Raw genomic sequence first — 57,671 nt, 5'->3', positions numbered from 1 at the left:
TCGCTTTATCAGGAAGGTCTTGCCTATTGGGTATCTGCCGGACTGCCCGGAGTTGTAGCCTGCGTACAGCGATTCGGTATCGGAGACGGGTTCATCGGGGCCGGTCAGGATAATTATTGGCAAGCCGTTAAATGTGGTGGTAACGGTGATTACCATCTGATTACGCTGGCGCCGAACAGCGTTCAGGAATGTATGGATATGGCCTATGAGGCTTTTGATTTAGCGGAAAAATGGATGCATCCTGTATTGCTCCTTTCCGATGCGACGATTGGGCAGATGGTGGAGCCTTGCGAAGTGCGGCCCATGAAAGAATATGATATGAATCAACCTTGGGCCTGTCAAGGTGTCAAGCCGGGTGAAAACCATAAGGTAATTACGGACATCACATATTTCCAAGATTTAGATGAATGGAATGCCGGGTATATTAAAAAAATGCGGCACGTCATGGAGGAAGAACAACGTTGGGAAAGTATTGCGGTTACGGATGCAGACGCCGTTTTTGTCGCCTATGGAATTTCTTCTCGCGTAGCGGAAGGGGCTGTTCGGGAAGCGCGCAAGCATGGTGTGAAGCTGGGACTTATTCGTCCGAAAGTTTTATGGCCGTATCCGCGTAAAGCTTTTGCAGATGTTCCCGCTACTTGTAAAGGGCTCATTACAGTGGAAATGAACATGATGGGACAAATGCGGGAAGATGTCATTATTGCATGTAAAAATAAGTTCCCTACGTATGCCATGGCTTGTGCTCAAAATGTTCCGACAATAGATGAGGTAATCGCTTTTGCCACAGATGTTATTAACGGGAATAAGCGGGAAGAGGAGGTATTCTAATGGTTGCAAGAAAAGCCCCGGCGTTATTTTATGCAGAAAATCGATTTTGTGCAGGATGCGGTCATGGTATATTCGATCGTATTTTGGGAGAAGTATTAACGGAAATGGATATTATCAGTGATACGATTATGTGCTCCGATATCGGGTGTAATCATCAATTCCAATTTTGGATGAATGTTGATGCCATCGTACCGCCACACGGTAAAATGGGAGCGGCTCTTACGGCTCAAAAGAAAGTGCGTCCTGATAAATATGCCATTACGATTGCAGGCGATGGTGGCGCGTACGCTATTGGTTTGGGGGAAACCATGGCGGCTGCGACACGTAATGAAAATGTTACTTTTTTTGTTATGAATAATACCGTCTATGGCATGACGGGCGGACAATTGGCACCGACGACACAAATGGGGCAAGTAACCGTATCTACACCTGGCGGTCGCACCAAGGAACACGGCTTGGATTTTGATGTTTTCAATGTCATGCGGAATTTGGACATTGCGTATCTGGCCAGGAGCAGTGTATCCTCTCCTGCCAATGTCATGAAAACGAAGCGGTTTGTACGTAAAGCGATTGAAAAACAACGGGACAATAAAGGATTTTCGTTAGTAGAAGTACTGGTACCTTGTCCTACCAATTGGGGGATGACGCCGGTGCAGGCGATGAAGCATATTGATGAATGTTTGGCGAAGCGGTATGAGATGGGTGAAGTAATCGATAAATAAGGAGATGAAAGTATGATTCATAGAATGGTTTGTGCCGGTTTTGGCGGTCAAGGTGTTCTGACGGCAGGTAAAATTATTTTATATGCCGCATATAAGAAGGGGTTCTATGCAACGTGGTTTCCTTCTTACGGCAATGAAATGCGCGGCGGTGCAGCAAATTGTAATATTATTTTCAGTGATGAAAAAATAGCCAGTCCCTATGCGGATCATCCGGATATCCTTATCTGTCTGAATTCGCCGGCAGTCGATCGTTTTGAGCAAGCAATGGTTCCTGGTGGAACTTTACTGGTCAACAGCACGCTTATTGAAGAATCCCGGGTATACCGTAATGATATTTCTGTTGTTAAGGCCCCTGTTACAGAATTGGCACAAGCCTTGAACAGCGCACAAAACGCCAATATTTGCATGCTCGGTAAAATGATAAAAGAAACGAACATTTTTTCATTGGAAGAATTCACCAAATCCATGTGTGACTTCTTTGAAAACAAGGGGAAAGGTAAATTCAATCAGAAAAATGTGGAAGTATTTATGGCCGGATACAATGCATGATGTGATAACGTTGTCACTGGAAAATTATTTACATTGAAAAGGAGTGAATCGTATGCAATTTTCAAAACGAATGGATCGTATTAAACCGTCGGCAATAAGTATCGATTTATATGGGTATATTTGCTGGATCGTTTCATAAGGGGAGATGCATATGTCTAGCCAAAAAGTATCATTACGTTTGTCGCCGAAACAGTTGCTCACCATTTTCTTCTTAGGATTAGGATATACGGTCGTATATGCAACTCCTTTTATACAGTATGTTTTCTATGATTCTTTAGTATCTGCATTAGGATGTACACAGCAACAACTAGGATATTTAATTACTATTTTTGGCATTGGCAATATATTAGCAGCTTTTGGAGGCTTATTAAGCGATCGATTTAATACAAAAACAATTTATATGATTGGAATTGGAGCAATTTGCATATTAAACATTTTATTTGCTTTTAATATGAATTATACATTTGCTCTATTTACATGGGCCGGGTTTGCTTTTGCAGGATTGTTTTTATATTTTCCGGCACATATTAAGTTAAGTAGACTCGTTGGTAACGAAGAACAACAAGGAACTATCTTTGGATTCGTTGAGGCTTTTTGCGGTGTTGGTAACGTAATCGTCAACTTTATTGCTTTATATTTTTTTACTCAGTTTGCTACTGATGCGTATGGTATTAATGGGTTAAGAGCGGCAATTATTTGCTATGCTGTTATAGGGATTATTACGTTAATTTGTCTCTATTTTCTGATTCCTAAACCTGTTATTGAGAAAGAAGAAGTGAGTGATAGCGAAATTGTAGATGAAAAAATGGGGTTTTCTGGTTGGATAGACATTTTGAAAGATCCGCGTACGTGGATGTCTGGAATTGCAGTTTTTGCAACATATACAATGTATTGTACTTTATCATATTACACTCCGTATTTTAGTAAAGTACTTGGTGCGTCTGTAGTATTTACTGGGAGTGTCGCAATCATGCGAACTTATGGAACGAGATTTATTGGAGCTCCCTTAGGAGGATGGCTGGGAGATAAATTTCATTCACTCTCTTCTGTTATTGGACTTTCTTTAGGCGGGGCAATTCTGTGTGTATTAATATTTAAGTTTTTGCCGAAACATACAGACCCTACAATACTAATTGCATTGACAATTTTTTTAGGAATACTAACGTATATGGCACGTGGATCCATGTTTGCTGTTCCTAGTGAATTAAAAATTCCTCGTAAATATGCAGGATCAACGTCTGGAATTGTTTGTTGTCTAGGTTATTGTCCAGATTTATTCATTTTTGTTCTATATGGGTATTGGCTAGATACATATGGAAATCAAGGCTTTGATTATATTTTCTTATTTGCAGCAATTGTAATGGCAATTGGAGTTATTAATTCTATTGCTATTACATTGTATAAAAAACGTCATAGTCATATATAAAAACAGAAGGGAGCAATTTATATGAGACAGGAAATAATAGACAGATTAAATACCATATGTGGTAATAAAAATGTTTTTTATAAAAGTGAAGATGTAGAAAGATATTTATATGATGAAACTGAAGAACAAGTAAGACCAGAGGCTTGTGCGGATTGTGTAGTTGTTCGTCCAACCAGATATGAACATGTATCGGAAATTATGAAGATTGCCAATGAATTGAGATTTCCGGTAATTCCTCGAGGAGGAGGAACCGGTGCTTGTGGGGCTGTTATTCCAACTATGCCTAGTGTCATTGTATCTATGGAAAGTTTCAATAAAATTATAGAAGTTGATCGTACCGGAATGATGGTGACGGCACAAACTGGAGTTACGTTATATGACTTAAATGAATATTTGGATAAAAATGTACATGAACTATATTTTCCCTGTCATCCAGGTGATGAAGGGGCTCAACTCGGAGGGTTAGCTGTTGAAAATGCTGGAGGAGTTAGAGCGGTTAAACATGGGATCATGCGTAATTATGTAAAAGGATTAAAGGTATGTCTGCCATCAGGAAAAATTGTCCAACTTGGAGGAAAAATTATTAAAAATAATATGGGGTATGATTTAATGCATCTTTTAGTTGGTTCGGAAGGTACGTTATGTATTATATTGGAAGTTACATTTAAATTATATCCTCGTTTAGAAAATACAGGGGCAATGGTTGTTTCATTTCCAAGTGCAAGAGAGGCTGTTAACTGTGTTGCGGCGACACAGATATCTGGTATTATCCCATTAGCTGTCGAATATATGGATAGAGAAATTGCAGTTAAAACCGCTATATCCATCAATGGTATCTGGCCACTACATGACGAAGGCGTTGTTGATATTATTTACATGTTGGAAGCAAAGACTGAAGATGAGTTGTATGAAACTGCAGAACAAATTGATAATATTTCTTCAAAAAATGGAGCGTTACATTGTGTTATTGCTGAAAATAAGAAAGATCAAAAAAATATATTAGATGTACGTTCAGCAATGTATGAGATTTTTAAACCAGTTTTTGTTGATTCTCTAGATACGGCGGTTCCGGTTTGTCATGTTAATGATTTATTGGAAGATATAGATCGCATTGCTGCAAAATACGGAACAACATCACCTCGTGTAGGTCACGTTGCGGACGGTAATTTCCATAACTTCATTTTACGTGATAGTGAAGGAAATGTTCCTATTTGGGCAGATGATATGCGTCGTGAAATCTATGAAGCTGCATTGCGATATGGAGGAACCGTGACAGCAGAGCATGGAACTGGAAAAACGAGGAAAGCGTATATGAATTTACAATATTCGGAAGAAGTATTGGCTTTAATGAAGGGGATTAAAAAAGTTTTTGATCCTAATGGAATTCTAAATCCTGGAGTAATTTTGGATTAAGAAATAAGGCTTGTAATTGTCACATGATGAGTCGTAGCACTATGCCGTACAGCCTGGCTCAAGTCGGACCAGGCTGTACGGCATCTTTGGACAGAAAATATTCATAAAAAGGAGTTCGTATGGATAAAGTTGTTAATCTTGAGAAGGCCGTTTCTATTGTAAAAAACGGCTCAACGATTATGTTTGGCGGTTTCAGCCAGACCGGCTCGCCGCGGCATTTGATACGTGCCTTGGGCGAATCGGGAGTGGTTGGACTGCATACGATTTCTGATGATTTGGGCGTGACTAGACGCGGCTATGATGAAACGCTGAGTGTTTTAGTCAAGAACCGGCAAATCGCTTCGGCCGTTTGCAGTTTTATTGGCGAAAATCCGCAGGCCGGGAATTTATATATGGATGGTAAGTTGGATATTACTTTTTATCCTATGGGAACCTTTGTTGAAAAAATACGAGCCGGCGGTAGCGGTATCGGCGGTTTTTATACAAAAACCGGTGTCGGTACTGTCGTAGCGGAAGGAAAAGAAACGAAAGTAATTAATGGAGAAACGTATCTTCTGGAACTGCCGCTTCATGCCGATATTGCATTTGTGAAAGCGTACATGGCAGATTCTTTGGGAAATGCTGTCTTTAAATACACGGCGCAGAACTATAATTTCATTATGGCTATGGCGGCGGATATTGTCGTTTTGGAAGTTGAAAAAGTGGTTGCACCAGGCGTATTGGATCCTAATCATATACAGCTTCCGGGCGTTTTTGTGGATTACATCGTTGAAGCTGAGGAGGATATTTTGTAATGAGTAATCGAAAGGAAATTATTGCAAAAAATATAGCGGTCATGCTTCATGACGGTGATTTTGTCAACTTGGGCATCGGCATTCCCACGTTGGTGAGTAATTATTTGCCTGAAGGAATGCAGATTATTTTGCACGGGGAAAATGGGGCCGCCGGAATTTCCGGTAAGATACCGAGTGATGACATTTTTTCGACGCCGGAACGGTTTCTGTCTTGGGAAAAAGCGCATAAAGGGGACACGACGAACCATTTTGCAGGTCATAAGGATCTGGTGGATCCGGGCGGATTTCCCATTACCTTAATGCGCGGCGGCTGTGTGTTCGATGTGACGACCTCTTTTGCCATGTCACGCGGCGGCCATTTGGATCTGGCCGTTTTAGGCGCAATGCAGGTAGATCAGGAAGGGAATTTGGCGAATTGGATGGTGCCTGGCAAAATGGTTACCGGCATGGGCGGTGCGATGGATATCGTGACGGGGACCAAAAAAGTTATTGTGGCAACGACGATCTTGGCCAGCGATGGTGCGAAAAAATTGATGAAAAAGTGCAATTTGCCCTTAACGGCGTTGCATCGCATATCTACCGTCGTAACGGAAAAATGTATTGCCGAAATTGCAGATCATCATTTCATGATTACGCACGTATACCCCGGTGTGACGAAAGAGGAAATTCTTTCGTCCATTGACGGCGACGTCGTTTTTGCCGACAAGATCGGCGAGATGTTGATATAGCAGGTGCAATAGTGTTAAAGTGTCTCAACGCGCAGCGCTAAGGGGCCGTAATACAGCGAAACAAATACCTTCATTGGGGATTTAACGCAATATCCGCAATCAGAGGTGCTATTAATTAAAAAATAGATTCCGATAAACAGGCGCAGCCTCCGAAGATACTCGCGCCGGTAGATCATAATGAAAGTGAGGAGGTATGGGTATGCAGGGCTGTAAGGGATCGGCAATGTCGCCGGATGATTATAGATTAAAACGGAATTTGAAAAGTCGACATATCACGATGATTTCAATCGGCGGCGCTATTGGTACGGGGTTATTTTTGTTAAGTGGAGAAGCGGTCAGTCTCGGCGGTGCCGGCAGTGCCGTCTGTTCATATATTTTTATGGGAATCGTCGTTTATCTTCTTATGTCGTTTTTAGGAGAAATGGCAACGACGCTTCCGTTATCCGGATCATTTGAAACGTACGCGTCTGCATATGTAGATCCGGCTTTGGGATTTGCTTTAGGATGGAATTATTGGCTCATGAGCATTGCCACTGTTACGGCAGAGATTGTGGCCGGTTCAATTATTGTCAGCTTTTGGCTGCCTGACGCGAACGCTGTATGTTGGAGCCTTCTTTTTCTCAGTCTGATTTTTATTCTCAATGCATTTTCTGCCCGTGTATATGGTGAGTCAGAGTTTTGGTTTGCCGGAATTAAGGTTTTTACGATTATTATCTTTATCATTACCGGTGTATTGATGATTTTCGGCATTATAGGCGGCGAGGCGCCGGGGTTTTCCAATATTTGTATGATTGATAATGAAAGCGGTAAAGCCGGTCCGTTTATTGGGGGCATGTCTAGCTTTTTGACGGTTTTGTTTATTGCAGGCTGGTCTTTTGCCGGGACGGAATTGATCGGTATTACTGCCGGTGAATCGGAGAATCCGGCGGTGAATATACCGAAAGCGACGCGTGCCGTGTTCTGGCGTATTTTGGCGTTTTATGTCTGTACGATTATCGTTATCAGCTTTTTCATTCCCTTTAATGATCCGAATCTGTTGAAAACGAATACAACGGATATTGCGTATAGTCCTTTTACAATGATTTTTTATCGTGCCGGAATGGCGTTTGCCGCGAGCTTTATGAATGCCATTATTTTGACATCCGTCTTATCGGCCGGAAATTCGTTGATGTATGCGTCGACGCGAATGCTCTACGCCATGGCTTGTGAAGGTAAAGCGCCGAAAATACTTGCCGCGGTGAACCGGTTTTCCGTTCCTTTTTGGGCTTTGTTGTTTAATACGCTGGTTGCTTGTACGGCGTTCTTTTCCTCGACTATCGGATCAGGACATATTTATACGTTGCTGGTCAATATTTCAGGTGTGACTACGTTTATCGCCTGGTTTGGCATCGCTTTATGTCATTACCGTTTTCGTAAGGCTTATGTACTTCAGGGATATTCATTGGAGCGGCTTCCGTATCGATCACGGTTTTATCCGTATGGACAAATTGCGGCGATGGTCGTAACTGTGGGCTTAATTTTTTTTGCCAACATGTGGATTTTTGAAGAAGAAAATTTCACGTGGTTTACGTTTTTATCCAATTACGGGATCATTCCTTTGTTTATCGGTATGTATGCCTTATATAAAAAGAAGTATAAGACAAGATGGGTTGCGTATAAGGATATTGATTTCAGCCGAATACATATGAAAGGAAAACCACTATAATAGACAGGCGGAAATGGTTACGGAAACTCATTTTATGTGGTTCTTTTTACTTCGAATGACAAAACGCGGGTCCCCTTTATCAGGGGGGCCGCGTTTTTGTCAGTCTGCATGATGGTACAAATTGAGTTCTTTCGGTAAGAGCTTGTTTAGGATGATGGCGACAATAGCGGCGGTGGCGATGGTGGAACTCAGCAGGTAACGAACGAGCTGCGGCAAGGTAGCGACGTAATCTTGAGGCAGGAGATAGAGCGCCATTGTGGTAATGACCGGCAGGCCGATGACGAACATGTTCCGTTCGTTGAGTTCCAGTTGCCTGATGACGCGGAAGCCGCTGAGGGCGATGATGGATGAGACGATAACGAAGACGCCGCCGATAACCGGTGTCGGGATGGAGGCGATAAACGTCGCCAGCTTGTTGGAGAGTCCGAAGATAATCATCCAGAAGGCGCAGCCGTAAAATGCGTGGCGGCTGGCAACGCCGGTGATGGAAATCAGACCGGCATTGGTAGAGTAGCCTGTTGCCGGCGTGCCGCCGAAGAGTCCGCCGATAAAGCAGCTCAGCCCTTCGCCGAGTATGCCGCTGTCGAGCTGGCGGTTCGTCAGCGGTTCTTCAATGACGGAGCTGACGGCAAACCAAGTTCCCGTTGTTTCGGCCAGGAGCACGATGTAGATGAGGATCATCGTAATGATCGCCGGGAGATCAAAGGAAACGGGAACGTTGACAAAGGCGACGTGAGGGACGGAGAACCACGGCGCGGCAGCGACGGCATGCAGAGAAAACCGGCCCATGGAGGCGGCAACGATACAACCGGCGGCCAAAGCGATGATGACGGAGCCGATGCGGAGCCAATTGCCTTTTTTGCCGAAGTGGAGACCGAGCATGACGCAGAGCGTCAGCACACCGCCGGAGACGAGGGCGAGGAGGATATTTTCCGTAATCGTGCCGGCACCGTGGACGGTAAAGATGTTATCTTTAAGGCCGATGGGAATCAGTGACAGGCCGACGATGAAGATGATCGTACCGCCGACAAGGGGCGGCACGAAGTAGTTGATTCCCTTACGAACGACGCCGGTAAAGCCGAGAAGGCAAACGACGAGGCTGCCGACGAGGACGGCGCCGAAAACGGCGCTGAGGCCGTCCAATCCCGGCGCTGTAGCGGCGGCAATGCCGGCGATGGCGCCGATGGGGACATAGGAGGGGCCTTGAGCGACGGGTAACTTCATCAGGTAGCGCGATTGAATCAGCGTTCCCAAGCCGCTGGCGATGAAAGTGGCCTGGATCAGAAAGGCCGAATCCGCCAGGGGCAGGGACAACATACCGGCAATGATGAAGGGGACGACGTAAATATCCATAGCCAAGAGATGCTGCAATCCCAAAAGCAACGCTTGAAGCGGCGGCAGCGGTTCGTTGGGACGAACCAGTAGCGAGCCTTCATAATGTGGTGTTGTGGTTTCTTCTGTTGACATGTGTTCCTCCTAAATGAATGGAATAATTTGCCGACCTTGTACCCAGAGGGCGACGATATTCTGGCGGTTTCCTGTGAAGATGATCTTTTGCAGCATGGCCGTGAGACTGTCGTTTTCGTAATAGCGGCTGTTGCTCAGCGGCGCCTGGCAGTCAAAAATAAAGGCGTCGAAATGAAAGCCTTTTTTGAATTGCCCGCAGTTTATATGAAGCGTTTTCGCGCCGCCGGCGGTAGCCATGTAAAAGGCGTGACGAAAATCGATGGTGCTGTCGGCGACGCCTCTTTTTTCCGGCGCGAGACGGTAATCGATGCCGTATTGCAAGGTTCGCGAAGACAGGATTGCCTGACGCATGGCGTCGAACATGGACGGGGTATAGCCTGCCGATAAATCCGTCGCCAAAGAGACGGTCAGTCCCTGATCCAGCCGCTTTTTTACCGGGCAGACGGCGTTGGCGAAGAGGATATTGGACAGGGGACAGTGGGCGATGGCGGTTCCTTTTTCCCGATACAAGGCGGCGTCTTCGTCGCTTAAGTAGACCGAGTGAGCCAGCGTCGTTCTGTCGGTAAGCAGACCGAATTTTTCGTGGGCTCTTGTGTCACTCATGCCGACGCGTTCGCTGACGTGGCGTTGCTCCCAGTCTCCTTCGGAACAGTGTGACTGGATAGGTGCGTCGTATTCGGCTGCCAGCCGGCCGAGGCCGTAAAGAACGTCATCACTGCATGTCGGGATGAAACGGGGGGTGACGACGCCGACGATATCCTGCGGCGTACGGCGGTTTAGTCGTGCCGTGTAGGTAAGAAACGCTTCCGTTGCCGCCAGGGCGGTGTCGGCTGAACCGTCGCGGTAATAAACGGGACATTGCGTCGATAAATCCATGACGACCTTGCCGATGAAGGCCCGTTGTCCTTTAGCGGCGCAGAGATCGGCCAAGAGCTTATTCGGCTCGTTGTCGACGGAACCGAAGTACTGCGCTGTCGTCGTGCCGTTGGCAAGGAGTGTCGTTACCAGGTCGGCGTAAATTTTTGCCGCGAAATCCAGATCCGTATAGGCGGCCTCTAAAGGAAACGTATAGTCGTTGAGCCAGATCGGCAGATCGGCATCCAGCGCTTTGCCTACTTGCGCCCACTGCGGCGCGTGCAGATGGGTGTCGATAAAGCCGGGCAGCAAAAACTGGCCTTCTTTCAGGCAGCGCAGAATGCCGGCGGCCTTCGCTGCAGCCAATTCAACGGCATAAGATGAATCTGCGGGATGAAGAACTGCTGCCAAGGTGCCATTTCGATCGACGCAGAAGAGATGGTTTTCGAGGACTTCAAAGGTTTCCGGCGTCAGACTGTGAAAGGCGGTTCCTTTGATGACGAAGCGGTATGACATGATAGACTCCTTCTTCGGGTCAAACAAAATAATACACATAATATAGCACGTTTATCGCTTTCGGGGAAGACGGATGAGTCCGTTTGTTTCTCCCGATGCCTTTGTTGACCGGATGGCATGAAAGACGGTTTTATCGACCCATTGAACAGGAACTTCTCGTTAACGGCGACAAGGATAAAAAAGTCAACTGCCGGAAGGGCCTGATAAAAGCGGCGGGAAAAGGCGGCGATGGCAATACATTTACGCTAAAAGAAGCGATGGTTTCGACACCAATAGACTTTTGTGGAATTCAAGCTGTTTTTTTGGTACAAAATTGTCCAGTCTTCTTGTCTGGCATTCAAATGAGATTTCTATATAATGAATGCATACCATACATGCATTGCCATATCACAAACATTAGGAGATGGACGAGATGAAACAAGTGAAAATTATTACAGCTCAAGAAGCTGCCGCCTTGGTTAAAGACGGCGACGTTGTTACGAGTAACGGTTTTGTCGGTTCGGCGCAGCCTGAAGCGTTGACCAGCGCCTTGGAAGAACGCTTTTTGGAAACCGGTTCACCGCGGGACTTGACGTTGATTTATGCGGCGTCGCAGGGAAATACGGACGGCCGCGGCGGGGATCATTTTGCCCATGAAGGTATGCTCAAAAAAGCGATCCTCGGTCACTGGAATGCCGTTACGTCTTTACAGAAGTTGGTTAATGAAAACAAAATTCAGGCGTATAATCTGCCGCAAGGAACGTTATCGCAGTATTTCCGCGACGTTGCCGCGCATCGGCTTGGCACGATTACCAGTGTTGGCCTCGAAACATTTGCCGATCCCCGTGTAACCGGCGGTAAATTGAATGCCGTAACGAAGGATGATTTCGTCAAAGTTATCCAGATTGAAGGGCAAGATCAGCTCTTCTACCCCCGGATGGACATGAATGTCGGATTCATTCGCGGCACGTATGCCGATGAATGGGGGAATGTCGTGCTGTCCAAGGAAGTTTCCCCGCTTGATGCCACGCCGTTGGCACAGGCGGTCCATAACAGCGGCGGCACGGTTATCGTGCAGGTCGAAAAAGTTGTCAAAGGCGGCACGCTTGATCCGAAGCTTGTCAAAGTTCCCGGTATCTATGTCGATTATGTCGTTGTGACTGAAGATATGAGCAAACATCAGCAATCTTTCGATTGCGAATACGATCCTTCTTTAACGGGCGAAATCACCGTTCCCGTACAGGCTTTGGAACCGGCTCCGCTCAATGCGAAAAAGGTTATTGCCCGTCGCGCCGCCTTGTTGCTGCTGAACATGAGCAGTGAAGCTGTTATCAATCTCGGCATCGGGATTCCGGAACTCGTATCGGCTGTTGCCAATGAAGAAGGAATCGGCGATTCGCTGACGATGACTGTCGAAGCCGGCGCCATTGGCGGTGTGCCTCTGGGCGGCGTTCGCTTCGGTGCTTCCGTCAACGCAGAAGCTTATATGGATCAAGCCGTCCAATTCGACTTTTACGATGGCGGCGGCTTGGACCTTACTTGTCTCGGTTTGGCTGAATGTGATAAAGACGGTAATATCAACGTCAGCAAATTCGGTACGCGTATTGCCGGTTGCGGCGGGTTCGTCAATATTACGCAGAATACGCAGACCGTTGTCTTCTGCGGTACTTTTACGACGGGTAAGTTGAAAGAAGAAATCAAAGACGGCGAACTGCATATCGTACAGGAAGGTAAAGTACAGAAATTCGTACCGACTGTCGATCATATTACCTTCAGCGGCAGCTATGCCCGTAAGCATAAACAACACGTCCTCTATATTACGGAACGCGCTGTGTTTGAAATGAAAGAAGACGGCGTTCACTTGACGGAAATCGCTCCCGGCGTTGATTTGCAAAAAGATATCCTCGATCAGATGGGGTTCAAGCCGATTGTCGATGACGTTAAACTCATGCCTGCGTATATCTTTGATGATAAACTGATGGGGCTGAAAAAAATGAAAGAAGACCTGTCTAAATAACCGGTCAGAATAATAAAAAAAGGTCTCCGTAAAGGAGACCTTTTATTTATCCTTTTTTTAACAGCAGCGTTCGCTCAATGAGCGGTTTGTACAGTTCGTATTTCTCCGTAAGCTCGTCGGCCGAATATTGTTGATACTGGGGCAGCGCTTTTAAGCTCTGGAATGAGTTGAGCAGAATCGCGTGAAATCGTTCGTCGACGATCATATAAAACGCTTTCGCCTTATTGCGTATATACTGCCTGTTCTTTTTCAGGAAGCCTGTCGAATAGTTCGAGTAAAAAGAAAGATTGCCGCCGCAGTATGAGCTTGTTTCTGGCGATGACAGGAGCGTCCCCATCGTAATCGCGCTGTTCTTGTTCATCGTGTCCGTCACGGTTTTGAAATGTTGCTTCCGTTCGTCTACGGTCAGATTATATTCAATGTCGGTCAAGTAGATATACCCTGATTCCAGATAGCGGATCAGCGACGTCGCCGGCACGATGAAATCCATCTCCGACTTGCCCAGGATTTCTTCCCACATCACGCAAAGCCGCGTTACGGAGAATGCCTGTTCCGGCGGGACGCTCTGCATGATGTTTTCGAAAACCGCATGCGGCAAAAGAAAGTCGAATCCGTTTGTCAAAAACCAGAAGAAGCGATTCGTCGCATAGAAAGATGAGCGAAATCCCAGCTCGTCCATGCCCAGAGAGTTGACGGGGAAGAGGAGCCGCTTTTTTTCATTCGCATTGAAGCTGAATTTCTCATAAATATCCCGGACCATGGCTTCGTCGTAAATGTAGGTGCACATGTTGAAACGCGCCGGCGTCGTCATGGCGTATTGAATGACGAAGATATCTTTTAAAATGATGAGATTCGTGTTCTGAATATCCTTGGCATCATAAAAGGAAAAATCAATATCCAGGAAACGGTTTAAAATAGTGTAGATGTGCGTGATGTAAGCGGGATTTTTTTCCAGGCGTTCCAAGTCAAGGCCGACATGGACGGCTAGGTTCGACATGCCCAGATTGATGTTGTTGAAGTTTTTCCAAAAGCCGGCATCGAAGAGGTTGCAAAATTCGCCGAAGATTAAGAGTTCACCGTCGCCTTCCAGACTTTGGATGCCTTTTTGCAGGGCATCGGTAATAAATGTCGCCGTATCGTGGAAGCCTGTAATGACGCGGACGGCGGATTTCGTTTCCTTGTTTTTCGGCGTGCTTTTTTGTCGCACTGTCGCTCTGTAGGCGGCACAAAGATACTGCCCGATTTCAAAACCGAGATTTTCCGGATTCGGCGTGATCGGAAAAGATTTGTAGAACGCCTCCTCCTTTTTTTTGCTGATGATGATATCGGCGAAATAGTGCCCCATTTCTTCATTGATTCGTTCGACATATTTGGAAGAGGGAAGCTTGGTTCCGTTACTCCACTTGCTGACGTAAGAAATGTCATATCCGACGATGTCGGCAAGAGAAATGAATTTCGTCTGCGTGAATGTAATCAATCGCTTTAAAGTAGCAGCATAACTTTCCGAAATCATGAAGATCCCCTTTCATCTTTCGTATATATTAGTGCATAATTAGTCAAGTCATATATTCTATTCTATCACGTTATGCAAATATCTCAAGCAAAAGCGGTATTTTGAATCAAAACTATGCAAAAAAAGTCAAATCAGTCCTGTTTTGTTCCATATGGAACATGGTATACTATACGTAAACGGTTAAGGCATACTTCTTATATGTCTAACTTCTCGTTTCGCATTTATATTACTTTAGAGGAGGTCATGTGAAATGGCTTATGAAAACATCAAATTTGAAAAGCAAGGCTCTATCGGTATTCTGACGATTTCCCGTCCGAAGGCTCTCAACGCATTGAACACGGCAACAGTTATGGAACTGAATGATTGCGTTGGCAAGATCGAAGTCGATCCCGAAGTAAAAGTTGTTGTCGTTACAGGCGACGGCGCAAAATCCTTCGTAGCCGGTGCCGATATCGTGGAAATGTCCACCAAGACTCCTGTTGAAGGCCGTACTTTCGGCAAAATTGCACAAGATACCTTTACTCGCATCGAAAACCTGCCGCAGCCGGTTATTGCCGCTGTAAACGGTTTCGCTCTGGGCGGCGGTTGCGAACTCGCCTGCGCTTGCGATTTCCGTTATGCATCTGATAATGCCAAATTCGGTCAGCCTGAAGTCGGCCTCGGCATTACTCCTGGTTTCGGCGGCACACAGCGTCTGCCCCGTGTCGTTGGTCGCGGCTATGGTAAAGAATTGATTTTCCGCGCAAATATGATCAACGCTGAAGAAGCATATCGCATCGGTTTGGTTAACAAAGTTGTTCCGCAGGATCAATTGATGGCGGAAGTTCTTAAAGTTGCCAACCAGATCGCCGGCAATGCTAAGGTTGCTGTTCAGCTCTCCAAGGCTGCCATCAATCGCGGTATCAACTGCGACGTCGTTACTGGTATCGCTTATGAAGATGAAGTATTTGCTCTTTGCTTCTCTACAGATGATCAAAAAGAAGGCATGGCCGCATTCGTTGAAAAACGGGAAAAACATTTTACAGATAAATAAAATGTGTTTTTGAACGAAATAGATTCAGTCTGGTTACGGCTTAAGTCTTTGGCTTAAGCCGTAATAATTTATAAAACCTGTTCAACAGGAAAAAACTCACTCTATAGGAGGATAAGTTAACATGGATTTTAAGCTTAATGAAATGCAATTGGACATTGCCAACCTTGCGAAAGATTTTGCAGAAAAGAAATTGGCTCCGACCGTAAAAGACCGCGACGAAAATGAAGTTTTTGATCGGGCTATCGTTGATGAAATGGGTAAATTAGGGCTTCTCGGCATTCCTTACGAAGAAGAAAACGGCGGTGTCGGCGCCGACTTTCTCAGCTTGGCGGTTGCTTGCGAAGAAGTTGCCAAAATTGATCCTTCCATTGCATTGAGCTTCGAAGTTCACACGATGCTTTGCTCTTGGCCGATTTGGAAGTTCGGGACGCCGGAACAGAAAAAGAAATATCTCGTTCCGTTGGCGCAAGGTACCAGCCTCGGTGCCTTCGGCCTGACAGAACCGAATGCCGGTACAGATGCTTTGAACGGCTCCACGACGGCTGTTAAAGACGGCGATTATTACGTTTTGAACGGCGCCAAAGTCTTCAATACGAACGGCGGGGAAGCGGAAGTTACCGTCGTTTTCGCTGCGACAGATAAATCCAAAGGCGCTAAAGGCATGAGTGCTTTCATTGTTGAAAAAGGAACCCCGGGGTTCACGTACGGCAAAAAAGAAGTTAAGATGGGGATCCGTGCATCTGTGCAGCGCGAGTTGGTTTTCCAGGACGTTCGCGTTCCCGCTGCCAACATGCTCGGCAAAGAAGGGGAAGGCTTTAAAATCGCGATGATGACCTTGGATGGCGGTCGTGTCGGCGTTGGCGCACAGGCTCTCGGCATTGCCGAAGGCGCGTATAACGAAGCCGTAAAATACGCAAAAGAACGTGTACAGTTCGGCAAACCGATTGCTACCAAACAGGCGATTGCGTTCATGCTTGCCGATATGAAGCTGAAAATCGAAACGGCACGTTGGGCTGTATATCAGGCGGCATGGAAAATGTCGCAGCCTGATGTGAAGTCCTATTCGATGGATGCCGCTATTGCTAAAAAATATGCTTCCGATGTAGCCATGCAGGTAACGACAGATGCTGTTCAGGTATTCGGCGGTTATGGCTTTACGCGGGAATATCCTGTTGAACGCTATATGCGCGATGCGAAGATCACACAGATATATGAAGGTACGAATCAGGTACAGCAGATGATTATTTCCGGTGCTATTCTCCGGTAATCATGTGATTGACCGATATCGTTGATAAAAAGAGACGGACTCTTTGCCGAGCCCGTCTCTTTTTATTGTGTCAGCATACGCCAGAGGCCGACACCGATGAAGAAGAGGATCAGGAGAAAACTGACGACTCTTGTTTTCGTGAATATTTTGGGATTGTTTCGTATATTTTTCGGCGGCTGCGGCGGCGTGATCTGTTGGGTGCCGCAAATAGGACACATGCGTACGCCGTCCCGCAATTCGGTACCGCAGGTTTTGCAAATCATCGTATCACCTCCAATGCCGACGGGTCTCTTTCATGATACCATGATTTACGCGGGATGGAAAGCGCGGAACGGTTGCCGCTGCCGCCGGGACATGATATACTTGACGAAAGCGGTACGCCGAAAGCGGAGACTGACGGCAAACCGGATTTTTTGTTTATCGTACTGATCTACGGAGGCTCGTCCTCCGCGAGAAGGCGGGATTATATGCGCGCACTACCCCTATGCCTTCGCATAGGGGTTTTTCTGTGTGTTTTCTGTAAGCGACGAGGAGGATAAGATGGAAGAAACGCGTGTTGCCCTGATCGGTATCATCGTCAGCGATCCCGCTGCTGCGGAAGCGCTGAATGAGATTCTGCATACCTATAATTCGTATATTATCGGACGCATGGGGCTGCCATATCAGCAGCGGAACATTTCCGTCATCAGCATCGTTCTCGACGCGCCGCAGCCCGTCATCAGCGCCGTCGCCGGCAAGCTCGGCATGGTGCCGCACGTTACGGCGAAGACGATTTATGCCAATTTGCCTGATTAGGCACAAAGGAGTTTTCATGCTAAAAATTGCCATTTACGGTAAAGGCGGCATCGGCAAATCGACGATCACGAGCAATCTTGCCGCGGCATTTGCCGTTCTGGGGAAACGGGTTATTCAGATCGGTTGCGATCCCAAAGCCGATTCGACATTCAACCTTTTAGGCGGTCAGCCCGTACAGCCGATTATGAATTATATGCGCGATTTCGATATGGAACCGGAGTCTATCGAAGCGGTGTCGAAAATTGGCTTCGGCGGCGTTCTCTGCCTTGAAACGGGCGGACCGACGCCGGGCTTGGGATGTGCCGGCCGCGGTATTGTGGCGACGTTCAGTCTCCTGGAGGATCTGGGGCTTTTTGCGCAGTACGGGCCGGATGTCGTGTTGTACGACGTTCTCGGTGATGTCGTCTGCGGCGGCTTTGCCGCGCCAATCCGGGAAGGCTACGCTGAGATCGTCATTATTGTTACGTCCGGTGAAAAAATGTCGCTTTATGCGGCTAATAACATTTATACCGCTGTCTGCAATTTTGCCGACAGAAGCTACGCCAAAATGGGCGGCATCATTTTGAATCGCCGAAATATTCCCGACGAAGAACGAAAGGTACGGACTTTTGCCGCTGAACGAGGGCTGGAAATTATCGGCGATATTCCCCGCAGCGATGATATTATCCGCTTTGAAGAGAGCGGCAAGACGGTCATTGAAGGCGATCCGTCATTGCCGATCAGCCGAAATTTCCTAACCATTGCCAAGACGCTGTTGGCAGATAAGGGAGCCGATCATGACACCTAAAGCTTATGTTTGTACAGCGGCCGATCTTGCGGCTGCAGGCGTCGAACAAATTCCCGCCGCGTTTATTACGGCGGAACATCTGATTTATAATTCGCCGGCCGCATTGGCTTTTAATTCGCCCGGCGCCGAAGGGTTCGGCGTTAAACGGGCCGGACTTGCCATTCCCGGCTCGGTCATGCTCCTCGTCGGCCCCGGCTGCTGCGGCAGGAATACGACGATTCTCAGCGAAATGAGCGGTTACAGCGAGCGCTTTTTCTTTTATATTATGGATGAAACCGATATCGTTACCGGACGGCATTTGACAAAACTTCCGCAAGCCGTCGGCGAAATCTGCGCCAGTCTTGAAGCGCGCCCTTCCGTTGTCATGATCTGTCTGACCTGTGTCGATGCGCTGTTGGGAACCGATATGGAACGGGTTTGCCGTAAAGCAGCGGCGGCTGTGGGGCTGCCTGTCGTGCCGTGTTATATGTACGCCCTGACGCGGGAGGGGCGGAAGCCGCCGATGGTTGCCGTGCGCCAGGCCGTATACTCCCTGTTGGAGGAGCGGCCGAAAGAGGCGGATCATGTCAATATTCTCGGATACTTTTCTCCCCTCATCGATTCTTGTGAAATTTATCCCTTACTTCGCCGGGCAGGCGTAAAAAAAATTCAGGAAATCTCCCGTTGTAAGACATTTGAAGAATATCAGGAGATGGGAGCTGCCAACTTCAACCTCGTTTTGCACGAAGAGTCAAGATTGGCCGCCCGGGATTTGCAGGAGCGGCTTCATATGCCGGGCGTCGAATTGACGAGGCTGTACGACATCGAAAAGATCCGGCGTCAATATGCGATTTTTGCCAACGCCTTGGGGATGACTTTTGATGACGGGGCCTATTTTGAGGAAGCGAAGGAAGCTGTCGGTCTGTTTACGGCAATGCACGGCGATACCGTTTTCGCCGTCGGCGAAATGGCCAATGCCGACCCGTTCGAGCTCTCTGTCGCGCTCTGTCGTTACGGTTTGCGCGTGGCCGAGATTTACGGCACGGTGACGCCGGAACGGTTCGTTTATATCCGCCAACTGGCCCGGCTCAGTCCGGAGACGAAGATCATGTCCAATTTATCTCCGTCCATGCTGTACTATGAGCCTGACGCCGCCGTTACGGCGACGATCGGCAAGGACGCGGCGTATTATCATCCTGACGCCGCCCGGGTTCTGTGGACGGAAGAACGGCAGCCTTTCGGCTATGCCGGTGTGACGAAACTGTTTCGTTCACTGCAGAAGGTGATGGAGAAAGGAAAAGGAGAATAAATATGAAAGGATTGTGGAAATATATTTCTCCCTTTGCGCCCGACCAAGCGGGGGTTTCGTCTGTTCTCTACGAGTTGGGAGGGATCGTCGTCATCTGCGATGCCGGCGGTTGCGCCGGGAATATCTGCGGTTTTGACGAACCGCGCTGGTTCGGCAGGCGCAGCGCCGTTTTCAGTGCCGGCCTGCGAGATATGGACGCCGTCTTGGGACGTGACGACCGTCTTGTCGATAAACTTTGCGAAGCGGCGAAGACGATTGACGCCTCCTTTGCCGCGATTATCGGCACGCCCGTACCGGCTGTCATCGGTACCGATTACAGAGCGTTGAAACGGCTGGCGGAGAAACGGCTTCACCTGCCGGTTATGGCCATTGATTCTTCTGGCATGGATTTTTACGATACGGGCATAGAAAAGGCTTATGCAGAACTTTTTCGGACGTTTACGGTAACCGACAGGCCGCGCCGGCGTCGTACCGTCGGGGTCATCGGCGCTTCGCCGCTCGACCTGCTGCGGGCAGATGATGTGACGGCGATCACGGCGGCTCTTAAGAAGGCGGGCTGGCAAGATGTCCTCATCTACGGGCGCGGCAGCTTGGACGTGATCGAAGAGGCGGCGACGGCAGAGAAGAATATCGTTCTTTCGCCGGCCGGACTGAAGAGCGCCGCGTATCTGGAGCGGTACTGTAATACTCCTTATGAAGCGGCGTATCCCGTTTTGCCGCACCTTGATTGCGCCGTAAAGGGCAGGACGATTCTCGTCGTGCACCAGCAGGTGGCGGCCAACGCTTTGCGACAGCAGTTGTTGGACAGAGGAGCGGCTGCCGTCACGGTGGCGACATGGTTTACGTTGGCGCCGCAGTTGGCGGCTGCCGGTGATGTGGCCCTTCGCGAGGAAGACGAGTTCATTGCCCTGGCCGACTGCGATAGATTCGACGTGATCGTCGGCGACAGCTTCTTCAAACGAGGGCTCAAACATTTTCACGGAACCTTTGTCGACGTGCCGCACGTTGCCGTTTCGGGAAGGACGGCAACCGATGACTGATACAGTGCGTATCTGCGTGTTCGGTATCGTTCAGGGCGTCGGCTTCCGGCCTTTTGTCAGCCGCATTGCGATTGCAGCAGGGATTTGCGGTACTGTCTGCAATAAAGGATCGTATGTGGAAATTATCGCTCAAGGGGAAACGGCGGCGCTGGCTTCCTTTCAATCGGCCTTGGCGCAGCAGGCGCCGCCGCGGTCGGCGATTTTAAAGATCGATTGCGAAGAGGCGGCAAAAAGTCCGGCGTTTGCCGATTTTACCATCGTTGAGAGCACCCGGGAAGCCGGCGCCGTTTTTGTCTCTCCCGATATTGCCGTTTGTGAAACGTGCAAGAAGGAGCTTTTTGATCGACACGACCGCCGCTATCTTCATCCTTTTATCAACTGTACGGCTTGCGGGCCGCGGCTGACGATTCTCGATTCCATGCCCTACGACCGGGAACGGACGAGTATGGGCGATTTTCCCATGTGCCGCGCCTGCCGCGACGAATATTACGACAGCGCAAGCCGGCGTTACGATGCGCAGCCTGTGTGCTGTAACGAGTGCGGCCCCGTCGTTTACGTTTACGGCGGTACGGAGCAGGGCGCTGCGGCGATCACGGCGGCGCGCCGCAGCATTGCCGGCGGCGGTATTGTCGCCGTCAAGGGCATCGGCGGGTTTCACCTCTGCTGCGACGGTACGAACGAAGCTGCCGTCAAGCGCTTGCGCCGCTTGAAACGGCGGCCTGTCAAGCCCTTTGCTCTGATGCTCCGGGATTTGGCGGCAGTACGGCGCGAGTGCGTCCTGCCGGCGACGGCGGAACCGATCCTTGACGGTCACGCCAAACCGATCATCTTGTTGGCAAAGAAAGCCGGCGGGCTGGCGGCGCCGTCGGTGGCGCCGCATAATCCTGCCGTCGGCGTTATGCTGCCTTATGCGCCGTTACAGCTCCTTCTTTTTACGTATCCTGACGGCGTCGATATGCCCGATGTTCTGGTCATGACCAGCGCCAATGCGTCGGGAGCGCCGATTTGCCGTACTGACGAAGATGCGGCGAGGGAGCTGACCGGTCTATGTGATATGATCTTGTCTCACAATCGGACGATTCGCCTTCGCGCCGATGATTCGGTCATGCGTTTTTACCGCAACCGGCCGTATATGATTCGCCGCTCCCGCGGTTACGCACCCTTGCCGGTCATGGGGCCGGAATTCTTCAAAGGCGCAGTCCTGGCCATTGGCGGAGAATTGAAAAACACCTTCTGTCTTGCGAAGGATGCGCTTTTCTACCTTTCTCCCTATGTCGGCGATCTGGGTGACGTGCGGACCATGGCGGTTTTGCGCGAATCCGTCGCGCGCCTGGAAGAGCTTCTTGAAGTGCGGCCGACAGTCGTCGCTTGTGACCTGCACCCTTTGTACCATTCGGCGCAGATCGCGGCCGAGCAGGGCTTGCCGTTGATCAGGATACAGCACCACTATGCGCATATCCTTTCCTGTTTGGCCGAAAACGGCGTCGACCGTGAGGTCCTCGGCATTGCCTTTGACGGTACCGGGTACGGTACGGACGGCACAATCTGGGGAGGGGAGATTTTGCAGGTTTCGTACAGCGGCTTCCGCCGCGTCGCGTCGATCAGGCCCTTCCGACAACCCGGCGGGGACAGCGGCGCCAGGGAAGGCTGGCGCATTGCCGTTTCCCTGCTCTATGACGGTAACGGTGACAAGGCGGCGACGCAGGCGTTGGTAAAACGGCTGGCTCTGGCGACGGAAGCGGAGACGGCGGCGCAGTTCTTTTTGGCCGATGAAGGATTGAACAGCGTCGTTTCGACGAGCGCCGGCAGACTTTTTGATGCGGTCAGTGCCGTTTTGGGGTTGTGCCGCATTTCGACGTTTGAAGGTGAAGCGGCGATGGCGCTGCAGTTTGCCGCTGAGGAATGGGAAAAAAATCACGGTCCGGCGGCAGCGTATACCGATTTGGCGCCGGAAGCGGACGACGGCCGGCTGCTATTGCCGACGGACCGACTTTTTCAACGGCTGACAGCCGATTTTCTGGCCGGCGCCGCGGCAGGATTGCTGGCGTATCGCTTTCATGCATCGCTGGCGTTAATGACGACGGCTGTCTGCGTGCAGCTTCGCCGCACTGCCGGTCTCGGCGCCGTAGCGTTGAGCGGCGGCGTATTTCAAAACACCTTGCTTCTCCGGCTTTGTGAAGAGAACTTGGCGGCGGCGGGCTTTCACGTATATACGCACAGTCTCGTGCCTGCCAATGACGGCGGTATCGCCTTGGGACAGGCTGTGGCGGCGATGTATTCCATACAACAACGATAAAAGGAGACGATTTTCATGTGTGTAGGCTTGGCGGCACGTGTTGTGAAGGTAAATAAAGATATGGTATTGGTCGATGCGTCTGGGGCACGGCGTGAAGTGTCGGCCGAATTGCTTGACGAACTCGATCCCGGCGATTATGTCATGATTCATGCCGGGATGGCGATCGCCAAGATTACGGCAGATGATGAAGCTGAAACGACGGCTCTCTTGGAGGACTTATAATGGCCCGCCAGGCTTATGATATCGTGACCCGTTACGACGGCAAGCCGCTGCGGATCATGGAAGTGTGCGGCACGCATACGCATGAAATTTTCCGCCTCGGTATTCGGCAGCTCCTGCCGCCGGCGCTGGAATTGATTTCCGGTCCGGGCTGTCCGGTTTGCGTGACGCCGGTTTCCTTTATCGACGAAGCGATTTGGCTGGCGCTGGAACGGGGCGTTACGATTTGCACTTTCGGCGATTTAATCCGCGTACCGGGAACGCAGCTGAATCTGGCTGCTGCGCGCAGCTGCGGCGCTCGCATTGAACCCGTCTATGCGCCGCAAGATGCGGTGATGTATGCGGCGGCTCACGGCGAGGAAGAAGTCGTCTTTTTGGCCGTCGGTTTTGAGACGACGGCGCCGGCGGCCTGTCTTGCCGTGCAGCAGGCTGAAGCGGCGGGACTGACGAACTTTTCTCTGTTGACGGCGAATAAGACGATGCCCAACGCGTATCGCGCCATGGCCGGCAGCTGTGACGCCTTTATCTATCCCGGCCACGTTCATGCGGTCATCGGCACGGCGATTTGTGAGGAACTGGCGACACAGGGCATCTCCGGCGTAATCGCCGGTTTTACGGCGAAAGAACTGCTTACGGCGTTAGCGTATATCGTCGTCAAGAGCGGGGCCGGCGAGCCCTTCTTTCAAAACTGCTATCCCCGTGTCGTGCGACGTGAAGGCAGTCCGAAGGGACAGGCTATTATCGACGGCGTCATGGAACTGTGTGATACGGAATGGCGCGGTCTCGGCGTGATTCCGAGCTCGGGCCTGCAACTGCGCGCAGCTTACGCGGCGTACGACAGCCGCCTGAAGTTCGCTGTGCCAAAGCAGGCGGGCAAGGCGAATCCGGCCTGCCGCTGCGGCGACGTGCTGCAAGGTAAATGCAGGCCCGTCGATTGCCCCGTTTTCGGCAAGGCCTGCACGCCGGACCATGCCGTTGGCGCCTGCATGGTGTCGCACGAAGGGACGTGTGCGGCCTTTTATCAATACGGAGGAATTTAAATGGATACAGTAGTTACATTGGCTCACGGCGCCGGCGGCGCCAAGACGGCGGCGTTGATCGACAGTGTTTTTAAAGCTCATTTTTCGAATCCTGAATTTACCGGTGACGATGCGGCAATCCTGTCGATCGGACAGGAGAAGCTGGCGTTTACGACGGACGGCTTTATCGTTTCGCCGCCTGAATTCAAGGGCGGCAATATCGGCAAACTGAGTATCTGCGGCACCGTCAACGATCTCGCTTGCATGGGGGCTAAGCCCCTGTATCTTTCCTGTGCCTTCGTCATTGAAGAAGGATTTCCGCTGGCGAAGGTGGAAACGTACGCGGCGGCGATGGCGGAGACGGCTGCCGCGGCCGGCGTCCGCATCGTCGCCGGTGATACGAAGGTAGCCGGCAAAGGGCAGGTGGACAATCTCTTTATCACGACGACCGGCATCGGCGTCGTGCAGGACGGTATTCAAACGTCAGGATCGCTGGCTAAACCGGGTGATGCCGTTATTGTCAGCGGCGATGTCGGCCGCCATGGTTGTACGATTTTGTTGGCCCGCGATAAATACGGCATCAATGCCGAAGTCGACAGCGATTGTGCACCGTTGTGGCAGACCGTGGAGTCGCTCTTTGCCGTGACGAAAGACCTTCATGTTCTGCGCGATGCCACGCGCGGCGGCGTCGGTACGGTTCTTTACGAAATTGCCGGCCAGAGCCGCGTCGGTATCCGGCTCGACGGCTCTGCCGTTCCCGTGGCTCCGGCTGTCCGCGGCGTTTGCGGCATGCTCGGGTTGGAACCGCTTTATCTCGCCTGTGAAGGAAGATTGGTTATCATTGCACCGCAGGAACATGCCGCTGCGCTTGTCGATGTGCTGCGGCAGGGGCCGTATTCGCAGCACGCCGCCGTCATCGGCACGGTAACTGCCGAATTCGCCGGGCAGGTAACAGTGACGACGGAAATCGGTGCGCAGACGCTGCTGCCGCCTCCCGGCGGAGAGCTGCTGCCGCGGATTTGCTGAAACGGGAGAGAACGATGATTTATGAAAACGAAATACATCCCGACGTTATTTCGCCTGTAGTGACGCCTGACGGTGCCGAAATACGGATTGGCGACGCGGCTTATCCGCGCCCTTTTCGGATCGGGCTGCAATATGCGTCGCCGGCGCGCGGCCATTGGACGATTGCCCACTCGCCGTTGCTCATTCCCGAATGCCACGAGATTTACGTCTGCTGCGCCTGCTGCCTGCATGGCGTCGTCCTTTCGGCCGACGAGGTGCCGGGCGGCGCTGCACGGTTTTCCATGGTGACCTTGACCAATGAAAATATCATTAAAGGAAATCTGGAAGAAATGATGATCGACGGCATTGCGCATATCATTGAAAATCTGCCGCACCGGCCCAAATGTGTCGAAGGGTTTACGAGCTGCATGCAGCATTTTATGCACATCGACCTGCACGTCGTTTACGGGGCGTTGCGGCGCCGTTTTCCCGATATCGATTTTATTGACGGCTACATGATTCCGACACTGCAACGCCGTTTTACGCCAGATGTCCTGGGACGGCGGCAGCTGCTGCGGGCCGTGACGAAACTGCCGCGCCGCCGGGCCGTCAATGTTATCGTCAATTACTATCCTGTCGATGCCGAAAATGAATTGACGGTCATGTTGCGCGGCAGCAAGTGGGAAATCCAAGATTTTGCCGCCTGCAAAACGTATGAACAGTATAAAAATCTGGGAAGCGCCGCGGCCAATCTTTATTTTTTGCCTAATGCGGCGGCGGCGGCGAAAGATCTGGAGCGCCGTCTCGGCCAGGAAGCGATTTACGTGCCTTATACGTATTCTTACGAAGAACTGCGGGCCAATTTGCGCCGCGTCGCCGAGCGTTTCGCGCTGGAATTGCCGGATACGGACGGCTATGAGCGGGCCATCGAGACGAAGGCGAAGGCATTGCTGGCGCGCGTCGGCAAGACGCCCGTCGCCATTGACTATACGGCGACGCCCAGACCGTTGAGCCTGGCCCGTTTTCTGCTTGACCGCGGTTTTTCCGTCTATGCCGTTTATCTCGACAGTATCAGTTGTGACGAAGAGGCTGATTTCCGGTACCTGCAAAGCGCTTATCCGCACCTGTCGCTGCGGTCGACGTCGCACTACAAGCGGCGGTTGTTGAAACGGGATGATAATGAACGGTACGGGAAGGTGTTGGCAATCGGGCAGATGGCGGCATATTTTACGAATACGCCGCATTTCGTCAATCTTATCGAAAACAGCGGTTTATATGGTTACGTCGGCATCTTGAAGCTTCTCGACCTGATCGGCGACGCCGGCGAAGAAACAAAAGATGTACGGTCCATTATTCAAATTAAAGCTTGGGGGTGTCGCGGGTGAAACAGGCACAGCGCGTGCTTTCTACGTATGCCGTCGACCTTTTCGGCATGGCGTCGGCGCTTTTCGAGTTGGGCGGGCTGATCGTCATGCACGATGCGTCCGGGTGTAATTCGACATATAATACGCATGACGAGCCGCGATGGTACGATACGCCGAGCATGATCTATATTTCGGGTCTGCGTGAAATTGACGCGGTGCAAGGCGATGACAGCCGGCTCATCGACGATATTGCCGCTGCCGCGGCAGAGACGCGCCCGCAGTTCATCGCCATCGGCGGCAGTCCGATGCCCAACGCCATCGGTACGGATTTTCAAGGAATCGAAAAGGTGACGGAAAGGCGGACGGGGATTCCGACTTTCGGGTTCCGTACCGACGGTATTCACAGTTATCTGCCCGGCGCCGGCGAAGCGTATGTGGCCTATGCCAAACGGTTTCTCCGGGAGCCGACGAAGGCGCCGCAGCTGCCGGCGCGGCGCGTCAATCTCCTGGGGCTGACGCCTCTGGATTTTTCCGTTGTCGGCAATGCGACGACGTTGAAAAAACTGCTTGCTGATCGGGGGCTGATTCTGCAGTCGTCATGGTCTATGGGAGATGGTCCCGAGCGGTTGGCGCAGGCGGCTGATGCCGACGTCAATGCCGTCGTTTCAGCGACCGGTTTTTACTTGGCGCAATATATGCAAGAAGCATATGGCATCCCGTATGTCGTCGGCATTCCCGTCGGCGCTGCCGGTGAAGCGGCTTGGATTGCCGCACTGCAGCGCGGCGACATGGCGTATCTGACCGGACTCAGGGGAACGGAAAAGCGGCTGAAGGCGAAGCATGCCATGGCGGAGTTGAATGCCTGGAAGGCGGAGCAGGTGTATGACGACAGCCCTTGCGATCTGGTACTGATCGGCGAGCCCGTCTGGCTCCTGTCGCTGCGGCAGTTTCTGCGGCGGCGGCAGCCGTCGGCGTCGATCCGGCTCATTTGCCCTATGGCCGATGCGCCGTCGCTGCTCTTAACGGACATTGCCGCCGTTAGCGTCGAAGACGTACTGCGCAGCGAATGCCGCAAAGGACGGCGTGTTATTGCCGATCCCATTTACAGCCGGCTCTTGCCGGAAGAAGCGGGAAAGTTCATCTCCTTTCCCCATGAAGCGTATTCGGGACGGCATTACCGTCGGGATATTCCCCTTTTCATCGGCAGCGCCATGGAGGCGTGGGCTGATGAAAAGAACTTGTGAGGGAGGACTCTGCAATGAGGAAAGTTGCCATTTACGGTAAAGGCGGCATCGGCAAGTCGACGACGACTGCCAACGTGGCGGCGGCGCTGGCGCTTCTGCAGCGGCAAGTCATTCAGATCGGCTGTGATCCGAAGGCCGATTCGACGCTTAATCTGCTTCACGGGGAGCCCGTCATGCCGGTTATGGACTATTATCGGAAGTATACGGCGGCGCCTGATTTCGATCATTTGGGAAAATACGGTTACGGCAACGTTTTTTGTATCGAAACGGGCGGGCCGACGCCGGGCCTCGGCTGTGCCGGCCGCGGCATTATTGCCACCTTCGATTTGCTCGAAGAACTCGAGGTTTTTGAGCGGATCCGGCCTGACGTGGTTCTCTACGATGTGCTTGGCGACGTCGTTTGCGGCGGCTTCTCGTCGCCTATTCGCGACGGCTACGCCAAGGAAATATTTATCGTCACATCCGGGGAAAAGATGTCCCTTTATGCGGCTGCCAATATCTATCGGGCCGTGCGGAATTTTCGCGACCGCGGCTATGCGCAAGTCAAGGGAATTATCCTCAATCGGCGCGACGTCGATGCCGAGTACGAGCGCGTTCGCGTCTTTGCCGACGCGTGCGGCGTTCCCATCGTTGCCGATATTCCGCGGAGCAAAGAGATTCAGTATTACGAAGACCGCGGCATGACCGTCGTCGAAGGAGACCGCACGCTGCCGGTCAGTCGGACGTATATGGATTTTGCCGCAACGTTGGTCGCCGATGACTGAGACGGGAAGGAGCGAGTTTGTGGAGAAGGAACAGGATCAACTGCGCCGCATACGACGGCTTCCGCCGGCTGTACAGCTGGCTACGGCAGGGCTTGACGGCGCCGCCTGTCTGGCCTACGTGGCCCGTCATTGCGCGGCGGACTGTCCAACTGCGCCGGTGATGTCGCAATGTTGCTCGTGGCAGGCGGACTTTACAGCGGCGGCGCCGCCGAAAAAGATCAATTTACTTGGCGTTATTTCGCCGGAACAGAGGCGGGACGCCGTGCGTTTTTTGCAGCGTCAGGGGTTTATCGTACATGGCGTATGGGGCTGCGGCGGCGATTTTGACGACCTTGTTCGAGCCGGGGCAGCGGCCGCCAATCTCGTCGTCACGGCGGCAGGCCTGCCGGCGGCCGCCGTTTTGCAGGAACGGTTCGGACAGCCTTATGTCGCCGCCGCGGCTTTGAACGACGCGGTGACGGCGGCGTTGAAACTCGCCGCTGCCGACGGGCGGTCCCGCTATCTGCCGGAAGAGGGGGAGTACGGATGGGATTAAATGATACGCCGTCAGGAGAGCGGCTGCATATCGGGTTTTTCGGTTGCCGCAATGCCGGCAAATCGAGCGTTGTCAACGCCGTAACGGGGCAGAATCTGGCGATTGTTTCCGAGACGAAGGGGACGACGACGGATCCCGTTTACAAGGCCATGGAACTCTTGCCGCTCGGGCCGGTCATGATCATCGATACGCCCGGCTTTGACGATACGGGCAAGCTAGGTGAACTGCGCGTGAAAAAGACGCGGCACGTGTTGAACAAGACGGATATCGCCGTCGTCATCGTCGACAGTACCGTCGGGTTGCGTCCTGTCGATGAGGAGATCATCGCTCTGATCGAAGCGAAAAAAATCCCATATCTGCTCGTTTGGAACAAGACCGATCTGCAAGCGCCGCACCTCGGCGGCGAGCGGGAACTGGCCGTCAGCGCCGCTACGGGCGCCGGTATTTGGGAATTAAAAGAACGCCTTGGCGCCACCGTGCCAAACAGTGAACGTGTGCCTATTGTGGCCGATCTGGTTAAGCCGCACGATCTGGTGCTTCTCGTCGTACCCATCGATTCGGCGGCGCCGAAGGGCCGTCTGATCCTGCCGCAGCAGCAGACGATCCGCGAAGTCCTGGACAGTGACGCCGTCGTTGTCGTCGTCAAAGAAAACGAAGTCGCCGCGACGCTGACCCGTCTCGGCACGGCGCCGGCCTTAGTCATCACCGACAGTCAGGCCTTTCAAACGGTGGCGGCGCAGACGCCCGATTCGATCTTGCTGACGTCTTTTTCGATCCTTATGGCTCGGCATAAAGGACTGTTAGCCAGCGCCGTCCGCGGCGTGGCGGCCGTCGAGACGCTGCATAATCACAGCAAGGTGCTGATTGCCGAAGGCTGTACGCATCATCGCCAATGCGATGACATCGGCACGGTAAAGATTCCGCGCTGGCTGCAGCGGCATACCGGTGCGGCGATCACGTTCGAAACGGCGAGCGGTACGGAATTTCCCGACGATCTGTCCCCGTATGAGTTGATTATTCACTGCGGCAGTTGTATGCTTAATGAGCGGGAAGTGCAGTACCGCATGAAATGTGCGGCGGACCAAGGCGTAGCCATGACGAATTACGGGATTTTTATTGCCTACGTGACGGGGATCTTAAAGCGAAGCGTCCGTGTCTTTCCCGATGTATACAAGACGTTATGAGGTGATGCACGATGAATAAACTCGGATTGATCGGCGGCATCGGGCCGGAATCGACGGTGCTGTATTATAAAGAAATCGTTTCGGCTGTGCAACAGGCGGAGGGACGCCCTTTTTTTCCTAATTTGACGATCGAAAGTCTCAATGTTTTCAAGATTCTTTCGTATTGTTCGACGAAAGATTACTATGGCCTTATCGACTATGTCGGCAAAGGCATTGCCAATTTGGCCGGTGCCGGCGCCGATTTTGCCGCATTGACAGGCAATACGCCGCACCTCGTTTTCGACGAGCTGCAGCGCCGCTCGCCCATTCCCCTCGTCAGCAGCGTGGAAGTGACCTGTCAGGCTGCCGTGGCTGCCGGCATGAAGCAGGTCGCGCTCTTGGGGACGATTTTTACGATGGAAGAAGACTTCTTCAAAGCTCCCTTCCGTCGACACGGTATTCGTGTCGTCATTCCGACGGCAGAAGAACGGGGCTTTATGAAAGAAGCGATTGAAAAAGAACTGGAATTCGGCATCGTTCGTGAGGAAACGCAGGCAAAATTGGGCGACATTGCCCGGAGACTGGCGCGGCAAGAGGGAGCGGAAGCCGTCATCTTAGGCTGTACGGAGCTGCCACTGGCCTTTAAAGATGTCAGCAGCCCCGTACCGTATTTGGATACGATGCGGCTCCATATTGCCGAACTTGTTCGGCAGATATTAGCGGCGGAATCGTTAAAAAAGACAGTAGAGGAATAACCTCTACTGTCTTTTTCGGTCAGCCGCGATTTTGCAGCCGAGATAGAGTGCAACGGCGTCCTTGAACCGATGAGGGTCGTATCCGGTGGCATTTTTGATTTTTTGCAAATGATAGGTTAAGGTATTTTTATGAATAAAGAGCGAAGCGGCTGCTCCTTGCAGGGACAGATTATGTTCAAAATAGGCCATGAGATAACGCCGTTCTTTTTCACGGAGATTAGCGACGGTATTGGTCAGGTAACAGCGCCGCTGCGACTCGGAGAGGGAACCGATCAACAGCTCAAGCGTCAACGTTTCGTAGCGGCCGACAGCAAGCGCCGCCGGCAGAGACTGCAAGACGATCAGCGCTTCTTCGTAGGACTGCCTGACTTGTTCCAACTGGTGCGGCGTCCCGATCGCCAGCCGAATGATGCCTTTGTTTTCCTGCGCCAATTTTTTTAAGGCACGATGCCACGTTTGATAGCGAGACTCTTCGCTGAGCAAGATATAATGATTCGGATACTCCGCCAAGTAAAAGACCGTTCCCGTTTGCTTAAACGCCGCATATACCCGTTGTTCGATCATCGACAGATTGGCAGGATTGTAGTGATGATTCAATTCAATGAGAAGACAACGATACGGTTCTGTCAAGGACAGGCCGTTTTTTTGTATGTAAGCGACGAGGAATTCGTGCGCCGGCAGCGGGCCGTGCAGCAAACTTTGAGCAATATAGCGTGTGTGGGTTCGTTCGGTATGCGCCTTTGCTTCCAACTCCTGCTCCCGTAAGATGAGCGTCGTGATTCGCTGGGCCAAGTAGGCATACCGCCGCACCTTTTCCGGCGCACCGGTGATGCCGATGACGGCGATCAGCTTGCCGTGATAGGTGAAAGGAAGATTGACGCCGCAGTGAGTGCCGTAAAATACATTTTCCTCCGTAACTTCAATGGCCGTTCCTTCTTTGGCGACGGTGTGGCCGATTTCGTGGTACGTGCCGACGCGCTTCGCATCGGTACTGGCGTAAATTATTCCGTCAGGGCTGATATAGTTTGCATCGTAGGTGCAGGTGTCCTTGACGGTGTCGACGATCTGTTGAGCTAAGCGCCGGCTGATATGATTGGATAGCATTGCAGTTTCCTCTTGGTTTTTATCATTTTTATATTAGTCTATAGACTGATATATGTATTATATTACACCGTATAATTGGTCTTAACAACATGTACAAGAGGATAAGAAGAACAGTATGATAAAGAAAACAGGCCATACCATCAATAAGGAGGTTTGCCATGAAAACAGTAATAGCGATCGATTCATTAAAAGGGAGTCTGTCGTCAGTGGAAGCGGGCGATGCCATTCGAACGGCTATTTGCCGCGTGCAACAAAATGCCGATGTCGTGATCAGGCCCTTGGCTGACGGCGGTGAAGGTACAGTGGAGGCCTTAACGCACGGCATGGGCGGCGCGCTGCAGACCGTCTCCGTTACCGGTCCTTTAGGCGAACCGGTCCGGGCCGTGTACGGCATCGTTCGCGGCGATACGGCGGTGATCGAAATGTCGGCTGCCGCCGGTCTTACTTTGGTTGACGCCGCTAAGCGGAATCCGCTGTATACGACGACATATGGCGTCGGAGAATTAATTCGCCATGCCATTGGACAGGGCTGTCGCCGTTTTATCGTCGGCATCGGCGGCTCGGCGACGAATGACGGCGGCGTGGGCATGTTGCAGGCCTTGGGCTACGGCATGCTCGATCATGAGGGACGGCAGGTCCCCTTCGGCGCTATGGGCGTCAAAGAGCTGGCAACGATTACGCAGGATGAAGTACTGCCGGAACTGCGTGACTGCGCTTTCCGCATTGCCTGTGACGTGACCAATCCGCTGTGCGGCACAGCCGGCTGCAGCGCCGTCTTCGGACCGCAGAAGGGAGCGACGCCGGCGATGATCACGGCGATGGACGGCTGGCTGAAACAATACGCCGCGTTAGCCGGTCGGTCTTTTAGCCGGGCCGATCCGCAACGATCGGGAACGGGCGCTGCCGGCGGATTAGGTTTTGCTTTTCTGACCTTTACCAATGCCGTACTTGAATCGGGTATACAGATTGTTTTAGATGAAACGCGTCTGGAAGATTACGTGAAGACTGCCGATTTGGTCATTACTGGCGAAGGCCGCATTGACGGCCAGACCGTCATGGGCAAGGCTCCGATCGGCGTTGCTGCCATGGCGAAAAAATACGGTAAGCCTGTCGTCGCCTTTGCCGGCTGCGTTACGCCGGCTGCGAAGACCTGCAATGAGCACGGCATCGACGCCTATTTCCCGATCCTGCAGCGGACGGAATCGCTGGCGGAGTGCCTCAAGCCGGAAACGGCGCGGCAAAATATGATCGATACGGTGGAACAAGTCTTTCGCCTGTTGGCGACGGCCATACATACCATTTAAGCATTTCTCATGGCCTTGGAGGCGACGAAACAGGCCCGGTGCGAGATCGTGGATTATCTTGCGCCGGGCCGGCGGTCTTTTCGTATTTACAAATACGGCGGCAATCGGTATGATAGAAAGCATCAGTAGGAAAGGAGTGGTGATGATGGGACCGTTCATGGCCGGTATTTTTTGGTTGGTCAAACAACGGGAGATGATTCGGACGGGCGTACGGCTAATCGCCAAGTTCGCCTTTCTCCTATACCTGCTTTACGGAGCCGTCGCCTGGTTTTACGGCGGCATAGAACGGGAACGAAGGCGTCTTTCTTTAGTCCATACCTTGGTTGCCGTAGCGACTGCGTCGGGGTTTTCCTTCGGTATCGGCCGCTTTTGGCCGCGGCCGCGCCCTTTCGTGACGCGGCGAAAGAAAGCTTGGATAACGCATAAAGACAATCCGTCATTTCCCAGCAATCATACCATGAACGGCGCCGTCGTTACGGCTGCGGCCTTTCACTGCCACAGTCAGGCGGCGCCGTTTTTAGCGATCGTCACGCTGGTCATAGGACTGAGCCGCGTGGCCTGCCGTCTCCATTATGTGTCAGATTTGCTTGGCGGTATCGCTGTAGGGCTCTTCAGTTATGCCTTTACCGTATCTTTTGCGCCGTTTCAGCGGTTTTCCAAGTGTCTTCTGCACTTCTTGGCTTACGTTACGGACGATCTTGCGCCCGCTTTTCTGCAACGGCGCCGGTCCGATCGGTAACAGCGTTACGACTGCACCGTGACTTCAGGATTTTTTTCTCCGAACTTGGCTAACAATGCGGCGATGATCTCCGCGCGGTCGTCGCCCTTTTTTTCGCTGTTTTTAATCAGCTTGTAGGCTTGGAAGAGCGGGGACGGGCCGATTTCGGAGCTGAAAAAGCCGATGCCCTGATTCCAGGCGAGAAGCTCGAAAACATCGTCTAGCGCCGCCGAATCGAGGCCGTGAACATACGCTTTGACGAGCTCCCGCGTCGCTTGGCGGATGCGTCCGGCGCCGACGGCATTGGCCAGCGAAAGCAAAAGGCGCATTTCGTACGATAAGCTGCGTTTCGCGTCATTCCACGTGAGATCCCAGAAGTCAACGGCAATTTTGCCGAGGCCTTCGTCAATCAGGGGATAGTTCAGCAGGGCCAGAGGCCGGAACGGCGGCGCTGCCGACTCGCTTACCTTCGTGCGGCAGAAGTACGTGTGGAATTCGGTTTCACCTGTTTGTTCGGTGTGGTATTCAAACCCCATCGCTGCCAGGGATTCATAGAGAGGGCGAGGTTCAAAAGTCTGAATGATGGTCAGTCCTTCCCCTTCTTTTAAAGCCGCGGCCTGTTTTTGCAGGCCCGGAAAGAAGTTTCCTTGTACGTGGCGGACGTCGATCGTCTTGAATGTATTCATTTTATCTTGCCAGTTTTCAAATGCCATAAGAATCATCCTTTCGTTTTTTGGAAAGCAGATACATTTCCTTACGCGATTAGTATACGAAAGGGAAGCTGTTTTTTCTGTAACATAAGTTACAAAATAACAAAAGACTGCCGGAATTATATTCCGGCAGTCTTTTGTCAAATATACGCTGCCAATTTTTCCTGTTGTAAAACGGTGATGCTGTTTTTTTGGCAGGAGATAATCCCTTCTGCAGCCATCCGTCCCAATTCACGGGACAGTGACGGCCTGGCCACGTTCAGGTAGGCGGCCAGTTCTTCCCGCGTCAGCGAAAGCGGCAATGTAGAACCTGTCAATGGCTGGCTCAGGATGAAACGAGCCAGTTTTTCACGCAGCGTAGTGCTGCTGAGGATCATCAGCTTGCGGCTCATCATGTACGCTTTTTGCGCGAAAATTGTCAGCAAATTTTGTTGCAGTACGGCCGTAATGGCCTGAACAGACGGATCCGGATCGTGAAAGATCGCCTGATTGATGGCAAGGATCGCGGTGTTTTCGGCGGCGACGGCATTTTTGTCATACGTCGGCTGTCTCATGAATGCATAGATTTCGCCGATCAGATCGCCCGGCTCCGTAATGTGTGCAAAAACCATCTGTTTTCCTGACGGCGTATCTTTGGCGATCAAAACGGCGCCTTGCAGCAGCAGGAGCATGCTGTCCGGCACGTCTCCTTCCCAAAAAATGCGCTCACCGGCGGCATAGGTGCGGACACGGCTGTAGCGGCTGCAACGTAACGTTTCGCGCTGCGACGGCGATAAGGTGCGGCAGAGGGCGCAATGTTCGGGAATTTGCCCTGCCGGCGGCATCAGTGTTTCTGGAGAAAGGCGTCGAATCCGGCATAGACGGCGCTGTCCCCGAGTTCTTCTTCAATGCGCAAGAGTTGATTGTATTTGGCGACGCGTTCGCTTCGATTCGGCGCGCCGGTTTTGATCTGGTCGGCATTCAAGGCGACGGCGAGATCGGCAATCGTCGTATCTTCCGTTTCGCCGGAACGATGGGAAACGATGGCTGTGAAACCGGCGTGGTGAGCCATTTTGATGGCATCGAGCGTTTCGGTAACGGAACCGATCTGGTTTAATTTGACCAGGATCGAGTTGGCGCTGCCGTTGGCAATGCCCTTGCCGAGGCGTTCCGTGTTGGTGACGAAGAGATCGTCGCCGACGAGCTGTACTTTATCGCCTAAAGCGGCCGTCATTTCTTTCCAGCCGTCCCAGTCTTCTTCATCGAGACCATCTTCAATGGAGTAGATCGGGTATTTTTCAACGAGTGATTTCCAATGGGCAATCAATTCGCCGGACGTATATTTGGTGCCTGCCTTCGGCAGAATATATTCGCCGACGTTAGCGCTTTTCCATTCGCTGGATGCGGCATCGATGGCCAGGACGAAATCTTCGCCCGGCGTGTAGCCCGCTTTTTCGATGGCGTCGAGAATATAACGGATCGCTTCTTCATCGCTGCCGAGGTCGGGCGCAAAGCCGCCTTCGTCACCGACGGAAGTAGCCAAGCCGTTCGCTTTCAGCAGAGCGGCCAAGGCGTGGAAGACTTCGGTGCACCAACGGAGTCCTTCGCGGAAGGAAGGGGCGCCGACAGGCATGATCATAAATTCCTGCACGTCTACCGTGTTTGCGGCATGGGCGCCGCCGTTGAGAATATTCATCATCGGCACGGGCAGGCGATTGCCGGCGACTCCGCCGAGATAACGGTATAACGGAATGTTCAGCGCATTGGCGGCCGCTTTGGCGCAGGCGATGGAGACGGCGAGGATAGCGTTTGCGCCGAGCTTCGATTTATCCTTCGTATCGTCGGCTTCTCTCATGATGCGGTCAATGCCGTACATGTCAAACGGATCGGCGCCGAGAAGCGCGTCGTTGATAACGGTATTGATGTTTTCGACGGCAGTCAGCACTCCTTTGCCGCCGAAGCGGCTCTTGTCGCCGTCGCGCAGTTCTAACGCTTCAAACTGTCCCGTCGAAGCGCCGCTCGGCGCCGTGCCTCTGCCGACGGTGCCGTCGGTCAGGACGACTTCGGCTTCCACTGTCGGATTTCCGCGGGAATCGATAATTTCGCGGCCGTAAACAGCTTCAATTTTAATCATTTCCATTAGCATCTACTTCCTTTCGTTTTAACCCTTCGCTTATGCGGCGGCGCAATGTCGGAATCTGTGTCTTTTCCACCTGTTTGCCGGCGTACACGAAGGTCACGTTACCTGTTTTCAGGCAGGCGTGTACAGTGTTGATGAAATCAGGGAGATCTGGCTGTTCGTCCAATTCACGATTATAGGAGACAATGAATTCTTCGTAGCCTATTTCGCCGTTGTGATAAGCTTTGCGCAGCGTCGTTGACGGCGTGACGGCTTTCGCCCAAATGGCGATTGCCGCCCTTTCCTTCGATAAACCGCGCGGCCAGAGGCGATCGACGAGAATACGGCAGCCGTCTTCGGCTGTCGCTTCTTCGTAAACGCGCTTCCAATGAATTGTTCCCATCCGGCATACCTTCTTTCGTTTTTAAGTATATATGAAATCCGTCGATCTAGCTACCGGTCAAATGATAAATTATTGTATAAAATCATAAAAAAACAAGAAAAGACGAACTGATGAAAGTCAGTTCGTCTTTTCCGGCAAAGCATTATTTTTCTTCAGCCGTAAATTTTGTCGAGACGACGTGGTGAATGAAATATACGATGGAAAGGACAAAGGCGAGCAGACCGAGCATATCGGCTGTGCTGCTGAAGTCTTTGCCGACGAGGGCAAGGGGATCTTCGCTGCCGCCAGAGGTAATGGAGATGACGATGACGATGGCGATAATGACGCCGATCAAGCTTTCGCCGACGATCAGGCCGGAGGCGAAAAGGACACCGCGATGCGTGCAGGCATCAACATCTTCTTTTTCGTGACCAGGACTGCGTTGTGCCGCGCGGGTATGGAGATGCCGGTTCAGAAAATAACCGATGACGGAGCCGATGACCAGGGGAATTTCCAAGGTCGGCGGCAGGTAGATGCCCATGCCGACGGCAAGGGGCGGCAACGCGAGGGATTTGGTATTGCTCTTTAACAGCATATCAACAATGATGACGGCGATACCGACACCGATACCGAAGAGAATATATGTCCAGTCAAGACTGGAATCGAAGATGCCTTGTGCGATAGTGGTCATCAAGGTTGCCTGCGGTGCAGCCAGCGCTTGCGACGGATCCATGGTGGCGCGGGGCAGGGCGCCGGTGAAGCCGTAAGCCTGATAGAGCAGATTGAGAACAGGCGCGATGGCGAAAGCGCCGATGATGGAGCCGAGAATCAAGGCCACCTGCTGTTTCCACGGCGTTGCGCCGACGATATAGCCCGTCTTCAAATCTTGCAGGTTGTCGTTGGAAATAGCGGCGACGCTGACGATGACGCTGGTAATGAAAATGGCCAGTGCCGTTGCGAATTTCGTTCCTTCTGCCGTTTCAAAGACACCGAAGGATGAACCGATGCCCAAGACGACGAGGGACGAAACGATGATACCGAGGATACCGATGCCGGAGATCGGGCTGGCAGACGTACCTATCAAGCCGGCCATGTAGCCGCAGGCGGCGGCGACGAAGAAGCCCATGAGCATGGCGACGAGGATACCGACGACAATGTAGACGATCGTGACGGTAGTCGGCAGGCCGGCGGAGCCGACGAAGCTCCAGAAGGTGATCAAAAGACCGATGACGATGGCCAGGAAAACGAGACCGACAGATTTTGGCGTCATGTCGATATCGGTATGGTGAAGCAGCTGTTTTTCTTCCGTATCGTTGGAGCGGATCGCGTCAATCGACATCTTGATGCCGTCAATTACGGGTTTCAGAAGGCGAAGTAAGGTCCAAATAGCGGCGATACCGATGCAACCGGCGCCGATGAAGCGGACTTTTTGGGCCCAGACGGCTTTGGCGAAAGCGGCGGCGGCCTGACCGTCGGCCGGGGTGAGAACGCTCGTCAAATAAGGAACGAAGACGACCCAAGCCAGCAGTGTACCGACTAAGATGGCGATACCGCTGGCGATGCCGATCAGATAGCCGGCGCCGAGCAGAGCCATGGAGAAGCCGAGGGGAAGCTGTGTAGTCGCTTTACCGATTTGGATCCAATGGCTGAATTCGGATGAAAAAATGTGGAAGCCGTTGGCGCAGAGGCTGAAGAGACCGGCCAGTCCCGTACCTTTTAGAATATCTTTCATACCGGTTTCTTTTTTCTGAGCAGCGTCATCCTCTTTGCTTGCACGGGAATCACTGCCGACTTTCAGAATTTCCGCAGCGGCCAGGCCTTCCGGATAAGGCAGATCGCTGTTGACGACCATGGCGCGGCGCAAGGGAATGGTGAAGAGCACCCCTAAAGAGCCGCCGCAGGCGCAAAGCAAGAGGGTCTGCAAAAAGGGAAACCCTTGCCAGTAACCGAGCATTAAGAGACCTGGCAAAATAAAGATAATTGCCGATAGCGTGCCGGCAGCCGAAGCCTGTGTCTGTACCATGTTGTTTTCCAAAATATTGGAATCCTTGAACATGCGCAGGATGGCCATGGAGATGACGGCCGCCGGAATGGATGACGAGAAGGTCAGGCCGACTTTCAGGCCTAAGTACACATTAGAAGCCGTAAAGATGACGGTGATCAGCATGCCGAGAAACATGCCGCGGAACGTCAACTCCGGCAATGTGGGATAAGTCGTTCCCGTCACGTTGGGTTGAGAATTCATAACGTTTTCCTCCTTTTGAAAAGTATTGTAAAATGATAATAATATTGACAAACAATAATACCACACTATAGTATACACTGTCTTTGCAAATATGTCATTTTAAAATGGATAAATTGTAAATCATCTATTGGCCTTTTTAGGATAGATATCCGGCGTACGGGGATATTGTTATGCAGGAGATGAAGCAAACGTGGTATAATATAAAAAACGTGCATTCCGAAAAGGAGGGTATATTCAATGGAAGATAACGTGATTATGGAAGGAATCTTAAAGGAGTTTGAAGGCTTGGCAAAGCATCCTCGTCCGTCGCGCCATGAAGAAGAAGTCAGCAATTATATCATGGAACGTTTGGCCGAGCTCGGCATCCAAGGACGGCAGGACGAGGTATTCAATATCATCGCCGATGTGCCTGCGACGAAGGGAAAAGAAGCTGTGCCGCTGACCATTCTGCAAGGCCATATGGACATGGTCTGTGTCGCTAAACCGGGCGTTGCTTACGATCCGCTGAAAGATCCGATTCGGCTGAAGCTCGACGGTACCGTTCTTTCCGCCGACGGCACGAGTCTCGGGGCCGATGACGGCATGGCGATCGCTATCGCACTTTTTTTAATTCAACAAGATATTGAACACGGGCCGCTCCGCTTGATTTTTACTGTTGATGAAGAAACGGGTATGACGGGAGCCATTCATTTGGATCCTCGATACGTTGCCGATGCCACCTATGTTATTAATTGCGATTCCGAATCGCTTGACGTTATCGCCGTCGGTTCCGCCGGCAGCGTTCACACCCACTTCTGCCGCAGCCTTACGAGAGAGGCCGTTGCCAGCAATGCGGCGCTGACGGTCAAAGCGGCCGATTTTCTCGGCGGCCACTCAGGCGAAACGATCAACCGCGGCAAGAGTAATGCCGTTAAAGCTGTTGCCGCCGTATTGCAACGGTTGGCGGCGGCCGGTATTGATTACCGCCTGGCTGAGATCACCGGCGGCGTTGCCGCCAACGCAATTCCGGAAGAAGCGGCAGCCGTCATTGTTCTCGATCAAAGCGATGTAGCTGCCGCCATGCGGGCTGCTGTCGAAGAAGAGAAGGAAATCGCGACAGTCTACGGTGCCGTTGAAAAGAAGGCGACCGTTCATGCCGCACCTTGTGCGTTACCGGCAGATACCTTTTCGGCAGCCGACACAAAGGCTGTCGTCGATTTGATTACCTTATTGCATTGCGGCGTGTTTGCCATGAACCAGCAGTTGCCGACGTTGCCGGATTTGTCGGCAAGTCTCGGAACGATCAGGACGGAGAAAGACACGGTGAAGATCCAATATTTCCCCCGGTCCTCTGCCGATGCGCGTCTCCTTGAATTTGCCAGGACGCTGCCGGTTCTGGCCCGACTGACCGGTTTTTCCGTCGACATGGAACAGCCGGAACCGGCCTGGACGGCTAACCCGCAGAGTACGCTGACTCCGTTGATGGCAGCTTCCTTCCGCAGCGTTACCGGCAGGGAGGCGCGGATCGAAGCGATGCACGGCGGTTTAGAAACGGGGTATCTGTTCGCTATGAATCCGAAGCTTGACATCGTTTCCGTTGGGCCGACGACACATGCCATTCACAGCGCCGATGAATCGGTTGAACTGGATACGGCGGCGACACTCGTCCGTATTATTATCGATATACTCGGAAAGTTGAAATAAATTCTCGAATAAGTGGAGTCTAGAACGGTTTTGTAAAATTTTTGCAAGTGGTATTCATCTGGTATTAAATATAGTGCCAGATGAAAGAGGTGATACAAACGTGGTATTTATCACGTTTGTATCACCTCTTTGCTTGTTGGCCTCTTTTTTCCATTCTCAAAATGAGAGTGTATCTATTGCTTGCGAAATGGCTCTCATATACAATGGGCATATAAAGCAGAAAAATGTTAAAAGATGCACTAAAAAAGTATATTATTGATACTTTGTTTAATGCTCGGTACACATTTTTTATGTGATGTTCATATAACACATGAGAGGGTGAGTTTTTATGTCAAGCAAGAAAGTTTTTAAAACGATGGATGGGAATGAAGCGGCTGCCTATATTGCCTATGCATTTACGGAACTGGCTTCCATTTTCCCGATTACACCGTCGTCGCCGATGGCTGAACATGTCGATGAATGGGCAGCTCACGGCCGCAAGAATTTATTCGGAACAACTGTGCAGGTGCAGGAAATGCAGTCTGAAAAAGGTGCTGCCGGCGCTATGCACGGTGCGTTGAACACCGGCTCCCTGACGACGACCTTTACCTCCTCGCAGGGCATGATGATCATGCTTTCGAACATGTTCAAAGTTACCAGTGAACTTCTCCCCGGCGTTTTCCATGTTGCTTCCCGTACTGTTGCCACGAACGGGTATACCATTTTTGCCGGCCATGACGACGTTATGGCTATGCGCGGTACAGGCATCAGCATCATGGCTGAATCCAGCGTACAGGAAGTTATGGATCTGGCGGCAGTTGTTCATGCTACGGCTATTTCCTGCCGTGTGCCGATTTTGAACTTCTTCGATGGGTTCCGTACGTCCCATGAAGTGCAAAAGATCGAAGTTATTCCGTATGAAGAATTGGAACCGATGCTTGATAAAGAAGCTGTCCAGGCATTCCGTGACCGCGGCATGAATCCGGATAAACCGGAAGCCGTTTCGTTCTGTGAATCGGCGGAAGTGTATATGCAGCATCGTGAATCGCTGAACAAATTCTATGACCGTGTTCCCGACGTGGCCGAACACTACATGAAGATGATCGGCGACATTACCGGTCGCGAATATCATCTCTTCAATTATACAGGTGCTCCCGATGCGGAATATGTCATCGTTATCATGGCTTCCGGGGCGCAGACCGTCGAAGAAACGGTTCGTCATCTCGTAGCGCAAGGTGAAAAAGTAGGTTGCATCAACGTACACATGTTCCGCCCCTGGTCGGAAAAGCACTTCCTCGCCGCCATTCCGGATACGGTTAAGCGGATTGCCGTTCTGGATCGCACGAAAGAAACCGGCGCCAACGGTGAACCCTTGTACCAGAGTGTTGCCGCCTGCTTTGCCCGTATGGATAATGCGCCGCGCGTTTACGGCGGTCGTTACGGGATCGCTTCGAAGGAATTCCTGCCGGCTGATGTCGTAGCGGCTTTCGATAACCTGAAATCCTTTAACCCGAAACATGACTTTACGCTCAGCATTAACGACGACGTTACACATAAATCCCTGCCGCGCACGTGCAGTCTTGATCTTGGCGGTAAAGACGTCAAAGCTTGCAAATTCTGGGGCTTCGGTTCTGACGGTACAGTCGGCGCCAACAAGTCTGCTATCAAGATTATCGGCGATAACACGGACATGTATGCACAGGCATACTTTGCTTATGACTCGAAGAAGTCCGGCGGCGTAACCGTATCGCATCTCCGTTTCGGTAATGAACCGATCCTGATGCCGTATCTCATTAACAGTGCCGATTTTATTGCCTGCCACCGGCAGTCATACGTTCACTCCTTCGATCTTCTTCGCGGCGTGAAAAAAGGCGGCACCTTCCTTTTGAATACCGTCTGGAAACCGGAAGAATTGGATGAAAAATTACCGGCATCCCTGAAACGCGCCATTGCGAAGAATGAAGTCGAATTCTATATTATTGATGCTGTCGGCATTGCGCAGAAGATCGGGTTGGGCGGCCGTATCAACATGATCATGCAATCGGCGTTCTTCAAACTTTCCGAAGTCATTCCGCTGGATTTGGCGATCAGCAAATTGAAGGAATCCGTTGTTAAATCGTACGGCAAAAAAGGTCAGAAAGTTGTCGATATGAATAACGCAGCCATCGACGAAGGATTGACGAATATCGTCAAGATCAACGTTCCCGCTTCCTGGGCTGACGCTGTTGACGAACCTGCCGATCTGTCGAAGCATACGGAATTCTTTAAAGATTTCGCCATTCCCGTCAACCGTCTTGAAGGCGATGATCTTCCGGTCAGTGCGTATGCCGGCCGTGAAGACGGCAGATGGCCGACCGGCACATGCGCCGAAGAAAAACGCGGCGTTGCCATGTTCGTACCGAGCTGGGATGCCAATAAGTGTATCGGTTGTAATCAGTGTTCCTTTGTCTGCCCGCACGCCGCTATCCGTCCGTTCCTGCTGACGGAAGAAGAAGCCGCCAAGGCGCCTACCGGTTACCAGGATAAGGAAATTAAGGCTGCTCCCGGCTACAAATACAACATCGTCGTTTCCGTTATGGACTGCCTCGGCTGTTCCAGCTGTACACACGTCTGCCCGGCTAAGGCGTTGGAAATGAAGCCGTATGACGAAGAACAGTACAAAGCGGCTCTTTGGGATTATGTCATCGCTTTGCCGCAGAAACCGAATCCGAAGGACAAGATGACCGTTCTCGGCAGCCAGTTCGAACAACCGCTCCTCGAATTCACCGGGGCTTGTGCCGGTTGTGCGGAAACACCGTACTGCAAGGTTGTTACACAGCTCTACGGCGATCGCATGATGGTCGCAAACGCTCACGGCTGTTCCAGTGTTTGGGGTGGCAGCGCACCGACTTGCGGCTATACGAAAAATGAACAAGGTCATGGTCCCGCCTGGTCGACGTCGCTCTTTGAAGATAATGCCGAGTATGGCTTCGGCATGTTCTTGGCTGAAAAGACGGAACGCAAACTCCTGAAAGAATATATTGAAGCCGCGATGGATGTTGCCAGCCCGGAATTGCAGGCAGCTTTCAAAGAATGGCTTGATAAGATGATGGACAGCGAAGGTACTCGCGAACGGGCCGATAAAGTACAAGCCCTTCTGGAAGCGGAAAAAGACGGCAAAGAAGCCTTGGAAAAGGTTTACGGCTTGCGTCGGTTCCTCGTAAAACGCAGTCAGTGGATCTTCGGCGGCGACGGCTGGGCTTATGATATCGGATACGGCGGTTTGGATCATGTCCTGGCTATGAACGAAGATGTAAACGTCCTCGTATTCGATACGGAAGTATATTCCAACACTGGCGGTCAGTCTTCAAAAGCGACGCCGACGGCAGCTGTCGCGCAGTTTGCCGCAGCCGGTAAACGGACGAAGAAGAAGGACCTCGGCATGATGGAAGCTACGTACGGCTATGTTTATGTCGCACAGGTTGCTATGGGCGCCGATAAGAATCAATTCATGAAAGCCCTTAAAGAAGCGGAAGCATATCCGGGACCGTCTCTCATCATCGGTTACGCGCCTTGCATTAACCACGGTCTGAAGCTCGGTCAGGGCCAAAGCCAGCTCGAACAGAAACTGGCCGTTGAATCAGGGTACTGGCACCTTTGGAGATATAATCCGCTCCTCAAGAAGGAAGGCAAGAATCCGTTCATACTCGATTCTAAACCGCCAAAAGGTAATTTCCGCGAATTCCTCATGGGCGAAACACGCTTCTCGTCCTTACAGCGTACATTCCCTGAAATCGCCGAAGCTCTCTTCCAGAAGACGGAAGAAGATGCTAAAGAACGGTATGAAAGCTATGTACGGATGGAAAAATCCATGTCTTTAGATGTAAAAGAAGAATTGGAACTCACCAAATAATACATCCTTAAATGTGTCCAGTGAACACGAAACCCCTCGGGAATTTCCCGAGGGGTTTTCGTTATGGCCGCATATGTTCGCGACGTGCCGATCATGAATCGCGACTCCTGCTGAGCTGTCAAAACAAATATTTGGTAGCGTAACTGAGGTCCATGTACTGGGCGATGAGGTCATCATCAAAGCCGTATTCTTCATTGCGGTTCAGCCATTGCCCTACTTTCATCTTCATCTTCTTGCCGGCATTCAGCGGTTCCTCATACTCAATCCGCAACAGCCTGGCATCTTCCGATTTATTTTCAACGTGGATGAATAAGCCCTGTTCAAAGGTCAGCTCGAACACCTTACGGAAGGCGTGGGGGAGTTGGAATCCGAATGGCATGAAGTATTTTTGCACAAAGCCGTCGGCAATGAGGATCGAACCGGTATAATCCATTTCATGGGCCAAATCATACCGCAGATCGCCGGCAGGAGAATGGAAAGAAACCGGTGCGATACCGTCGATAACCGGCGCCGTACCGGATCCGGAATTGGTAAACAGCTTTAAAAGGCAAAGGTGCTTCGTATCGTTAATACCGAAAATACAGGAGTAACCGCGCAGGCAGGAATCGTCAAACATGAACGGGTGAATGCCGAAATCCTTAATATTGAAAAAAGAAGGAACCTTTTCAACAGCTACGATGCTGTATTTAAACGTATCGAAATTAAAGCCGTCAAAGAACTGAGCGCGCATAGTCGTACCTCCACCGGTGAAATAGTTTGCTTATACCCAGTGTACCATAATTCCGGCTAAAATGCCCGAAACGACGGAAACGGAAACAATGCCTGCGATGACGAGCTTCGGCATGATGTGATCAAGGACGGCTTTTTGTTCGGCTTCCGTGCTGCCGCAGGCGCGAGATACTTCAAGCGAAATAAGGTAGGTGCCGGGGAATCCGAAAAAGGCCGTGACTGCCATGGCAATGGACAATCTCCAGTCGAAATGCACGATTTTGCCGAAGATGACCGCTACGATGGCGCAGCTGACAGTACCTACGGCGAGGACGATGAGCAGCGGCAGGATCATGGAAAGAAGCATTTCCGGCGTGGTGCCGGTCAGTCCCAGGAATATGAGCGTAATCGCTCCGGCCATGACAAAAGAGAGTCCGTTGGCTTTTGTCAGACAATTTTCTTCAAGCAAACCGAGTTCGCGAAGAATGACGCCGAAAAACAGTCCGAAGATCAGAAAACTGATACCGGTTGCCTGACCTAACAAGGTGGAAATATAAGAAAGAAGTGCCAGTTTGCAAAGAATAATATTCGGCGTGCTGAATTTTTCGGGAATCGTAAAGCCCTTGAGGAGGTTCGGCTTTTCTGCCGCAGCCGTCGGTCCGGCCACGATGGTTTCGGCGTTGCCGCGGAATTCGTTGCAGACGCGATTGCCTTCTTTTTTGCAGAAATAGCTGGCGATCGGGATGCCGACAAAATTCTGGAAAACCAGAACCAATACGGCGAATACTTTGACATCAGGGCGGTTGAGAAGGTCGCCGACAGGAGACATGACCAGGTAGGCGACGACGCCGCCTGCCAGTACGGGGGCGCCGACGAGGGCATAGTACGTATCAATGAACAGACGGCCGATAAAGAAAACGCCGCCGGCGACGGCTATCGTCGCGAAGAGCGTGACAAAAACCGTTTTCCATTCAGCCGCGAAGTCTCGAATACGAATGGCCGTGCCGATATGGATGAGGAACATACAAACCGTTAATTTTGCAAAAGGCACGAGTCCGGAATCTGTGAAAATGGATGTCGGCAAGCCGCACCAGAAGCCTACGGTAAAGACAACGGCACAAAATAAAAGCATGGAGATGAACGCTTTGGTTTTGTCGGCGACAAAATCACCGAGAGAGTAAATAAAAAACAGAACCGCAAGTGCAGCTAAAGAATCCATGGAAAGCCCTCCTTTAAGGTGTCGTCAAGCGCTGAAGCGCTTTTTTGTATACAGTCAGCACATATTCCAGAGCCAAAGGCAGACCGGCTTCATCGGCTAAATAAAAAGCCGGGTTATGGTGCGGCGTCGGCGCGTGTGTCCCCGTCGGGTCGGCAAGGCCGAACCAGGCGATGGCGGCAGGCTTTTCCTGGCTGAAGTAAGCAAAATCTTCAGCGCCCAAATTGGGCGGTACATCGAGAACGTTGATGCCCAATTCCCGCGCCGCTTCCGCCATGATGGCCGCGCATTTTTCGTCGACGATACAGGCCGGATAACCGTAGACCAGGGCCACTTCGACAGCACAGTTGTGCGCTGCACAGATGGCTCGCCCCAAGCGGTCGATTTCCTTCATGATGGATTCGCGCACCTTTGTGTCCAAGACGCGGACGCAGCCGCCCATGCTGACTTTTTCCGGGATCACATTGGCAACACCTTCTACGCCGCAATGGAGGTAACTCACGGAGACGGTGCTGCTGGTCAGGGGATCACATTTCATTGCCGGGATCAAATGGATGGCAGTGATCAGTTCACTGGCCGGAATCAGCGGATTATTGGCAGTATGGGGAAAACCGCCGTGACCGCCTTTGCCGGTGATTTTAAAATCGTATGTGCCAACGGCGGCGAAACGGGTGCCGCCATGCACATCCAGCGTGCCGATCGGGCTTTCGGCGTTGACGTGAATTGCAAAAATATAATCGATCTTATCCATGATACCGTCTTTTACGAGTTGCACGGCTCCGCCGGGGAGGAATTCTTCTGCTTGCTCAAAAATGAAATAGATGGTTCCCGCAATGAGTTCGGGGTGTTTTGCCAAGATTTCCGCAGCCGCCATCAGGATTGCTGTGTGCGCATCGTGGCCGCAGGCGTGCATTACGCCGGGGACAGTGCTTTTATACGGCAGATCGTTGTTTTCGATCAGCCCGAGTGCATCGATATCGGCGCGCAGTCCGATGGCAGGACCGGGTTTGTTTCCTTTTAAACAGCCGACCGTACTGTTGCCGCTGATTCCTTCCAGTAAGGTGATGCCGGCCTTTTTCAGGCGGCTGCGGATCCATTGGGCCGTATGCTTTTCTTGGAAAGACAATTCCGGGTGAGCATGCAGGTATCGCCGATTTTCGACGAGTTCATGACCATATGCCGCGACCAGGTCTTTGATCGTATTATCCATCATCATAAACGCCTCCATTTTTTATAAACTTAACGTGGGATATACATACTATAACGCAAAATAAGTTTCCTAGCAAGTAACTATGGTTGCGAACAAGGGAACAAAAAACTACCTCGACAATTTCGTCGAGGTAGTTTTTTGGAGGATAGATGCTATTCCTTGATCAGAGAAGTCGTCTCACCGGTGATTTTCTTCGGCAGGAAGCGGCAGAGGGCGGTGCAGACCAGTACGGGAATAAGCCAGGCCAATCCCATTGTACCGAGGGGCATGGCGGCGATTATGTTGCCGGCCCAGGTCAGATGAGCGAATTGGCTGAGAATATCGATAAAGGCAATCAGTCCTGCTACGGTCACGGTGAGACACATGCCGGGATGGGAAAGAGCCGTAAATTTATTGACGATGACCAGAATGACAACGGCGATGGCGATGGGATAGACGAAAAGCAGACACGGCAGCGAAATGGTGATGATTTCATTGAGACCGAGATTGGCGATGGCAAAGCTCATGACGGAGCAAACCGTGACATATTGTTTGTACGTGAGTTTCGGGAATTCTGCGGCGAAAAATTGGGAAACCGATGCGATCAGGCCGACGGCTGTCGTAAAACAGGTAATGGAAATCATGACGGCCAGGAACCAGACGCCGACGGTGCCAAAAACGCGATAGGAAGCTTGTGTCAGCACGTAGGCGCCGAGATTTACCGACGGATCACCGTAAACTGCGGCAGGAATGGGAAAATGGTTGCCTAACAGGCCGAGCCCCAAATAGAGGAAGCTCATCAGAACGGCAACGGCGGCGCCGGCAGCCCAAACACTGCCATAGTATTCCTTTTTAGACGCGAAACCGAGTTGTCGCAACGTATCCAAGGCGATGAGCGAAAATGCGAAAGAAGCGATGGTGTCAACTGTATTGTAGCCTTCAATAAAGCCGGAGCCAAACGACGATTCGGCGTACTTGCCGAGGGGCTCCGTCAACGCCGGTGACGTGAAGGATAAGAGACCGAGAACAAAGAGGATAACGATCATGATGGCAAAAACGGGGGTCAACACTTTGCCGACGCGGGACAATAACTTTGAAGGCGTAATCGAAAGCCACCAGCCGAGACCGAAATAGAGCGCCGTATAGAAGAAAAGAGGTAACGGGCCGTTGCCGGCCAGGGGGAGAATGCCGACGGAAAAGGACGTTGCCGCCGTGCGGGGGATTGTCATCGTCGGGCCAATGACGAGATAAATGACCGTCAGAATAATGAGAGAAAACAGGGGTGATATTTTGCGGTTCATTTCAGCGCGAAAGCTGCCTGGATTAAACGTTCCCACGATTAAGGCGACGACCGGCATGCCGACGCCGGTAATGATGAAGCCCGCAATTGCGGACGGGAATGAGGCTCCCGACTGGAACCCGAGGGAGGGCGGGAAAATCAAATTTCCGGCGCCGAAAAAAAGACCGAATAACAATACACCGATCTGGATACCTTTGTGAAACATACATACGCCTCCTGCATTACAATATTTGTACATATTATATACACATAAACAGGCTTTGTTTTTGTGTACGATACAATCATAACCTGATTTTACCTAAGAGCAGTATATTCTGTCAAAAGAGGGCAAGAACCGTCTTTTATGAGGAAACAGGATAGGAAATGATCGTTTTTGGAAAATATCCGATCTTTTTACCGGTATAATTAAGGATTTATAAAAGAAAATGGATTTGCAGACCGATTTTCGGCTGGTTTTTATATGGTTTTTAATTGTGTTTTTTTCGTATATTCCGGTGCAAAAAAAGACTGTAAGAACCGTACATTTATCAGCAGTGTCAGCGTTACCGCTTTTTCTTTTTTTCGGGCATTTCACTGGTGCCGAAGCGGCGGCAGGTCTTCGCACGGCCGGCGCAGGAAGCCATATCCGTTTCCGCTTTTTCAGTCGTACCGTACTTTTATTAATTGCAGGCAGTGGCCTTTCACCTGATGCTGCTTTCGGAAAGTGACGGTAAATTCTTGATTTCCCGTTCTGTAAAGATGTAATATAATTGTGTTGTAACGATTATGGCAATAAACTGTATCTTCGATCAGGGGAGGTCACCGAATGCAGACAATTCGACGGTTGTATGTGGCTAAAAAAGGCATTTTTGCCGATGAAGCAAAGCGCATGCTTAGCGATGTAAAGGATAATTTGCAGATTCAAGGACTGAAAGAAATAGTGATATTTAACCGCTACGACGTAAGCGGTTTGGACGATGCCGCGTTTGAGGCGGCTAAGGCGATGATCTTTTCAGAACCGCCTGTTGATCATGTCTACGAAACGCTGCCTGTCGCTGAAAATGATACGGTCCTGGCCATTGAGTTCCTGCCGGGACAATATGATCAACGCGCCGATTCGGCGATGCAGTGCTTGCAGATGCTGACGCTGCGGAATGAATCTCTTGTGCGCACTGCCCGTGTTTTTGTGTTCAAAGGTGACTTGACCGCCGCCGATGTGGCGGCTATAAAAAAATACTGCATCAATCCCGTTGAAGCAAGAGAAGCGTCGTTGGCGGCGGCGACAACGTTGGAACTCCCGTGGGAACGGCCTGAAGATGTGCCGGTCATAGAAGGGTTTACGGCTATGGATCGGGGGGCGCTGATCGCCTTGTCCGGCGCTATGGGGTTGGCAATGAGCCCGGAAGACTTGGTGTTCTGTCAAGCCTATTTCCGTGATGAAGAGAAACGGAATCCGACGATTACGGAAATTCGTGTCATAGATACCTACTGGTCCGATCATTGCCGGCATACGACTTTTATGACGGAATTGACCGATATTACTATCGACGAAGGGAAATTTACAGCTCCCGTTCAACGCGCTTACGAGGCGTACCGGACGACGCGGCAGGCTTTGCAGCGCAAAAAGCCGCAAACGCTGATGGATATGGCGACAATTGCCGTCAAAGAGTTAAAGGCTGCCGGCAAGTTGCAGAATCTCGACGAATCGGAAGAAATCAATGCCTGCACGATCATTATTCCTGTTGACGTCGACGGTATCGAAGAAGAATGGCTGCTCCTCTTTAAAAATGAAACCCATAATCATCCGACGGAGATTGAACCCTTCGGCGGTGCCGCTACCTGTCTCGGCGGTTGTATTCGCGATCCCCTGAGCGGCCGCTCCTACGTGTATCAGGCAATGCGCGTTACCGGCGCCGGCGATCCGCGGCAGGCGATTCGAGACACCTTACCCGGTAAATTGCCGCAGCGGCTTCTGACGACCGGCGCCGCTAAAGGGTACAGTTCTTACGGCAATCAGATCGGGTTGGCTACAGGTGAAGTAAAAGAATATTACCATCCCGGCTTTATTGCCAAGCGGATGGAAATCGGTGCCGTTCTCGGTGCCGCACCGCGCAGCAATGTCGTGCGGAAGGCTCCCGTGCCCGGTGATATCGTCATCCTCCTTGGCGGCAAGACGGGACGTGACGGCTGCGGCGGCGCCACGGGGTCTTCCAAGAAGCATACGGTCAGCTCCTTGGAAACGTGCGGCGCCGAAGTGCAGAAGGGGAATGCGCTGACGGAACGCAAGATACAGCGTCTTTTCCGCCGTCATGAAGTGACGACGCTGATCAAGCGCTGTAATGATTTCGGCGCCGGCGGCGTATCCGTTGCAATCGGCGAATTGACAGACGGGCTGGATATTAATTTGGATGCAGTACCGAAAAAATACGAAGGTCTTGACGGCACGGAACTGGCTATTTCGGAATCGCAAGAACGAATGGCTGTTGTCGTTGAGGCAAAAGATGTCGAAACTTTTATGGCTTACGCCGCCGAAGAAAACCTGGAGGCTACTATTGTGGCCGAAGCGACGGACACGAAGCGGCTGGTTATGCATTGGCGCGGTCAGGACGTCGTCAATATTACGCGGGCTTTCCTCGATACGAACGGTGTCACGCAGCGACGTCAAGCCGTCGTCACCGCACCGGCGGAGACGGCACTGTTTGCGCCGCCGGCGGTCAGCGACGTCAAGCAGACTTGGCTCGATACGATGCAGACGCTCAATGTCGCTTCCGAACAGGGACTGGCAGAACGATTCGACAGTACGATCGGTGCCGGTACGGTCCTGATGCCTTTTGGCGGTCGTTACCAAAAAACGCCTGTTGAAGGCATGGTTGCTAAAATTCCCGTTTTGCACGGGAAAACGGAAACGGCCAGCATCTTTACGCACGGATATGATCCGGAACTGGCATCGTGGAGCCCTTTCCACGGCGCGCTTTACGCTGTTGTCCAGTCTGTAGCCAAGCTTGTCGCACTCGGCGGTGACCGGCGGCAGGCCTATTTGACGATGCAGGAATTCTTCCAAAGTCTCGGTACGGACAGTGAGGCTTGGGGGCAGCCTGTCAGCGCCCTGCTCGGCGCGTATACGGCGCAGAAGGCCTTGCAGATCGCCGCGATCGGTGGTAAAGACAGTATGAGCGGTACCTTCGAAAACATTACGGTGCCGCCGACGCTGGTATCCTTCGCCATTGTACCGCAGAAGACAAAGTATATCGTTTCGCCTGAACTGAAATCGACAGACAGTGCAGTGCTTCTCTTTGATTTGCCCCGAGATGAGGCGGAGATTCCTGATTGGGACGTTTTTAAGGATCACTGTGACTTTTTATATGAACAGGTATTGGCAGGTAAGATCAGAGCCATGCATGCCGTCGGACGAGGCGGTATTGCCGCAGCGCTCGCGCAAATGGCGTTCGGCAACGGCATCGGCGTTACCGTCGATAAAGGCGTGCCGGTTGCAGACCTTTTTGCCCTTCGTTACGGCGCGTTGCTCGTTGAAACGGCTGCGAACGATGGCGCGGCCTGGGAACAGAAAGGTCATGTACGCCGCGTCGGCGTGACGACGGCACAACGGGCTATGAAGATTGGCGCGACGGAAATCGCGCTGAACGAATTGCAGGAAGCGTGGGAAGCGCCGCTGCGCCAGATTTTTCCGCTCTGCAGCGAGAGCGCGTCAGATGACGCCGAACTATCGCTCTATCCGACGTACGGGCCGCAGCGGGGCGAGCATTTCGGCAAACCGCGCGTGTTTATTCCCGTATGCCCCGGTACAAACTGTGAATATGACTCGGCGGCGGCGTTTGAGCGAGCCGGCGCCGTAACGGATACGCTGGTGCTGCGTAACGAATCGCCGGCGGCTTTGGCGGAATCGATTGAGGAAATGGCGAAACGAATAGCCCAAGCGCAGATCGTCATGTTTCCCGGCGGCTTCAGCTCCGGCGATGAACCGGAAGGCTCCGGCAAATTTATCGCCACCCTTTTCCGCAGCGCCGCTTTAGCGGAAGCGCTGGAACGACTTCTGCACCGGCGCGACGGTTTAGCTCTCGGCATCTGTAACGGTTTTCAGGCCTTGATCAAGCTCGGGCTCCTGCCTTATGGCACGATCCGTCCCTTGCGTGACGACAGTCCTACGCTCACGTACAATACCATCGGACGACATCTCTCGCGAATGGTCAATACAAAGGTCGTTTCCGTCATGTCTCCGTGGTTCCATAACGTTAAGGCCGGAGACGTTCATACGATTGCCATTTCTCACGGCGAAGGCCGCTTTGTGGCGACGCCCGCTCAGATCCGTGAACTGGCGGCGAAAGGGCAGATTGCAACGCAGTATGTCGATTTGGCGGGGAAGGCTACGAACGACAGCACGTATAACCCGAATCAATCCATTTTGGCAGTTGAAGGGATTACCAGTCCTGACGGTCGTGTTCTCGGCAAAATGGCACATACGGAACGATTTGCCGCAGCAGATATTTTTCGTAATATTAGCGGCAATAAATATCAACCCATTTTTGCCGCCGGTGTAGCGTATTTTAAATAATTTCCGAACAGCTGACGGCAGGCTCTCATCCGCGTGGTGGGAGCCTTTTATTGTCCTTTGCTGGCTATTTACGGCGATTTCTGTTATAATAATACAGATACCCTTGTAACCGCTTGGGAACGAAGCTTTTGGATTACATTTCTGTTTTGAGGTGACATTGTGGACGAACAACAGCAATTTGACAAAGTGTTGCCGGTGTGCTTGGAAAATGAGATGCAGAGCGCCTATATTGACTATGCCATGAGCGTTATCATCACGCGCGCTTTGCCCGATGTACGTGACGGTCTGAAACCCGTTCATCGCCGTATTCTCTACGCCATGCACGAAGCCGGCATGACGCCGAATAAACCGTATAAAAAATCAGCCCGTATCGTCGGGGAAGTTTTAGGTAAATATCATCCCCACGGCGACAGCTCCGTATACGATGCGACGGTGCGTTTGGCGCAAGACTTTTCGACGCGCTACATGCTCGTTGACGGTCATGGGAATTTCGGCTCCGTTGACGGCGATTCGGCGGCGGCGATGCGGTACACGGAAGTTCGCATGGCGAAGATCACCGGCGAGATGTTGGAAGATATCGACAAAGAGACCGTCGATTTCATGCCGAATTATGACGGTTCGCTTCAGGAACCGACCGTATTGCCGTCAAAGATTCCGAATTTGCTGGTGAATGGGTCGGCAGGGATTGCTGTCGGCATGGCCACGAACATTCCGCCTCACAACCTGGGGGAAGTCATCGATGGGCTGGTTTTGATGATTGACGATCCCGACGTCACTTTGGAACAGGTGATGACGAAGATCAAAGGACCCGATTTCCCGACAGGAGCGAAGATTCTCGGCAGAGAAGGCATTCTGCGAGCCTACTCCACGGGGAGAGGCAGCATTAAAATGCGTGCCTGCGCTGAAATCGAACCGATGAGCAAAGGCAAGAACCGGATCATCGTTACGGAAATACCGTATCAGGTCAACAAAGCTCGCGTTATTGAAGCGATCGCCGATTTGTCGCGCAATAAAACTGTCGACGGCATTACAGCTTTGCGGGATGAATCGGACCGCAAGGGGATGCGCATCGTCATTGAATTGCGTGCTGACGTCAATCCCGATATCGTGCTCAATAAACTGTATAAACATACGCAGCTGCAGGAAACTTTCGGCGTCATCATGCTGGCCCTTGTCGACGGCCATCCTCGCGTCCTGACGCTTCGCGAAGTATTAGCGCATTATCTGGCGCATCAGAAAGAGGTCATTACCCGCCGTTGCCGGTTTGAACTCGACAAAGCATTGGCGCGGGCCCATATCTTGGAAGGTCTGCTCATCGCCCTCGACCACATCGACGAGGTAATCAGGACGATCCGTGAATCGCAGACCGATGAAATTGCCAAAACGGCCTTGATGAGCCGTTTCGGTTTGAGTGAACGGCAAGCTGTCGCGATTCTCGATATGCGTTTGCGCCGCCTGACCGGACTGGAACGGGAAAAAATTGAGGAGGAATACCGGGAGCTGCAGGAACGGATTGCCTATTTGCGCGCCGTTCTGGCTGATGAACGGATGGTTATGGATATTGTCAGAGGCGAGCTTCTCGAGGCGAAAAAGCGTTTTGGCGATGAACGGCGGACGAAGCTCGAAGCTGATTCATCGGAATTCGCCATTGAAGATATGATTGCTGATGAACGCATGGTACTGACGTTGACACGCCGCGGGTATATTAAGCGGATCAACGCCAACGTCTATCACACGCAGAATAAAGGCGGCCGCGGCATTAAAGGCATGGGGACGAAAGATGAAGACGCCGTCAATCATTTGCTCTTCACTTCATCGCTGAATACGGTGCTCTTCTTTACGAATTTCGGCCGCGTATATCGCCTGAAGGCTTATGAAATTCCGGAAGCGAGCAGCCGTAACTCGAAAGGCGTCGCGGCGATCAATTTGCTGCCTTTGTCTGGAGGCGAAAAAGTCAACGCCCTTATTGACCTTGACCAGGCGGATCTGTCCATGAATCTCTTTATGGCGACCGAACGGGGATTGGTTAAGAAAACGGAGCTCGGTGAATTCAAGAATGTTCGTCGCAACGGGCTGATTGCCATTTCTCTCGTAGAAGGAGATCATCTGGCAAAGGTTCGGCTCACGGCAGGCGATCAGAACATCATTTTGGCGACGAAGTTGGGAATGGCGATTTGCTTTAAAGAAAGCGACGTTCGTCCTATGGGCCGTAATACGCGCGGCGTTCGCGGCATCGCTCTGGCCGAAGGCGACATCGTCATCGGTGCCGATGTCCTGGAACCGGGGTGCCAGGTGCTGACCGTCAGCGAAGAAGGATTCGGCAAACGGAATAATATTGACGCCTATAAAGTACAACTTCGCGGCGGCAAGGGCGTGAAGAATTTCAAGATTACGCCGAAAACAGGGGACATTGTCGGCGTTGAAGTCGTTCATGACGATCAGGAGCTGATGCTGATCACGTCAAATGGCATCGTTATTCGCACGGATATTGAAAGCATCGGGATCAAGAAAGGCCGCAATACATCGGGTGTTAAAATTCAAAAGCTCGAAGAGAATGATAAAGTAGCCGCGTTGGATACGATTACCGTTGAAGGCGAGACTGACGAGGATGAAGAAGAATAAGTAAGGGCGTGCATACTGCGCAGTAGCATAGAAGATGAAATCGGCGAGGCTGTAGCGGGGTGAGGGATCATTCCCTTTCCGTTGCGGCCTTTTTCTCTTCATATTGTTGGCGGTGAGCTAATCTGCATAAGCGGCTTTTTGTCACAAGCTTGACACAATTATCAGGAATTCTTTCCATGTGGGTACAGTTTATTTCCAGTTTTGTTAAATTACTTGTATATAGCGCTTTTTCCCTGTACAATGCCAATTATCAACAGATTGGCATTCGTAAAGGAGATGATCGGGTATGATGCAGGTATCTAAAACGATAAAGATGATGGTCTTAGCCGCGTTTTTAATGGCTTCGGCCGGAGGCACGGCAGTTGTTGAAGCAGCGCCGGCGGATCATGGAAATCATGGACGTCCAGAAGCTCACCGGCAGGCGCCGCCACCACCGCCCAGATACAGAGAGTCTCATCACGATAACAATACGACGACGGCTCTTGTAGTTGGAGCGCTGATTGGCGCCGCCATTGCTGAAAATACGTAGAGCGTTGCCTTATACGAATCAATAACGGAATCCGGCTCCATGGTGTGGAGCCGGATTTTTGTCGGCAAAATAGCGACGCATTTCGACACTTGTTGTGCCCGTATCTATACGGCAAAGAGAAGGCGCATGACATATTGCCCTTAAAAAGGGGCTGTGATACGCTTGACAAGGAGGAAGAAGTCTGATAGAATGAACAAGCTGTTGATGGCGCGAGCGCGCACAGCAGCAAAAAAGATCTTGACAGACTAGGAATAGTTTGGTAAGATAAACGAGTCGCCAAACGGCGGCGTGGCCTTTGAAAACTGAACAATGCAACGAATGAAACGCCAGAGTGCAGGTCTCAAGAAATTGAGACAT

46 protein-coding genes (1 of these 46 running past the window's edge) are annotated in these 57,671 nt (G+C 51.6%); 32 read left to right on the top strand and 14 right to left on the bottom strand.

What is annotated here, in order from left to right; all coding sequences use genetic code 11:
• From C0977_RS06090 to C0977_RS06055, 8 genes are all read left to right on the top strand, one after another.
• Positions 1–828 carry the 3' portion of a 3-methyl-2-oxobutanoate dehydrogenase subunit beta gene (locus tag C0977_RS06090; protein WP_101912779.1) on the top strand. It extends 246 nt beyond the left edge of the window, so 828 of the gene's 1,074 nt are visible here — the last part of the coding sequence; the start codon falls outside the window, past its left edge; its stop codon occupies positions 826–828.
• On the top strand, positions 828–1,550 hold the full coding sequence (locus C0977_RS06085; RefSeq protein ID WP_101912778.1) for a thiamine pyrophosphate-dependent enzyme: 723 nt from the start codon (positions 828–830) through the stop codon (positions 1,548–1,550). The genes C0977_RS06090 and C0977_RS06085 overlap by 1 nt, the downstream gene beginning before the upstream one ends.
• Before the next feature lie 12 nt (positions 1,551–1,562).
• Positions 1,563–2,099 (top strand): 2-oxoacid:acceptor oxidoreductase family protein, encoded by a 537-nt coding sequence (locus tag C0977_RS06080; RefSeq protein WP_101912777.1) that lies wholly within the window; start codon positions 1,563–1,565, stop codon positions 2,097–2,099.
• 151 nt (positions 2,100–2,250) lie between these two features.
• Entirely contained in the window at positions 2,251–3,525 is a 1,275-nt protein-coding gene (locus tag C0977_RS06075; protein ID WP_101912776.1) for an MFS transporter, read from the top strand.
• A gap of 21 nt (positions 3,526–3,546) precedes the next feature.
• Positions 3,547–4,938, top strand: coding sequence for an FAD-binding oxidoreductase (locus tag C0977_RS06070; RefSeq protein WP_101912775.1), 1,392 nt, complete (start codon positions 3,547–3,549; stop codon positions 4,936–4,938).
• Between the two features lie 119 nt (positions 4,939–5,057).
• Positions 5,058–5,732, top strand: a complete 675-nt coding sequence (locus C0977_RS06065; RefSeq protein ID WP_101912774.1) for a CoA transferase subunit A — start codon at positions 5,058–5,060, stop codon at positions 5,730–5,732.
• Positions 5,732–6,460 (top strand): CoA-transferase, encoded by a 729-nt coding sequence (locus C0977_RS06060; RefSeq protein WP_101912773.1) that lies wholly within the window; start codon positions 5,732–5,734, stop codon positions 6,458–6,460. Before C0977_RS06065 ends, C0977_RS06060 begins: the two co-directional genes overlap by 1 nt.
• A gap of 199 nt (positions 6,461–6,659) precedes the next feature.
• Positions 6,660–8,165 carry an amino acid permease gene (locus tag C0977_RS06055; RefSeq protein ID WP_234987589.1) on the top strand — a complete coding sequence of 502 codons (1,506 nt, stop codon included), beginning with the start codon at positions 6,660–6,662 and terminating at the stop codon, positions 8,163–8,165.
• 99 nt (positions 8,166–8,264) lie between these two features.
• Here the strand turns inward: C0977_RS06055 and C0977_RS06050 are convergent, their stop codons facing one another.
• Complete coding sequence (locus C0977_RS06050; protein WP_101912772.1) at positions 8,265–9,632, bottom strand: solute carrier family 23 protein; 1,368 nt, start codon at positions 9,630–9,632, stop codon at positions 8,265–8,267.
• Between the two features lie 9 nt (positions 9,633–9,641).
• Positions 9,642–11,003, bottom strand: a complete 1,362-nt coding sequence (locus tag C0977_RS06045) for an amidohydrolase family protein (RefSeq protein WP_101912771.1) — start codon at positions 11,001–11,003, stop codon at positions 9,642–9,644.
• 412 nt (positions 11,004–11,415) lie between these two features.
• Here C0977_RS06045 and C0977_RS06035 point away from each other — a divergent pair, with 412 nt between their 5' ends.
• Positions 11,416–12,999, top strand: coding sequence for an acyl CoA:acetate/3-ketoacid CoA transferase (locus C0977_RS06035; RefSeq protein ID WP_101912769.1), 1,584 nt, complete (start codon positions 11,416–11,418; stop codon positions 12,997–12,999).
• Positions 13,000–13,045: 46 nt separating this feature from the next.
• Here C0977_RS06035 and C0977_RS06030 read toward each other — a convergent pair whose 3' ends face one another.
• Positions 13,046–14,512, bottom strand: coding sequence for a hypothetical protein (locus tag C0977_RS06030; protein WP_101912768.1), 1,467 nt, complete (start codon positions 14,510–14,512; stop codon positions 13,046–13,048).
• Positions 14,513–14,762: 250 nt separating this feature from the next.
• Between C0977_RS06030 and C0977_RS06025 the strand changes: the two genes are divergently transcribed.
• On the top strand, positions 14,763–15,545 hold the full coding sequence (locus C0977_RS06025; RefSeq protein WP_101912767.1) for an enoyl-CoA hydratase-related protein: 783 nt from the start codon (positions 14,763–14,765) through the stop codon (positions 15,543–15,545).
• 121 nt (positions 15,546–15,666) lie between these two features.
• Entirely contained in the window at positions 15,667–16,812 is a 1,146-nt protein-coding gene (locus C0977_RS06020) for an acyl-CoA dehydrogenase (RefSeq protein WP_101912766.1), read from the top strand.
• Between the two features lie 62 nt (positions 16,813–16,874).
• Here the strand turns inward: C0977_RS06020 and C0977_RS06015 are convergent, their stop codons facing one another.
• Positions 16,875–17,075 carry a zinc-ribbon domain-containing protein gene (locus C0977_RS06015; protein ID WP_101912765.1) on the bottom strand — a complete coding sequence of 67 codons (201 nt, stop codon included), beginning with the start codon at positions 17,073–17,075 and terminating at the stop codon, positions 16,875–16,877.
• 277 nt (positions 17,076–17,352) lie between these two features.
• Between C0977_RS06015 and C0977_RS06010 the strand changes: the two genes are divergently transcribed.
• From C0977_RS06010 to C0977_RS05945, 14 genes are read left to right on the top strand one after another with little or no spacing between them, the layout of a single operon-like run.
• A complete protein-coding gene (locus tag C0977_RS06010) occupies positions 17,353–17,607 on the top strand; it encodes a TM1266 family iron-only hydrogenase system putative regulator (RefSeq protein WP_101912764.1) in 255 nt (84 codons plus the stop codon).
• A 16-nt stretch (positions 17,608–17,623) separates the two neighbouring features.
• A complete protein-coding gene (locus C0977_RS06005) occupies positions 17,624–18,394 on the top strand; it encodes an AAA family ATPase (RefSeq protein WP_023054018.1) in 771 nt (256 codons plus the stop codon).
• Complete coding sequence (locus tag C0977_RS06000) at positions 18,384–19,682, top strand: nitrogenase component 1 (RefSeq protein ID WP_101912763.1); 1,299 nt, start codon at positions 18,384–18,386, stop codon at positions 19,680–19,682. Before C0977_RS06005 ends, C0977_RS06000 begins: the two co-directional genes overlap by 11 nt.
• A 2-nt stretch (positions 19,683–19,684) precedes the next feature.
• A complete protein-coding gene (locus tag C0977_RS05995) occupies positions 19,685–20,722 on the top strand; it encodes a nitrogenase component 1 (RefSeq protein ID WP_101912762.1) in 1,038 nt (345 codons plus the stop codon).
• Positions 20,715–23,018 carry a carbamoyltransferase HypF gene (gene hypF, locus C0977_RS05990; RefSeq protein ID WP_101912761.1) on the top strand — a complete coding sequence of 768 codons (2,304 nt, stop codon included), beginning with the start codon at positions 20,715–20,717 and terminating at the stop codon, positions 23,016–23,018. The genes C0977_RS05995 and hypF overlap by 8 nt, the downstream gene beginning before the upstream one ends.
• Before the next feature lie 15 nt (positions 23,019–23,033).
• Complete coding sequence (locus tag C0977_RS05985; RefSeq protein ID WP_023053992.1) at positions 23,034–23,240, top strand: HypC/HybG/HupF family hydrogenase formation chaperone; 207 nt, start codon at positions 23,034–23,036, stop codon at positions 23,238–23,240.
• Positions 23,240–24,277: a hydrogenase formation protein HypD gene (gene hypD / locus C0977_RS05980; RefSeq protein ID WP_101912760.1), complete on the top strand. Its 1,038-nt coding sequence runs from the start codon at positions 23,240–23,242 to the stop codon at positions 24,275–24,277. The genes C0977_RS05985 and hypD overlap by 1 nt, the downstream gene beginning before the upstream one ends.
• A complete protein-coding gene (gene hypE, locus C0977_RS05975) occupies positions 24,278–25,282 on the top strand; it encodes a hydrogenase expression/formation protein HypE (protein ID WP_101912759.1) in 1,005 nt (334 codons plus the stop codon).
• A 14-nt stretch (positions 25,283–25,296) separates the two neighbouring features.
• Positions 25,297–26,646 carry a nitrogenase component 1 gene (locus C0977_RS05970; protein ID WP_023053972.1) on the top strand — a complete coding sequence of 450 codons (1,350 nt, stop codon included), beginning with the start codon at positions 25,297–25,299 and terminating at the stop codon, positions 26,644–26,646.
• Positions 26,643–27,869, top strand: a complete 1,227-nt coding sequence (locus C0977_RS05965) for a nitrogenase component 1 (protein ID WP_101912758.1) — start codon at positions 26,643–26,645, stop codon at positions 27,867–27,869. The genes C0977_RS05970 and C0977_RS05965 overlap by 4 nt, the downstream gene beginning before the upstream one ends.
• A 14-nt stretch (positions 27,870–27,883) precedes the next feature.
• Positions 27,884–28,633: an AAA family ATPase gene (locus tag C0977_RS05960; RefSeq protein ID WP_101912757.1), complete on the top strand. Its 750-nt coding sequence runs from the start codon at positions 27,884–27,886 to the stop codon at positions 28,631–28,633.
• 19 nt (positions 28,634–28,652) lie between these two features.
• Positions 28,653–29,168: a nitrogenase component 1 gene (locus C0977_RS05955; protein WP_101912756.1), complete on the top strand. Its 516-nt coding sequence runs from the start codon at positions 28,653–28,655 to the stop codon at positions 29,166–29,168.
• The gene (gene hydF, locus C0977_RS05950; RefSeq protein ID WP_101912755.1) at positions 29,159–30,352 is read left to right on the top strand and encodes a [FeFe] hydrogenase H-cluster maturation GTPase HydF; all 1,194 of its coding nucleotides are present in this window, start codon (positions 29,159–29,161) and stop codon (positions 30,350–30,352) included. The genes C0977_RS05955 and hydF overlap by 10 nt, the downstream gene beginning before the upstream one ends.
• An 11-nt stretch (positions 30,353–30,363) precedes the next feature.
• Positions 30,364–31,086: an aspartate/glutamate racemase family protein gene (locus tag C0977_RS05945; RefSeq protein WP_101912754.1), complete on the top strand. Its 723-nt coding sequence runs from the start codon at positions 30,364–30,366 to the stop codon at positions 31,084–31,086.
• A 3-nt stretch (positions 31,087–31,089) separates the two neighbouring features.
• On the opposite strand, the gene C0977_RS05940 is transcribed toward C0977_RS05945, so the two are convergent.
• Positions 31,090–32,190, bottom strand: coding sequence for a CdaR family transcriptional regulator (locus C0977_RS05940; RefSeq protein WP_101912753.1), 1,101 nt, complete (start codon positions 32,188–32,190; stop codon positions 31,090–31,092).
• A 158-nt stretch (positions 32,191–32,348) separates the two neighbouring features.
• Between C0977_RS05940 and C0977_RS05935 the strand changes: the two genes are divergently transcribed.
• On the top strand, positions 32,349–33,494 hold the full coding sequence (locus tag C0977_RS05935) for a glycerate kinase (protein WP_101912752.1): 1,146 nt from the start codon (positions 32,349–32,351) through the stop codon (positions 33,492–33,494).
• Between the two features lie 142 nt (positions 33,495–33,636).
• A complete protein-coding gene (locus C0977_RS05930; RefSeq protein WP_159459040.1) occupies positions 33,637–34,233 on the top strand; it encodes a phosphatase PAP2 family protein in 597 nt (198 codons plus the stop codon).
• Positions 34,234–34,238: 5 nt separating this feature from the next.
• Here the strand turns inward: C0977_RS05930 and C0977_RS05925 are convergent, their stop codons facing one another.
• The 5 genes from C0977_RS05925 to C0977_RS05905 form a co-directional block, all read right to left on the bottom strand.
• The gene (locus C0977_RS05925; RefSeq protein ID WP_023053954.1) at positions 34,239–34,925 is read right to left on the bottom strand and encodes a DUF2249 domain-containing protein; all 687 of its coding nucleotides are present in this window, start codon (positions 34,923–34,925) and stop codon (positions 34,239–34,241) included.
• A 137-nt stretch (positions 34,926–35,062) separates the two neighbouring features.
• Positions 35,063–35,746: a Crp/Fnr family transcriptional regulator gene (locus tag C0977_RS05920; RefSeq protein WP_101912750.1), complete on the bottom strand. Its 684-nt coding sequence runs from the start codon at positions 35,744–35,746 to the stop codon at positions 35,063–35,065.
• Entirely contained in the window at positions 35,746–37,041 is a 1,296-nt protein-coding gene (eno, locus tag C0977_RS05915; protein WP_101912749.1) for a phosphopyruvate hydratase, read from the bottom strand. The genes C0977_RS05920 and eno overlap by 1 nt, the downstream gene beginning before the upstream one ends.
• A complete protein-coding gene (locus C0977_RS05910; RefSeq protein WP_023053966.1) occupies positions 37,028–37,423 on the bottom strand; it encodes a DUF488 domain-containing protein in 396 nt (131 codons plus the stop codon). Before C0977_RS05910 ends, eno begins: the two co-directional genes overlap by 14 nt.
• A gap of 142 nt (positions 37,424–37,565) precedes the next feature.
• Complete coding sequence (locus C0977_RS05905) at positions 37,566–39,647, bottom strand: OPT family oligopeptide transporter (protein WP_023053919.1); 2,082 nt, start codon at positions 39,645–39,647, stop codon at positions 37,566–37,568.
• A gap of 237 nt (positions 39,648–39,884) precedes the next feature.
• Between C0977_RS05905 and pepD the strand changes: the two genes are divergently transcribed.
• Both pepD and nifJ read left to right on the top strand, forming a co-directional pair.
• Complete coding sequence (gene pepD, locus C0977_RS05900; protein ID WP_101912748.1) at positions 39,885–41,330, top strand: beta-Ala-His dipeptidase; 1,446 nt, start codon at positions 39,885–39,887, stop codon at positions 41,328–41,330.
• A 328-nt stretch (positions 41,331–41,658) separates the two neighbouring features.
• Positions 41,659–45,201 carry a pyruvate:ferredoxin (flavodoxin) oxidoreductase gene (gene nifJ / locus C0977_RS05895; protein ID WP_101912747.1) on the top strand — a complete coding sequence of 1,181 codons (3,543 nt, stop codon included), beginning with the start codon at positions 41,659–41,661 and terminating at the stop codon, positions 45,199–45,201.
• Positions 45,202–45,319: 118 nt separating this feature from the next.
• On the opposite strand, the gene C0977_RS05890 is transcribed toward nifJ, so the two are convergent.
• The 4 genes from C0977_RS05890 to brnQ all read right to left on the bottom strand — a co-directional run bounded on the left by C0977_RS05890 (position 45,320) and on the right by brnQ (position 49,819).
• Positions 45,320–45,931: a hypothetical protein gene (locus tag C0977_RS05890; protein ID WP_101912746.1), complete on the bottom strand. Its 612-nt coding sequence runs from the start codon at positions 45,929–45,931 to the stop codon at positions 45,320–45,322.
• 30 nt (positions 45,932–45,961) lie between these two features.
• Positions 45,962–47,128: a hypothetical protein gene (locus tag C0977_RS05885; protein ID WP_101912745.1), complete on the bottom strand. Its 1,167-nt coding sequence runs from the start codon at positions 47,126–47,128 to the stop codon at positions 45,962–45,964.
• Positions 47,129–47,141: 13 nt separating this feature from the next.
• Entirely contained in the window at positions 47,142–48,341 is a 1,200-nt protein-coding gene (locus C0977_RS05880; protein ID WP_234987588.1) for a M20 metallopeptidase family protein, read from the bottom strand.
• A 146-nt stretch (positions 48,342–48,487) separates the two neighbouring features.
• Positions 48,488–49,819 carry a branched-chain amino acid transport system II carrier protein gene (brnQ, locus tag C0977_RS05875; protein ID WP_101912744.1) on the bottom strand — a complete coding sequence of 444 codons (1,332 nt, stop codon included), beginning with the start codon at positions 49,817–49,819 and terminating at the stop codon, positions 48,488–48,490.
• Between the two features lie 600 nt (positions 49,820–50,419).
• Here brnQ and C0977_RS05865 point away from each other — a divergent pair.
• The 3 genes from C0977_RS05865 (at position 50,420) to C0977_RS05855 (ending at position 57,314) form a co-directional block, all read left to right on the top strand.
• The gene (locus C0977_RS05865; RefSeq protein ID WP_101912743.1) at positions 50,420–54,163 is read left to right on the top strand and encodes a phosphoribosylformylglycinamidine synthase; all 3,744 of its coding nucleotides are present in this window, start codon (positions 50,420–50,422) and stop codon (positions 54,161–54,163) included.
• A gap of 156 nt (positions 54,164–54,319) precedes the next feature.
• Entirely contained in the window at positions 54,320–56,785 is a 2,466-nt protein-coding gene (gene gyrA / locus C0977_RS05860) for a DNA gyrase subunit A (RefSeq protein ID WP_419177926.1), read from the top strand.
• Between the two features lie 286 nt (positions 56,786–57,071).
• Positions 57,072–57,314, top strand: coding sequence for a hypothetical protein (locus C0977_RS05855; RefSeq protein WP_101912741.1), 243 nt, complete (start codon positions 57,072–57,074; stop codon positions 57,312–57,314).
• Positions 57,315–57,671: the final 357 nt, after the last annotated feature.

The sequence above is a fragment of the Megasphaera vaginalis (ex Bordigoni et al. 2020) genome (assembly GCF_900240295.1).
Taxonomy (GTDB): Bacteria; Bacillota; Negativicutes; order Veillonellales; family Megasphaeraceae; genus Megasphaera; species Megasphaera vaginalis.
The sequence above is the reverse complement of the archived record's forward strand: the minus strand, read 5'-3'. Positions and strand labels throughout refer to the sequence as shown.

Excerpts from the sequence above, each read along its gene's own strand:
- C0977_RS06085 (WP_101912778.1), top strand. The coding sequence starts at position 828 with ATGGTTGCAAGAAAAGCCCCGGCGTTATTTTATGCAGAAAATCGATTT.
- C0977_RS06080 (WP_101912777.1), top strand. The coding sequence starts at position 1,563 with ATGATTCATAGAATGGTTTGTGCCGGTTTTGGCGGTCAAGGTGTTCTG.
- C0977_RS06075 (WP_101912776.1), top strand. The coding sequence starts at position 2,251 with ATGTCTAGCCAAAAAGTATCATTACGTTTGTCGCCGAAACAGTTGCTC.
- C0977_RS06070 (WP_101912775.1), top strand. The coding sequence starts at position 3,547 with ATGAGACAGGAAATAATAGACAGATTAAATACCATATGTGGTAATAAA.
- C0977_RS06065 (WP_101912774.1), top strand. The coding sequence starts at position 5,058 with ATGGATAAAGTTGTTAATCTTGAGAAGGCCGTTTCTATTGTAAAAAAC.
- C0977_RS06060 (WP_101912773.1), top strand. The coding sequence starts at position 5,732 with ATGAGTAATCGAAAGGAAATTATTGCAAAAAATATAGCGGTCATGCTT.
- C0977_RS06055 (WP_234987589.1), top strand. The coding sequence starts at position 6,660 with ATGCAGGGCTGTAAGGGATCGGCAATGTCGCCGGATGATTATAGATTA.
- C0977_RS06050 (WP_101912772.1), bottom strand. The coding sequence starts at position 9,632 with ATGTCAACAGAAGAAACCACAACACCACATTATGAAGGCTCGCTACTG.
- C0977_RS06045 (WP_101912771.1), bottom strand. The coding sequence starts at position 11,003 with ATGTCATACCGCTTCGTCATCAAAGGAACCGCCTTTCACAGTCTGACG.
- C0977_RS06035 (WP_101912769.1), top strand. The coding sequence starts at position 11,416 with ATGAAACAAGTGAAAATTATTACAGCTCAAGAAGCTGCCGCCTTGGTT.
- C0977_RS06030 (WP_101912768.1), bottom strand. The coding sequence starts at position 14,512 with ATGATTTCGGAAAGTTATGCTGCTACTTTAAAGCGATTGATTACATTC.
- C0977_RS06025 (WP_101912767.1), top strand. The coding sequence starts at position 14,763 with ATGGCTTATGAAAACATCAAATTTGAAAAGCAAGGCTCTATCGGTATT.
- C0977_RS06020 (WP_101912766.1), top strand. The coding sequence starts at position 15,667 with ATGGATTTTAAGCTTAATGAAATGCAATTGGACATTGCCAACCTTGCG.
- C0977_RS06015 (WP_101912765.1), bottom strand. The coding sequence starts at position 17,075 with ATGATTTGCAAAACCTGCGGTACCGAATTGCGGGACGGCGTACGCATG.
- C0977_RS06010 (WP_101912764.1), top strand. The coding sequence starts at position 17,353 with ATGGAAGAAACGCGTGTTGCCCTGATCGGTATCATCGTCAGCGATCCC.
- C0977_RS06005 (WP_023054018.1), top strand. The coding sequence starts at position 17,624 with ATGCTAAAAATTGCCATTTACGGTAAAGGCGGCATCGGCAAATCGACG.
- C0977_RS06000 (WP_101912763.1), top strand. The coding sequence starts at position 18,384 with ATGACACCTAAAGCTTATGTTTGTACAGCGGCCGATCTTGCGGCTGCA.
- C0977_RS05995 (WP_101912762.1), top strand. The coding sequence starts at position 19,685 with ATGAAAGGATTGTGGAAATATATTTCTCCCTTTGCGCCCGACCAAGCG.
- hypF (WP_101912761.1), top strand. The coding sequence starts at position 20,715 with ATGACTGATACAGTGCGTATCTGCGTGTTCGGTATCGTTCAGGGCGTC.
- C0977_RS05985 (WP_023053992.1), top strand. The coding sequence starts at position 23,034 with ATGTGTGTAGGCTTGGCGGCACGTGTTGTGAAGGTAAATAAAGATATG.
- hypD (WP_101912760.1), top strand. The coding sequence starts at position 23,240 with ATGGCCCGCCAGGCTTATGATATCGTGACCCGTTACGACGGCAAGCCG.
- hypE (WP_101912759.1), top strand. The coding sequence starts at position 24,278 with ATGGATACAGTAGTTACATTGGCTCACGGCGCCGGCGGCGCCAAGACG.
- C0977_RS05970 (WP_023053972.1), top strand. The coding sequence starts at position 25,297 with ATGATTTATGAAAACGAAATACATCCCGACGTTATTTCGCCTGTAGTG.
- C0977_RS05960 (WP_101912757.1), top strand. The coding sequence starts at position 27,884 with ATGAGGAAAGTTGCCATTTACGGTAAAGGCGGCATCGGCAAGTCGACG.
- hydF (WP_101912755.1), top strand. The coding sequence starts at position 29,159 with ATGGGATTAAATGATACGCCGTCAGGAGAGCGGCTGCATATCGGGTTT.
- C0977_RS05945 (WP_101912754.1), top strand. The coding sequence starts at position 30,364 with ATGAATAAACTCGGATTGATCGGCGGCATCGGGCCGGAATCGACGGTG.
- C0977_RS05940 (WP_101912753.1), bottom strand. The coding sequence starts at position 32,190 with ATGCTATCCAATCATATCAGCCGGCGCTTAGCTCAACAGATCGTCGAC.
- C0977_RS05935 (WP_101912752.1), top strand. The coding sequence starts at position 32,349 with ATGAAAACAGTAATAGCGATCGATTCATTAAAAGGGAGTCTGTCGTCA.
- C0977_RS05930 (WP_159459040.1), top strand. The coding sequence starts at position 33,637 with ATGATGGGACCGTTCATGGCCGGTATTTTTTGGTTGGTCAAACAACGG.
- C0977_RS05925 (WP_023053954.1), bottom strand. The coding sequence starts at position 34,925 with ATGGCATTTGAAAACTGGCAAGATAAAATGAATACATTCAAGACGATC.
- C0977_RS05920 (WP_101912750.1), bottom strand. The coding sequence starts at position 35,746 with ATGCCGCCGGCAGGGCAAATTCCCGAACATTGCGCCCTCTGCCGCACC.
- eno (WP_101912749.1), bottom strand. The coding sequence starts at position 37,041 with ATGGAAATGATTAAAATTGAAGCTGTTTACGGCCGCGAAATTATCGAT.
- C0977_RS05910 (WP_023053966.1), bottom strand. The coding sequence starts at position 37,423 with ATGGGAACAATTCATTGGAAGCGCGTTTACGAAGAAGCGACAGCCGAA.
- C0977_RS05905 (WP_023053919.1), bottom strand. The coding sequence starts at position 39,647 with ATGAATTCTCAACCCAACGTGACGGGAACGACTTATCCCACATTGCCG.
- pepD (WP_101912748.1), top strand. The coding sequence starts at position 39,885 with ATGGAAGATAACGTGATTATGGAAGGAATCTTAAAGGAGTTTGAAGGC.
- nifJ (WP_101912747.1), top strand. The coding sequence starts at position 41,659 with ATGTCAAGCAAGAAAGTTTTTAAAACGATGGATGGGAATGAAGCGGCT.
- C0977_RS05890 (WP_101912746.1), bottom strand. The coding sequence starts at position 45,931 with ATGCGCGCTCAGTTCTTTGACGGCTTTAATTTCGATACGTTTAAATAC.
- C0977_RS05885 (WP_101912745.1), bottom strand. The coding sequence starts at position 47,128 with ATGGATTCTTTAGCTGCACTTGCGGTTCTGTTTTTTATTTACTCTCTC.
- C0977_RS05880 (WP_234987588.1), bottom strand. The coding sequence starts at position 48,341 with ATGATGATGGATAATACGATCAAAGACCTGGTCGCGGCATATGGTCAT.
- brnQ (WP_101912744.1), bottom strand. The coding sequence starts at position 49,819 with ATGTTTCACAAAGGTATCCAGATCGGTGTATTGTTATTCGGTCTTTTT.
- C0977_RS05865 (WP_101912743.1), top strand. The coding sequence starts at position 50,420 with ATGCAGACAATTCGACGGTTGTATGTGGCTAAAAAAGGCATTTTTGCC.
- C0977_RS05855 (WP_101912741.1), top strand. The coding sequence starts at position 57,072 with ATGATGCAGGTATCTAAAACGATAAAGATGATGGTCTTAGCCGCGTTT.